A 57671-nucleotide genomic window follows, 5' to 3' on the forward strand; every position below is an offset into this window, starting at 1 on the left:
CCGAGCGGTAGCTCTCGAGAAAATCCAAAAGAACCCCTAAAGGCAAGAGTTCAGGAAGAAAGCGGCTCAGCAGTGGCGGAACGAAAGAGCAAATCCTTGATGGAAGAGAGGGTTAATCGCAATTCTCTTAAGTTTCGCGGTCCAGGCGCTCAGCTCCGAGTACATCGCCCGTGTCGGGGAGATGCTTCCAGGCGGTGTCTACGACGTTCCCGCCGAGCTCGACGAGATGATCGCGGGACTGAAACTGGCATCCCTCGGCATCACCATCGACACCCTGACAGCCGAGCAGGAGCACTACATGACCAGCTGGGACATCGGGACATAATGTTCCCGGATGTCCGTATTTCTCATATTTTTTCTTTTGAAACAGCTCGTTGCAGTCCAGGCGGAAGCGCCGGGTTCATGTCTGCGTCTGCACTGAATCGCGACTGCACAGCCCCCCATCCTCATTAATCAGATTTCATTAATACGGCGGAATTGCGAAAGGGGCGCCGTCCGAAGTAAAGATTATTTCATTAACTAACTCTCAATGTATAGTTATTTAAATAATATCAATTGACACCTATCTGGTATACACAGAAAAGAGGGGTCTCCTATGAAGTTTCATGGTAACAGTATACTGCTGGTGTCGGCCCTCCTGATCGTAGCCGCACTCATGGCTGCAGGCTGCACCGGCACGACGGAGGCGCCGCCCTCCGAAGAACAGACGACACTGACTGTTTTTACCGCCGCATCCCTGACCGGTGCCTTTACCGATATCGGAAAGGCTTACGAGTCTCAGAATCCGGGTCTGAAGATCGATCTCGTCTTCGATGGCTCGCAGGCGCTTCGAACGCAGATCGAGCAGGGAGCATCTCCTGACGTCTTCGTCTCGGCGAACGTCAAGCACATGAAGGCGCTCGAGGTCGCCGGGTTCATGGACAACGAAACCGTGGAGCTCTTCGTTGAAAACTCCGTGGCGGTCATCGTCCCCGTTGACAATCCGGCGAACATCACGACCCTTACCGACCTCGCAAACCCCGGCGTGAAGCTTGTCATCGGCACCAAAGACGTGCCGTTCGGCTCGTACACCCGCCAGGTGCTCGATAAGATGGCGAACAGCTCCGCCTACGGTGCCGAGTACAGAGAGGCCGTGATGGGCAACGTTATCTCCGAGGAGACGGCGGTGAGCTCCGTCGTGCCGAAGCTGACGCTTGGCGAAGCGGATGCCGCCTTCGTCTACAAATCCGATATCAAGCAGGAATACCGCGACGAACTCACCCGGATAGACATCCCGGCCGAGTATAACGTCGTCGCACAGTATCCGCTCGGAATCCTTGCCGAGTCACAGCAGAAAGACGCCGCGGCAGCGTTCGTTGCGTTCGTGCGCGGCACTGACGGCAGTGGCATCCTGACAGAGTATGGATTCGATCCGATACCGCAAGGCCAGTAACTTCGTCAGGGATATCTCCTGGAGGCAGGTGCGCCGAACAGGGCTCACCCTTCTCCTCATTCTCCTTCTGGCCTTATTTCTCCTCTTCGTCACGGTACCAATAGCCTCGCTCTTCCTCCGGATCACTCCCGAGGCGTTCTTCAGATCGCTTGCGGAACCGGTGGTGCTCGACGCCCTGGCGCTCTCGCTCCTCACCGCAGCGATCAGCACGGTGATCGTCATCCTCTTCGGAACGCCGCTCTCCTACATCAACGCACGGAGGGAGTACAGAGGCAAGGAGCTCGTCGATACCCTCACCGACCTTCCGATCGTCCTCCCGCCCGCGGTGGCCGGCATCGCCCTCCTGATGGCCTTCGGGCGGCGGGGCGTTGTCGGGGAGTATCTCGACGCCTTCGGGATCCAGATCGCGTTTACCACGTTTGCTGTTATCTTAGCGCAGGTCTTCGTCGCCTCACCCTTCTATATCCGGCAGGCACGGGCGAGCTTCGAGGCGGTCGATCGGATCTACGAGGATGCTGCCCGGACACTCGGGGCGTCCCGGCTGCGGGTGCTCCTCCGCGTCACCGTGCCCATCGCCTGGGCCGGTCTCGTCTCCGGAGCCATCCTGACCTTTGCCAGGGCGCTCGGTGAGTTCGGTGCGACGATCATGTTCGCCGGCAACTACCAGGGCAGGACGCAGACGATGCCGCTTGCGATCTACACGACGATGCAGGGGAACATCTACGACGCCATCAGCCTTGCGATTCTTCTCGTGATCATCTCGTTCGCCGTTATCCTGGCGGTCAAGTTCGTTACCCGGAGGAAGACCTGATGCTCTCTGTCGATGCCGGAAAACAACTCCGTGACTTCTCTCTTGAGCTCTCCCTCACCATTCGTGAACGTGAGACGCTCGTTCTCATCGGGGAGAACGGGGCGGGCAAGTCAACTGTCCTGAACCTCATCTCGGGTATCCTCTCTCCTGACCGCGGGGAGATAACGCTCGCCGGGCGGACGCTCTTCTCCGACAGGCTCGGGATCGATATGCCGACCGAGGAGCGGAAGATCGGCCATCTTTTCCAGTCCTATGCTCTCTTCCCGCACCTGTCGGTCTTTGAGAACATTGCCTTCGGTCTCCGGTGCCGGAAGATCCCGAAAGCCGAGATCGCCGAGCGTGTCGCCGGGCAGCTCGCGGCGCTGCACCTTGCCGACCTTGCGGACGTCAATGTCGGCAGGCTCTCGGGCGGGCAGCGCCAGCGGGTGGCCCTCGCCCGCTCGCTCGTCCTGCAGCCCGACCTGCTGCTCCTCGACGAACCGCTCGCAGCCGTCGACGTCCGGGCTCAGGGCGGGATGCGCCGCGAGCTTCGAAACCGGATCCGGCAGGCCGGTATTCCCTGTATCATTGTCACTCATAACCTCAAAGACGCTCTTGAACTCGGCGATCGCGTCTGTCTTCTCGAAGCGGGAAAAGTGGTCCTGGAGGGAACGCCCGATGAGGTGCTGCAGTCGCGTGAGAACGCGTTTATCGCGAGTTTTGCCTGCGAATGCCAGCATGATGCCGGAAACAGCTACTGAAGTTTCCTTCCTCCTCCTCACCCCTCCCGGACGCAGTAGAGATACTCCTGGGCGTAACCAGCGTACTCACCGAAGTACTCCCGTGCAAACCGCCGGATCCGGTCGTACTCCTTCGGGGTGCACGCTGTGCCCTGGAGGTCCGGCAGGTATGTCTGCGCCACGATCCGCCGTATCCAGACATCGACCGGGAACGCCTCGAAGAACCCGAACGCAAAGAGGAGGACACAGTCCGCCGCCTTTGGTCCGACACCGCGAAGCCGCATCAGTTCCGTTCGGGCCTCCTCAAACGGCAGCGATGCGATGGTTTCAGCCCAGTCCGGGTGCCGGACGGCGAACGCCGCAGCTTCGCAGACGGCGCTCGTCCGGTAGCCGAGCTTGCAGTCCCACAGGTCGGTGTGGCAGACGCCGGCGAGCGCTTCCGGCGCCGGGAACGTATATGCGGTGCCGAACGGGCCTTCGATCGGGGTGCCGTAACGTTCCGCCATCAGGAAGACCCGCCGTTTTACCGCCGGGATATTGGTGTTCGTGGCGCAGATATAGGAGACGAGGCACTCCCACGGCTGCTGGCGGACTATCCGAAGGCCGCAGCAGCACCGGATCGCGTCATGGATGGCCGGGTCGCGATCGATCGAGGCGAGGATGGCGGGAAGGTCCTGGTCGAGCCGGAAGTAGTCCCGAATACGCGCTTCGTCCCCACCGTGGAACGTCAGGCTGCTGCCGTCCTGCCGTATCCGGATCGCCGTATCGCCGACGATGCCCTGCCACCACCCCGCACGCAGCTCCCAGCGGAACGCCTGGCCGCAGGAGAGCGTCCGCTCGAGATCGAACGGCTGGTCCGGGCGGAGTCTGATCGTCGTCATGGTGTCGTGAGAGCCCTGTCGCGTTTCGTGACCGGGCGGTAAAAGAGTATGGGGCGAAAGAGATCACTCTTCGGTTTTTTCGCTTCGGTAGAGGCAGGACTGCACGTCCTGGCCGAGCTTGCCGATCGCGTCCGACCGGCAGCGGGCGCAATGCCGCATCTGCTTGATGTAGGGAGCGCAGGCATCCTGCATCTCCCGCTTCTCCTTCGGTGTCGGCGGGGTGATGTCGGCGAACTTGTACTGCGGGATGAGCGGGATGACGTTGAAGGTATACGCACCCATCTCGCTCACCCTCTTTGCGATCTCCACGATGTGGTCGTCGTTGATCCCCGGGATGTACACCGTGTTGATCTTGACGAACATCTTCTTTGCGACCGCCATCTCGATGCCCTTCAGCTGCTGGGAGAGGAGGATATCTGCAGCCTCCCGGCCGTGGTACGTCTTCCCCTGGTAGGTGACATGCGAGACGATCTTCTCCCCGATCTCCGGGTCGACGGCGTTGAGGGTCACGGTCACGTTGCCGACGCCGTAGCGGTCGAGTTCCTCGATCGACTCGGGGAGCAGAAGGCCGTTTGTGCTGATGCACATGATGAGCTTCGGGAACTCCTCATGCACCAGCCTCAGCGCCTCGAATGTCTCTTTGTTTGCGAGCGGCTCTCCCGGCCCGGCAATGCCGATGACCTTGACGTACGGGTATTCCTTCACGACGCGCCGGACAAGATACAGAGCCTCCTCCGGTGTGAGCACCCTGCTGGTCACACCCGGGCGGCTCTCGTTGACGCAGTCGTAGTCCCGGACGCAGTAGTTGCACTGGATATTGCATTTCGGGGCAACCGGAAGATGGCACCTGCCGAAGGCGTGGCACGCCTTTTCAGAATAGCAGGGATGTTCGGCGATCTTGCGCATCTGCTCCGGGTCGTACGGAACCTCCCTGCCGTTGATCAGGGTAGTGGGATTTTCTTCTTCGGCAGCCATGTATGGTACACTATTCCCACTGAAGGGTAAAATAGTATTTGGGATCCGGCACTGTTCCCGCGGCCTGCTCACTGGTTCGTACGTGCCGGCGGCTGTTCTGCCCGTTCGTGTGTCAGTTCCAGGATGCCGGCATCGCGATCAGCCTTCCGGACGGCAGCGGTGTTCCGGTCGAGGATGATCTGCAGATCCGGTACGACGAGGTACACCGGGAAGAACCCGAAGAGGTCGTGATACTCCGTCTTGTAGACACGGAGGCGGAGGTATCCAACGCTCATGGCTCTGATGTCGGCGGCGATGCTGTCATCCGCCCCGCCGCTCCCCTGCACCGACGCTGCAAGGCCGTCAAGACGCGTGAGGAGATGGTCTCTGAGCGTCTGGATCTTGTCGTCGCCGATCTGCAGGAGGAGCTGCTTGCTGTAGGCTCCCTGCAGGTACCGGGCGATGATCACCTGGGAGAGGAAGATCAGAGCGGTGGGCAGGATATTCCACCCGAGCGAGTAATCGATCGAGTCGAGGAAGTTGTTCAGCGTCATGCCGGGGAGAAGCATCGCGGATATGACCAGGATCCCGGAGAGTGCCCCGAGTGCTCCGACCAGCAGGACCACCCGCAGTCCGGCACGCCACCCCGTCCGGATCTTCTTCCGGGCATCCTGGCTCATGCCGATGATGGACTTTGAGAACCGGCTGTGATAGGGCTTCATATGCCATATTGCTGCGTAAAAGACGATGATCGCCAGTGACTGCAGCGTTATCAGAATGGCGGCGCCCGGCTCGAGTGAACCTGCGATGAATCCGCTGTAGAGCGAGAAGAGGATGTTGATGCCGTAGATGAGGCCGAATCCAATGGCAAGCGGCTGGCTGTTGATGAAGAATACGTCCCAGAGTACCTTTCCGATCGTCTTCGTCTGATCCGAACGTGAGTCTTTTGCTATCCCGATATCCCGGAGAAGGCCGACGAACTCGGTGATCGCGCCGGGGTCCGGGACGCTCATCTTCGAACGCTCCGTCGGGATCATCAGGATGAACGGATTCACCATATAGAGGATGAAACTCGAGATGATCCAGTAGAGCATGTACTGCGGGAGAAACAGCAGGAAGACAACGTTGCCGAGGACTGCTGCAAGGATAAACAGGCCTGTCCAGTGAAGCTTCTCATTGTATGCCAGAAGGCTGTTCTGCTTCTGTTCTTCGCGAGCAATCTCCTCCCGAACATTGCTGCGTAGGTTTTCAAGTTCCCTCAGATGCCTCTCAGTTATTTCCCTGTTCGGCAGCGGTATCACCTGTAATAAAGAATGGTGTCCTGAAGGATATTTATCACCTGTCCTTGAGGCTCCATCCTCCGACGGTTGAACGTTTTTTCTTCGGGGATGCAGTGTGCAGGGAGGTTTTGGGGGCACGCCCGCACCGGCGATCCCACTCTGCAGGAAGTTCATGTGCCCGTGCCTCCGGTCCGATCCGCGATCACTCTGGCGATGAGTCTTGCCAGGTCTTCGATGCGGTAGGGCTTGGGCAGCACGTCGGTAAAACCGAATGCGGTGTGTTCGGCCATCACCGGATCGTTGCTGTACCCACTCGAGGCAATCGCCGATATGCCCGGAGAGAACTCGCGGATCTCTGCAACCGCTTCTTTTCCGCCCATTCCGCCCGGGACTGTGAGGTCTGCAATCACCACGTCAAAGGGTATTCCCGCATTCATGGCTTCCCGGTACCGGGCGACCATCTCCGCACCGTCACGGGTTACTTCTACGGAAAAGCCGTACTTTCTGAGCAGCTCCGGTATGACCTGTAAAATCCCCTCGTCGTCATCCATCAGGAGGATCCTGCCCGTGCCGGTTATCCGGCTTGATTCAACCTCTTTTTCTGTGACAGGCGCTTTTTCGGATGCCGGAAGGTAGATGGAAAATGCCGTGCCAGTACCCACTTCTGATTCCACGTCGAGTGCCCCGCCGTGGCGTTTTATGATGGAGAGAGTGGAGGCGAGGCCGAGACCGTTCCCGGTTTTCTTGGTGGTGAAGTAGGGATCAAAGATCTTTGAGAGGTTCTCGCGTGAGATCCCGGTGCCCTGGTCGCGGATCGTGATCCTGATGCACCGGCCGGGAGCCAGTCCCCACAGAGCATGGGCAAGGTCGACGTTCTCTGCCGTCACACTGATGACACCTCCTTCCGGCATTGCCTGATCGCCGTTGATGACGAGGTTCTGGATGACCTGACTGATCTGCCCCTCATCGACGTCGACGGGGTGAAGGTCGGACGCGATGGATATCTCGGGGCGTGATTTTGTTCCTCTCAGAACGAATTCCGTTGTTTCCCGGATGAGTTCTCCGATTTTGGCGGTCTGCTTCACCGGAGCCCCCCCTTTGGAGAAGGTGATGAGCTGGCGGGTGATCTGCCGGGCGCGGAGGGTGGCCTCTTCAGCCTCGGCCAGCCGTTCCTGAATGGGATCCTCCTCTTCCATCATCATCCTGGCGATCGTAATGTTGCCGGTGATGGCAGTGAGAATGTTATTGAAGTCATGGGCAATGCCACCCGCGAGCACGCCAACAGATTCGAGTTTCTGCGTCCGCAGGATCTCTTCTTCCCACCGGAGCCGCTCTGAGATGTCCCGGAAGACGATGACCGTGCCGATGGGCTTTTTCCCGCGATCGCGTATCGGCGCTGCGGAGAGGACGACCGGGTGTTCTTCACCATTTCTGGCGACCAGGACAATCTGGTTTGCAAGATCGATGACCCGGTCTTCCCGGAGGACACGCTCTGCCGGGTCATCGATCGGATCGCGGCTCTGGGTGTGGATGAGCCGGAGAACCGTACGGAGGCTTTGCCCGATCGCATCCAGTTCCGGCCAACCGGTGTCCCGTGCTGCAAGGCTGTTGATGAGCACTACGTTTCCGCGGGTGTCGGTTGCGATAACACCGTCTGCGATCGATGCGAGCGTCACGGCGAGTCTCTCTTTCTCTTCGGCGAGGCGTTCTTCAACCAGCCGCCGATCCCGGATCTCCTGAAGGAGGTGGTCGTTTGCGGCTGAGAGCGCTTCTGTCCGCTGGTCGACGAGTTCCTCAAGGTGGTTGCGGTGGCGCTCGAGTTCCTCCTCCGCCCGTTTTCGATCGGTGATGTCGCGTGCGATCGCAAAGATGCCTGTTGGTGTTCCGTCCTCCCGCTGGACCTGTGTGCTCACCTCGAGGATGCGGCGATCTCCATCTTTTCCGATGATCTCCGTCTCAAGGGTGACTCTCTCATCGTTCTCCGGCCGATCTGAAAATTTCGCCTTGATCTCGGGAAGAAAATGCGGGGGGATGAGCCTGGTGATCGGCATTCCCATCAGTTCATCGCGGGTGTAACCCGTAATCTGTTCGACCATCCGGTTTGCGGCAGTGATCCTGCCGCTGAAGCTGATCGTGAAGATGAGGTCTTTTGCGTCCTCTACAAGCCGGCTATACCGTTCTTCGCTGGTTGCCAGGCGTTTCCTCGATTGCATCAGCGAGTCGAGCATGCTGTTGACTGCGGCAGCGACCGATGTTATTTCGTCGTCTCCGTCCAGGGGCACCCGTGCCGAGAGTTCGCCTTCGTCCCCGATCTGCATGATCCTGGCGTTCAGGAGCGTCAGGCGGGAGAGTATTGTTTTTTCGAGGAGAAGCATGGTGACCGCGCCGAAGACCACAACGATCAGGAGGAGCGATATCAGGGGGTACTGCATCACCGCCATCCCCCGCTGGTAAATATCCCGCGGCATACCTGCCTTCAGCGTCAGGATGGGATCGCCGGAGATGTCATGGAGGAGTGCATACCCGGCAACGGTCTCCCCTGAGAGCGGACTGACGACGACCTCATCCTCACTGTCGAGTAGAATCCTGTTTGCTGCAGTGTAATCATCCGGTATGAACGGTGCGGAGAGTTCGGCAATTCTGAGGGTGAGTTCCGTTCTTTCTGAGAGCTCTTCAAGTTCGCGCCCATCGAGGTACCGGCCGACAATGATGGTTCCGATGGTGCCCGCGTTGTTGCCTGAGGTAATGGGGCGCGAGGCGATGAGCATCGGCCCGGAGCTGAGCTGGACAATCCCGGAAAGCCCGCCTTCGGAATCCGCTTCAGGGTTTCTGGCAAGTTCGCTGCTGGAGAGCTGGGTGAGGAGACTCTTTGGTGTCGGCATCTGGTGCTGGTAGTCGAGATTGACGTATTTGTGATCCAGAATCTGTCCTTTATCATTGGTGATCATCAATATGTTCAGATTCGACCCGGCGAACTTTTCATCGGGAAAATTGGTTGTGATGTATCCCGATTCCCCCTTTTCAACGAAAGCAACGGTCTCCTCTGCGCTTCCCCAGGCGTAGGCGATGGCATCGAGCTTGGCAATATCGCTGTTGATTGCATTCAGCGCCCGGTGGACATTCTGGGCGGTGGTATCGGATTCGAGCTCGGTAAATCCCCCGAGAACGATCATCTGGGAGAGGAGAAACAGAACGGCAATGAGGATGAGGAAGGTGATGGTAATGATGGCAAATGTCTTTGTTCTGAGTGAGATGCCTGAATGATCCGGAGAAACCTGCCTTCCCGATGGTGTGTGGCGGGTACGCCGGGAATGTGTTTTCTCTCGCCTCACCGGGGGAAAAATATAGTGATCTTTCACTAAAACAATATTCTGTTTCACACATATTTAATTGGTGCAGATCTCACAGAGATCAGAAAGATCCCTTTCTGATTATATATATTGCTCCATTCAATATGTTCTGTATACTGTCTATTGCGGTAAAATATATGTTCTCTAGCGTTAATTCCTCTGCAGGGTGCTCCCGCATCGCCGGAGTGCCTTCTGCCCCTGTGGAGGTTGAGCGATGCGGTCGGATGAAAGCAGAAGACGCGATGAAGGGATCACTCAGGTTCAGATCATCGCACTTATCGTCGTCCTGTTTCTTGCAGGGGTGGTCGTCATCGTCATGGTCGGCCTGCCCTTCTCCGGGAAGCAGGATCCGGGGCCGGTTCAGGTGGGCGGCCCGGAGGTGCAGATCACTATTGCCGGTTCAACGACGATACAGCCGGTTTCTGAGATTCTGTCGACGGTGTACATGAAATACCACCCTGATGTGCGGGTCATGGTTGAGGGCGGCGGTTCAAGCGCCGGAATACGGCGTGTTGCTGCCGGAGAGATTGATATCGGCGCTGCCTCCCGGGCACTCGAAGCGGACGAGCTGTCGGCGTACCCCTGGTTGCGGGTGCATCAGATTGGCGGGAGCGGCGTCGTCCTGATCGTGAGCCATGAGTACCCCGCTGATGAGGTGTCCTTCGATGAAGTCGCTGCTCTGTATGACGATCTCTCCGACAACGTCTCTGAAATGCCGCAGGTAGCCGGGATCCGGACTGTCGTGCAGCGGAGTGACTCTTCGGGCACCGAAGAGACTTTTGCACAGTGGCTCTTCGGGGGTGGTGTCAAGAACGTGAATCCGGCACTCAACGTCACCGATACCGGAACCGGGGGCCCTATTCGCCACATCGGCGCGAATGGAAATCTCGGGGTGCTCAATGCGGTCAAAGAGAATCCCGATGCCATTGGATTTGTCGACTTCGGGTATGCGGAGGGCGATACCGGGGTGAAGATCCTGCGGATCAGGAATGCAGGAGCGGCGACTGCACTGCCTGACGGCATCACGACGTTCCGGGATGCAATCTGGCAGGAGCTTTCCCTGCAAAACGGACAGGACGACCTGTACATCGAACGGCTGACCCGTCCTCTCAATTACATTTCGAACGGCACCGCGTCCCCTGCGGTGCTGGAGTTCATCACCTTTGCCCGATCTGCCGAAGCGCGGAAGTACTTCAATGAAGTGGGATACTTCTCGATGAGTGAGATCAGCGGGTAGTGATCCCGCATCTCATCCCTGAAAAAAATAAGAGCGTGAACTCATGGCAAAAACACGAATCCTTGTTGTAGAAGATGACTCCATCATCTGCAATCTGGTTGAACTGATGCTCAGGAAGCTTGATTATGCCGTAGTCGGCGGCGTTTCGTCCGGGGAAGAGGCAATTGCATGTGTCGCCGAGGCTCAGCCGGATCTCGTTCTGATGGACGTGAACCTTGACGGCAAGCTCGATGGTATCGAGACCGGGACGTTCCTCTATACGATCTTCAACATCCCGGTGGTCTTCCTGACCGGAAGTATCGACAATGAAACAATCCAGCGTGCTAAAGTGGCCGAACCATTCGGGTATCTCACAAAGCCGTTTACCAAAGATGAGATCTATAGCACGATCGAGATAGCCCTCAACAACTTCCGGGTGAACAGATCGGCGAAGGGTGGAAATGAGCGCGATCTCCGCGGGCTGATGCACGCCGACGAGGGCATCGTCATCACCGACGCCAAAGGGGAGGTTCTCTTCCTGAATCCTTCTGCCGAAAATCTGACCGGATGGAAACGGCAGCATGCCGTCATGCGTCCGCTGAAGGAGGTGCTCCATGTACATGACCAGAGCGGCCTTGCCGGAGGGGCGTTCATCGACAAGGCGGTTCGGGAAGCCCTCATCGTCGGGGTGGAGCGGGTCGGAACGCTCACATCGCGGGGCGGCAAGCAGAGGATTGTCAGGATGAAGTTTTCTCCGGTCAGAGGCCGTTCTGGCAATGTAGTCAGCCTGATCACATCAATGCAGCAACAGTTCTCGGGTCCGCTGGGGGCCTCATCAGCGCGTGCCTCGGGCGTATAGGTCTCCTGCCCGGCAGAAAGGAGAAGCGATGGGTGTGTGCAGCCGCACTCAGCCTGTTTCGGCACGCTGCTTTGCCGTCAGGCGACGTCCGGATTCTGTGCCGATGCGCTCCTCCGCCGCCTGCAGGATCCGTTCCAGCATCCCCTGGTATGAGATGCCGGAGAGTGCTGCCATCCTGGCGAGATGTCCGTCCCAGCACCAACCCGGGTTCGGGTTCACTTCGAGAAGTCTTGGTTTTCCGGCGGCGTCGAGCCTCCAGTCGAACCGGCAGTAGTCTCTGCATTCGAGCCGCTCGAAGAGTGCAAGGCAGCAGCGTATGATCAGTTTCTCGGAGTCCTCCGGAAGGTCTGCGGGTTTCGATGTGATCTTCCAGTACGGGGACTCGGGGAGCCATTTGGCCTCGTAGCCGCAGATCCGGGGAAGGCCCGGAGGGAGAGCAGAGTAATCTTCCTCGATAATCGGGAGCACGGTGTAGGTCCCGGAGGGGTTGCCGATGATGCCGACGCTGATATCGTTGCCTGTCAGGAACTCCTCGACGAGGAACGACGTTCCGTAGCCGAGATGTGCCCGCATGCTGGCGATCACGCCGGAGAGTTCCTGGATGGAGTGGGCGATGCTCTTCTGGGTGATCCCGAAGCTCGAGTCACCTGCGTTCGGTTTGACGATCACCGGGAACTGAACGGCGATGTTGTAAACCCGGTCACGCGACGTAATGAACGATGCGTCGGGAACCGGAATCCCCATCTCCCGTGCAGCGCCGCGGACAAGGGATTTGTCGTAGCAGAAGGCAAGCGACTGCGGCCCTGCGCCGGTGTACGGGATGCCGAGGATCTCCGCGAGCGCGGGGACGTGGAGTTCTTTCCGCGGTTCGTTGTCGTATCCCTCATCACAGAGGTTGAAGATATACTCCGTCTTCTCCTTCAGCCTGGCAAGATCCCGGATCAGCGCATCGTGCCGCTGTATGAAGGTGAAGCGGTATCCCTTCAGTCCGGCCAGAGCCTCTCTCATCTGATCGATGGTATAGAAGTCGTCTTCGTCGAAGATGCAGGACGGCTTGATGCGGTCGGGCCTGGACACATCGCCGAGTATCACCGTCACGTTTCTGACCGAACCGGTTTTCTTCGCCTTCACTGCTGTCCAGTCTTTTTTGATGACGGCGGTCACGATGAAGCGGCGCTCCATCATGCCGAGGTCCTGGTTCCGCACCGATTCGGTCCGCATCTCGTGGAAGGTTATCTCGGAGAAGCCGGCGGCCTCGAGAAGGCCGGTGAGCCCGTGCCGGGTGTAGAGGCGTTCGGCATAGAACTGATCCGCAAGGACCCCTTTTTCAACGTGCGTGATGACCTCCCGCGAAACCAGCCGTTCTTCATCGACGGCAAGCGTTCGCTCCCGGCAGACGAACATCCGGTCATCGATCCACTCCCAGGAGCGGGGCTGGAAGTGTCCCTTGAGGTACTCTCCGTCGGTCATATCGAGGAGTATTCTGCCCCATGGTTTGAGCACGCGCCGGACTTCGCTGAGAACACGGATATCCTCCTCGACCGAATCGAAGTATCCGAAGCTGTTTCCCAGGATCAGCACCGCCCCGAACGTATCGGGCTTATATGGAAGTGCCCGTGCGTCGCCCTCTCTGAACCGGATCCTGAGGCCTTCGCGCTTCGCCGCTGCCCGTGCTTTCTGGATCAGGTAGTGGGAGCGGTCGAGTCCTTCTACCGCATACCCCCGGCGGACCAGCTCCAGGGTGTGCCTCCCCTGGCCGCAGCAGAGGTCGAGGATCTCTGTTTCCCTGGAGAAGGAAAGGATGCCGGTTATCCGGTCGATCTCCCGTTCCGTAATCCGTTGGTCTCCAACGACGTCGCCGTCGGTCTTCAGGTAGAGGTGATTGAATATCCCACGCCACCAGTCCGGTTTTACATGCTCTTCGAGGTTCCGGACGGGGCCTGCCGAGCGACTGTTTCGCCGCCTCTGTCGTTTGCTATCGGGAGGCTCGTCGACCGGTGTTTCTTTATTCATGCACCGCCCCCCGGTTCACCCGGTTTTTCAGGGGAGTGCCGCCAGACTGCCGGATACCAGAAGAAATCGGGTTTATCTCAGCCATAGGTTGCAGATCTATGAGTCAGAGAGTATGGATATAAAGCAGTACGGTGCCGGGGAGTGCCGCGCTGCTCAGCACCGCCGGATTCGGCTCTGTCACACGCGCCATGCAGTGCCTATCGCACGCATTCTCGTCGAGTCATCCCGCGCACCTCCGGCAGGCGCGCGCGTCCCCGCCAGGAAGACTCCTGCATTGGTCCGGCATTCTCGAATGCAGATCCTGATGGTGGATTGAGGCAAACATCTCCTGAAAAAGGACCTCGGCAGGGAGGGTTTCACTGCAGCAGGGTATCGGTGTTCCTCGGTCGAGCCCGGGTTCGATTGCGGGGCTCTCCAAAAGCCCCTGCTGAAGTTCGCTCCATACTGTGTACCTGTTCGATACGCGTAATATCCGTGGCTCCCTGTCCTCGCCCCGGGACATTTCGGATCCATGGGCGCGTTTTTCTCCGAAAAAACGTCTATCCGCCGGGAGCATATCTATTTAAAGCTGCGCGTACTTCTATGTATGCAGATTCATCTGCATGGTAGAATCCATGAATGAGAGATATCAGAGCCGGGGTCCCCGTTCTTACAACGACCGCCCCCGCGAGTTTCATAAAACAGTCTGTTCCGACTGCGGCGCCGAGTGCGAAGTCCCCTTCAAGCCCACCGAGGGCCGTCCTGTCTACTGCCGGGACTGTCTCCCCAAGTACAGAAAACCGAGGTTCTAAGTCCTCTTTTGAGTAAAACCATCCAAAGTGAGTAAATTAAAATGGATAACAGATATCAGAGCCGGGGTCCCCGGTCGTACGATGACCGTCCCCGCGAGTTCCACAAAGCAACCTGCGCCGACTGCGGCGTCGAGTGTGAAGTTCCCTTCAAGCCGACCGAAGGCCGCCCCGTCTACTGCCGGGACTGTCTCCCCAAGCACAGAAAACCGAGGTTCTAAGTCCTCTGCTGATTAATCAGTCTATACGAGAGTGAATTAGATGGATAACAGATATCCGAGCCGGGGTCCCCGGTCGTATGATGACCGTCCCCGCGAGTTTCATAAAACAGTCTGCTCCGACTGCGGCGTCGAGTGCGAAGTCCCCTTCAAGCCGACCGAAGGCCGTCCCGTCTACTGCCGGGACTGTCTCCCCAAGCACAGAAAACCCAGATTCTAATTTTTTTTTAAGCGCTGCATCCGTTCCTGGTAACCCGCAATCAGCGCCTTTTATCGCTTTCCACGCTATACTCTCCGTCCGGCATGATACAGGAAGAGCGGATCAGCTCGCTCAACCGGCACTCCACGCCTCCTGACGGAGAGTATGTTCTTTACTGGATGCAGGCATCACAGCGGGCGGACTGGAACCACGCACTGGAGTATGCGGTCGAGCGTGCCAATGCACTTCGAAGACCACTGGTTGTCTTCTTTGGCCTGACCTGGTCGTACCCCGAGGCGAACGGGCGTCACTACCGTTTCATGCTTGAAGGGCTGCAGGAGACAGAGGAGCGCCTCAAAGAACGCGGCATCGGGATGGTCGTCCGCACCGGCCAGCCTGATGAGGGAGTGATCGACCTTGCCGGTGCAGCATCGCTCGTTGTCGCCGATGCTGGATACCTCCGCGTCCAGAAAGCCTGGCGATCACGTATCGCAGACGAGGTCTCCTGCCCCGCCGTCCAGGTTGAGAGCAACGTGGTCGTCCCGGTCGCGGTTGCGTCCGGCAAGGAGGAATGGTCGGCAGCCACCTTCAGGCCGCGGATCTCGCGGGAGATTGAGCGTTTCCTTGTGCCGTTAAAACCCCGGAGACTCAAGGTTCTCTCTCCTGGGACGGACTTTGATTCGGCATCTCCCGGTTCCGTGGATCCTGCAGTCGACCGGAGCGTCGAACCGTCCGTCGGGTTCCGTGGCGGCAGTGCGGAGGCGCACCGGCGCCTGGCCGTCTTTCTGCACGAACGGCTTGACAGATATCCGGAGGAGCGAAACGATCCGGGCAACGATGTGCTGTCGGAGATGAGCCCGTACCTGCACTTCGGGCAGATCTCGCCGTTGGAGATCGCGCTTGCCGTGCGGGCGACAAACAGCCGCGGCGCTCCTGCATACCTCGAGGAGCTGATCGTCCGGAGGGAACTCGCCGTCAACTTTGTCCAGTACAATCCGCTGTACGACTCGTTTGCCGCTCTCCCTGACTGGGCGCAGGCAACACTCGCCGCCCATGCCGGCGATGCACGAGAGTATCTCTACTCGCGGCGTGATCTTGAGGAGGGACGGACGCATGACCCGTTCTGGAACGCTGCGCAGCTGGAGATGCGTGCTGCCGGCAAGATGCACGGCTACATGCGGATGTACTGGGGAAAGAAGATCCTTGAATGGACGGAGACGCCGGAGGAGGCCTATGCCCGTGCCCTGTATCTGAACAACCGCTACGAACTGGACGGAAGAGACCCGAGCGGATACGCGGGCGTTGCCTGGTGCTTCGGAAAACACGACCGTGCCTGGAAAGAGCGCCCGATATTCGGGAAAGTGCGCTATATGAGCGCTGCCGGTCTTGCACGGAAGTTTTCCATGGACGATTATGTTGCGCGCTCCCGCCGCCTCTTCAGACGATGAGCCTTCTTCGCATCAGGCGGAGCGCGATCACGAAGAATATCACCGTCACCACGCCGATCCAGACCAGGCTGAAGAGAACGAAGGGGGAGAAGGCCGTGAGCGTGATCGCCCGGTTGACGTTCACCACGTGTGTGAGCGGCAGAAATGCGATCGCGAAGTACTGAACCTGTTCCGGCAGGATATCGAGCGGGAAGAATGTCCCTGAGAAGAGAAACATCGGGGTGATGAAGAGGAACGACGGGTAGTTGAGCGCATCGATCCCCGGGGTTATGGCGGTGAAGCACATCCCGATGCAGGCGAAGAGCAGCCCTGCCGGCAGGGCGAAGGGGATCAGCAGGAACGATGTGGGCAGATCGACGACGCCGAATGCGATGAGTACCGGGAGCATGAGCGTGGCGTAGATGGTTCCCCGCGTCGCCCCCCAGAGAATTTCGCCGGCGATCACGTCCTCGATGGAGAGCGGCGCTGCGATGATTGCATCGAAGGTCTTCTGGTAGTACATCCGGACGAAGGATGAGTAGGTACACTCGAAGAAGGCGGAATACATGACCGAGATGGAGACGAGTGCAGGGGCGATATACTGCGGGTAGGGTATCCCGTCGATGGCCTCGACGAATGCTCCGAGGCCGTAGCCGAGGGCGAGGAGGTAGAGCAGCGGCTCCACGAAGGGCGGGATGAAGTTGACCCGGTAGGTCTTGATGAACGCATCCCAGTTCCTTCGCCAGACGTAGAGCGCACTTCCCGTGATCCGTGAAAGCCCGAGATCTACCATACCTTTGCTACTCCCGAAGCGTCCTCCCGGTCAGTTTCAGGAAGACGTCTTCAAGCGTCGCCGGGCGTGCCAACACTTTTTCGTGACTGCAGGACTCCATGAGCGCCCTGACCACATCATGGGGGCGGCCGGTGAAGACCTGCACCACATCGCCGACGGCATCGTAGGATGCTCCGATCGCATCAAGGCACGCCATCACCTGCGGTGTCGAGTCTGCTTCGACGATGTCGGTGCCTGCGTACTCACTGATAAGGCTGCCGGGGCTCCCCTCCACCAGGATCTTTCCGTGATCCATGATGACGAGGCGGTCGCAGAGCCTCGCCGCCTCGTCAAGGTAGTGTGTGGTCATCACCTGGGTGTTCCCCTGCGCCTGGATCTCTTTGAGTTTCTCCCAGATCAGGTGGCGTGCCTGCGGGTCGAGGCCGATCGTCGGTTCGTCCAGGATAAGGAGCTCCGGGTCGTTGACGAGCGCCCGTGCGATGATCAGGCGGCGTTTCATTCCTCCCGAGAGCTTGTCGATCAGCACGTCGCTCTTCTCACGGAGCTGCATGAAGTCGAGGAGTTCCTCTGCGCGCTCTTCGGCGGTCTTTCGCGGGATACCGAAATAGCGTGCGTAGATCGTCAGGTTCTGATATGCGGTGAAGTCGGGGTCGAGGTTGTTCTCCTGCGGGACGACCCCGAGATGCTGCTTGATCTGCCGTGGGCGGGTGCTCACGTCCATGCCGAAGACGCGGAGAGTCCCTGCGGTCTTTGGGGAGACGCACTGGATCATCTTCATGGTCGTGGTCTTCCCTGCACCGTTTGGCCCAAGAAAGCCGAATATTTCTCCCTCCCTGACCGCGAAATCGATGCGGTCGACGGCCACGACGTCGTCGAACCGTTTCTCGAGGCTCTCCGCCACAATGACGTCGCTGATGCTATCCCTCCGTAAATGCGAATACACGCTCTCCCTCTACAACACTCTTTCGATCGATGCATGGTACTTCCAAGGCCAGCACGAGTCTTTGCCACCTGCACTGCATCACTCCTCGCCAAGCAACCAGTGAAAGCCCATTCTGCTCTCCCGGCCGCTTCACGCTGTCGGTTGTGAGACGGTGAAGCGCGCTGCGATCGTCGTGCCCCGGTTCCCATCAATCGCCGTTCTGAATGGCTTTTTGGCCGGATATCTTCTATTTGGCTGGAATATGGCAAACAGAATCCAGAAATCCCTGCTCCAGGAGGCATAACCTATTTCAGGGAGAACTGGCCACTGCCCGGCTACCTCAACCCTGGTTGGGAATTTGGTATGGTGTCATTTGCTCTAAAACGCATTTTAATGCCTCTAATTGACAATTTGCGTGTTTTTAGGGCGTTCTCCTCTACCCCTCCGACCACAGTGTTATTATATCAATAGTGTCCAGCTTCCGGTATACACCGGAGGTGGCAAGGTAATGATAATGGTCGTCGGGAGCTTTCTGGTATCGCAGACGATGGGAGATGAGTTAGTGCAGCGGCAGCTGCGACGGCAGGTGCTGCACGCGCTTGAACGTCTTCCCATTCCGGTCATAACGATGGACCGGGAACTGAAGCTGACGTATCTGAACCGGGCAGGCGCCGATCTCTTCCAGGTTAGGCAGGAGACCGTGCAGGGGAGGGCATGCACCGATGTGTACCCGGCATCGATGATCGATGAGACCTGCCGGTTGTGTCGGGATGCGCTTGATCACGATGCGGCTCGTGCCGGCCGGGTGACGTTCGAAGGCCGGGTGTACTGCTCGATTGCAGCCCCGCTAAAAGAGGATGACGGGACGACGACGGGTGTCGTGTACATGCTCTGGGGGGCCGATTCCGGGAAAGAATCGGTTTTAGCCGCAGAGGCGGGCAGCATGGAAGCGTATCTCACACCCAGACCGAGTCCAGACGGTTCCGGGCACTGGGTTCCGGTCTTCATTCCCGAGCCTCACTGAAGATCGTATCTTTTTTGGCAGACTGGCGGTCTCGCCGGAGAGCATAGGGGGGCAGGCCGAGAACAATAGATGCCCGGCACGGTACGCCGGAGAGGCCGCATCTGATCGAATCGCTATTTTCTCCAGTGGAAGCAAAGGGGTTCTATTGTAGGTATACAGAGGCGAATAGTATTTCTATACGCTCTATACTCTTACAAGCAGTCTATTGGTTTTTGGATCCTGTGGGAAACGGCTAAAAGCCATCGTGCGATCCGGGAACTGTCCGCAACCCGTCTGTTATATGGGGCTTCCTCCTGTCCATGCAGGGGAAAGGGGCGCTCCGGACACCTGCTCCTCGCTTCCTTTCCGCCGAGCGTTTGTATTTTGCAGATCAGGATTCTATAACGAGTTGCAGGTGCTGCGTCCTGACGGTGCCGCCGCCAACTGCGGTGATAGTGGCATCGACGGTTGTCCCGGAGACAAGTGGCGGGAGGTTCGGGATGACGATCTCGCGGGTGACTGCACCGTACGGCGGCGATATCGTTCCGAGGTTCGATGAACGGCTGATGGCGCCGTTCAGTGCCGTGGCCGAAACCGCAAGGTACACCGGCTCCCGGAATCCGTCCTCCGGCTGAACGCTCACCCGGTAGAGGATGGTCTCTCCCGGACGCGCCGTCACCGTCCGGGGTGAGATCGTCAGTGAGAAAGACCCTTGTGTCCGGCTCTGCGGCATAATGTCTCCTTCATTCCCATCCTGCCCGGAATACTCGGCATCAGGCGTGGGTTTCTGGATACTCCCGCCGCCGTACGCCAGTGCAATGACCACGAGGACGAGAACGACGATGCCCGCCAGCGCCGTCTTTGCTGCTGCCTCTGCCATGGCATACCCCCTCATGCCGCCCGGTGCCGGGGACAATCGGGTGCCTTTGTGCCGCTACCGTATTCATGGTTTCGGGCACCGTCTCCGCCGCTACCGCATCACCGCCTGGATGACCGTCGGGTACCTGTTTATAAGATCGTAGACTATGGGTTTTGCAACCCAGAGCCTTCCTTCCCGCATTCTGCGGAGATGGCTGATCGCCCCGAGGTGCCGGAGCGCCTCTGCGGCCGCTTCGTCGGCGAAGAACCCGCTGTCCGTGACGGTCATGTCGAAGTAGACGATGATCGGGAGTTTAAGCCTGCGGTGCAGTTCCTGCGGCAGGCGTTCGCCGAGATCGGCGATGACGGACGCATCGAAGCGGTATTCCTCTCCGCCTTTGGTCGTCGAAGACGGCGTATCCTCCTCAAGGAGGCGGCGGAGTGTCTTCCGTTCGGCGACGATGCCGGCATTGATCTTGCCGATCTCAAGCCGCATCCACCGCATGAGGACGGCTTCGTCGCCCGGTCGTGGCCGTTCTGTCATGGTGCGGGTTCTCCGTTTCCGGGTGGTTCTCCGGTATGCTGTGATGCGGCCATATATATTATTCTCCCCCACCCCCCGGCGACCCTGGCTGCCCGGCTCAGAAATGGTATAAACTCCCGGCCCGCACACGTAGTGTATGCAGGGAAAAGTTCCTCGCCTGGAACTGACGGGGCGCCTGGATCGCTTCCGGGCCGGGATGGATGCGGAGCAGCCCGGGTGGGAGCTTGCGGCTCTCTTCGGCAAGGTCAACCTCTTCTATTTCACCGGCACAATGCAGGACGGGGTGTTGCTGATACCGAGGAGCGACGAGGCCGTCTTCTGGGTGCGCCGGAGTTACGAGCGGGCGCTTGATGAATCCCTCTTCCCGGAGATCCGGCCGATGCGGAGTTACCGGGACGCGGCAGCAGCTTCCGGGCGCTGTCCGGATGCCGTGCACCTGGAGACGGAACTTCTGCCGCTTGCGCATCTCCGGCGGTTCCAGAAACACTTTCCCTTCACCGAGGCCGGATCCCTCGACAGGACGGTTGCGCGCGTCCGGGAAGTGAAGAGCGCATACGAGCTCTCGCTCATGGAGCAGGCAGGGCGGATTCACCGGCGGGTGCTTGAGGAGCGTGCACCCGCCCTGCTGCGCGAGGGGATGACCGAACTTGCGTTCGTGACGGAACTCTACACCGTCCTCATCGAGGAGGGGCATCACGGTATTGTACGCTTCGGCATGTTCGATACGGAGATCGCCGTCGGGCAGATCGGGTTCGGCGAGAGTTCGATCTACCCGACGGCGTTCGACGGGCCGGGCGGGAACTATGGGATGAGCCCCGCGGTACCGCTCCTCGGGAGCCGGGAGAGACTACTGAAGGCCGGCGACCTGGTCTTTGCCGATATCGGGTGCGGGGTTGCCGGGTACCATACCGACAAGACGATGACCTACATGTTCGGCAGATCAATCCCGGACGAAGCGATCGAGCAGCATGAGGTCTGCGTTGCTATCCAGGATGAGATGGCGTCGCTCCTCCGTCCGGGGATCGCCCCTTCGGAGATATACGATACGATCATCGAGGGGCAAAGTCCGGAGTTTCTCAAGGGCTTTATGGGCTTTGGAGATCGGCAGGTGAAGTTCCTCGGCCACGGGGTTGGCCTGCTCGTCGACGAGACGCCCGTCATTGCGAGGGGTTTTGACGAACCGCTTCTGGAAGGGATGACCATCGCGCTTGAACCGAAGAAAGGGATCGCAGGCGTCGGAATGGTGGGCATCGAGAACACCTTCCTGGTGACGCCCGGGGGCGGGCGGTGCATCACCGGCGACCACCGCGGCCTGATGCCGGTCTGGTGAGACGCCGGGCGCGGCAGAAGCATATTTCCCCGGCGGAGGATGCCATGTATCCCGACACATACGTTCACACCGGAACTTTCTCTGCAGATACGCTTACGGCCCGGTACCCGGAGCCGGTTTTTCCGCCGGATGGAGAAGCCCTCTTCGTGCCGGTCCGGGGATCGGGAATCTGCGTCGTGAGGGGAGCATGTCCGCAGGCCTTTCTGCAGACAGTTCCTGCCGGGTGCCGGGTGGAACGGACGGTGTACCTCGGTCATCGCGGCAGCGCGCCCTGTTATGCGGTGGCAATAGCGGCAGAGAGCCCCCTGCCGGAGGGTATGGACGCCTGCGGCGTGCGCGATCTCTACGGCAGGATTCCGGAGGATGACCTTGCCGTTGCCGCCCTTGCGGTTCGGATCGTCGACTACGATCGGACGACGCAGTACTGCGGGCAGTGCGGTGCGAAGATGCGGCCGCTCATGACCGAGCGGGCGAAATTCTGCCCTGCATGCAACCGGACCGTCTATCCCCGGCTGTCGCCCGCCGTCATCGTCCTCGTGAGTGACGGCGAGCGGGTGCTCCTTGCTCGTTCGCCCCGGTTCCCGCCCGGCATGTACAGCGTCATCGCCGGGTTCGTCGAGCCGGGCGAGAACCTCGAGCACGCCGTCCGCCGCGAAGTCAGAGAAGAAGTCGGGGTATCCATACAAAACATCCGCTACTTCGGCAGCGAGCCCTGGCCGTTTCCAGATTCGCTGATGATCGGCTTTACTGCCGAATATGCGGGCGGCGATCTCGTCGTCGATACGAGCGAGATTGAGGCTGCGGAATGGTTCGACCGCGAGACCCTCCCTCCATTGCCGTCCACGATGAGCATCTCCCGGGCACTCCTCGACCGGTGGCTGGACGGGGAGGGCAGATGCCTCCGGCAATAACATCCATATGGTTGTCCGGCGCAGGTTATGTCCGGAAAAAACCATATGGCCGCACCTGAATTTCCCCTTGAAACGACCGTCGGATCGCTCGCGCTCACAAACCCGTTCCTGCTTGCCTCCGGCCCGCCGACCGCTTCCGGCGAACAGATCCGGCACGCATTCCGGCTCGGCTGGGCGGGTGCGGTCACCAAGACCATCGTCCCGGATACGATGGAGATTCTGGATGTCTCGCCCCGTTTTGCGGCCTGGAAAGACGAGCATTCAGGGCTTCTCGGCTTTGAGAATATCGAGCTTTTGAGCAGGAAGGATGAATCCTACTGGGCGGCGGAGATTGCTGCCATCAGGAAAGAGCACCCGGATCGGGTTCTGATTGCGAGCATCATGGCCTCGCCCGATCCTGCTGAGTGGCAGGAACTTGCCTGCACCGTGCAGGATGCGGGGGCGGATGCGATCGAGCTGAACGTCTCCTGTCCCCACGGTATGCCGGAACGGGGGGTCGGTGCGGCCATCGGGCAGCACGCCGATCTCGTCGGCGAGGTGACCCGTGCCGTGCGGCAGGTTGCAGCGGTCCCCCTGATCGTCAAGCTCACGCCCAACGTGACGGATATTCTGCCCGTCGCCCATGCTGCGGTGGACGGCGGCGCCGATATCCTTTCAGCCATCAACACAGTCCAGTGTCTCATGGGCATCGACCTTGAGACGCTTGAACCCCAGCCCGCGGTTGCCGGATCCAGCACGTACGGCGGGTATTCGGGCCCTGCGGTGAAACCCATCGGGCTCCGGATGATCGCACAGATCGCGCGGGAACTTTCGATCCCGCTGATGGGTATCGGCGGGATCTCCCGCTGGCAGGATGCTGCCGAGTACATAGCGGCCGGGGCATCGGTTGTCCAGGTCTGCACCGCAGTGATGTGGGAAGGGGCAGGTATCGTCCGCGAGATGGACGCCGGGCTGTCGGGGTATCTTGCACAGAAGTACTTTCCGGATGTCGGGGCGCTCAGGGGGCGTGCCCTTTCCCGCATCGGGACGCACGCATCGCTTTCCCGAAGCGCACATCGCCGTGCGGCTATTGGCTATCCGGAACGATGTACATCCTGCGGCCGCTGTGTGACGGCCTGCCGTGACGGAGGCTACCATGCCATCTCGATAGCGGACCGGCGTGCCGCGATCGATCTGGACCGGTGTGACGGGTGCAGCCTCTGCTCCCATGTCTGTCCCGAAGGCGCGATCGTCATGCTGCCGGGTTTGTGAACGGGACGTTCCCTGTGGAGATCCCGACACACGGTGGCGGTTTGACCAATGTCTCCGGTAACCATTACCGGTAGCGGAACCGTTTTTCCGGTATGGTCATGCAGAGGCTCGGCACCTCCAAAGTGCAGAAGAAGTGCTCGAAAAAGAACTTCGTCTATCCGTTCGTCCGTTTTCCGCGGGCGTGCTCCGGGATCATCGGGGAAACGGTGACGATCATGGAGACAGAGGTCCTGGGCAGACGGGCATTTTTAGTGATTGTTGATGGCGATGAGGTTGGGCAACCGGTTGAACAACCCGAACCTGCATTCGTGCAACATGATCGTGCATCTCTGATGCAACGCTGTGAAGGAATCCTCGATGAAATCCACTCTGTGCTAACGAATAGACCGCTCACAGTGATGAAAAAAAGTTCGTATCGATGGGCCTGTCCGGATTCGAACCGGAGATCTTCGCCGTGTAAGGGCGACGTCATGACCAGCTAGACCACAAGCCCGATCAGCCTTAAAACGTGGACGGTTGTCGTATTAAATCTGTTGTTGTCTTCCTGCCATGCTGCCCTTCCGGATATGATCGCTACGGCTACGCCTGGCACCGCTGTCCGGGATCTACGGCGACGTTCCCGAAAAAAAGTGTTAGAGGAAGCCGAACGACTTCAGGGTAACCTCGGGGTTGACCGCGCCGACATGGTAGACCGCACCTTCGGTGAGTTCGTTGATGACGACTTCTGCAGGGGAGAAGAGCGAGGTGTCGATCTGGTAGAAGTCGAAGTTCGCTTCCTTGAAGATCTCGTAGAATGGTTTTCCGTATCCCTTGGACTTGTTTGAGGGAATCCTGTCCAGATAGTCCTTGATCTCGGGGGCGTTCATCGTCAGATAGATGCTGCCGTGGTAGATGGTCGCATCGTTGGTGCTGCCCATCGCCTTCGTGCCGTCCTTCTTGACGGGAGCTATCGGAGCGTGGCCGATACCTGCGCTGATCTTCTTGGTGTCGAACCCGAGCTCGTTGAGTTTGTAAACCGCAGTCTCGACGCAGCGTCCGGCGACCTGAATGGAGCCGACGATCGAGGCGGTGGGGGCGACGACGGCGCAGGTGTTCGCCACGTCGACGTTGCAGGCCTCGGCAATCTTCTCCATCACGCCGGCGTTCGGGAGGTGATCGGACTCAAGGGCGATGACCGCGTAGTCGAACTCGTCCTCGTACTCGATGACCTCATAGGTGTGCTTGGGCTTGAGCGAGAGTGCCCGTGCCGGGCCGCTGCCCATGGCGAAGTACTTATTGACGTTGACCGTCCATCCGGCCTTCTGTGCGCCGAGGCAGGCGATCGACGGGAAGTCGGTGCTGACCTCGACGAACGGGATCGGGTGCTCCCCGATCCTGCCCATGGTAATGTCGACCTCGCCCAGGCCGCCCATACAGATCTCGGTGAACCGCTTGCCGGCCAGATAGCCGCCGGGGGTGCTGACACCGCAGTCGACGATACGTGCCCCGTTGTCGAGTTCGTGATAGACCGCGTTATATTCTTCAGCATATTCTGCAAGTTCCTCGAATATGTCCAGTGCAAGTTCGTTTACGCTGAGCATGTGGAAAACCTCATTAGAATACAAGAGATTGCAGAGCAGATAAGAGTTATGAAATAAAGTTATCGGCAGGCTTTGGAAAAATCTTCTTTCTGGTTCCAGTCAGCCGATCTGCACGGCAGGAGATGCAGTGCTGTGCCGGAAGGTAGCAGGCCGCCCGCAGGGCCGATCTGCTCGTTACCGGAGGTGTTCCAGGACGCGTTCTGGATCGTAGCGGAGGCTGATCAGCCGGGTCCTCCCCCGCCCCTGGCGGTAGTGGAGGTTTAAGAGCCGCATCGCATCGAACTTCGTGACGATCTCGTAGAACTTCGTATAGCCGATCCGCATCGTCTCCTGTGCGTGGCGGAAGACCTCGCCTGCGGTCATCTCTTTCTCTTCCCGGGAGATCTCGGCGATTGCTCCCAGGAGCTGCTTCTCTTCACTCTTCAGCGTCCGCAGGGAGTAGGCAAGGTGGAGATACTTCGAGACCTCGTATGCCTCGCAGACATCCTCCCTGTCGACCGTCCTGCGGGCATCCCTCTCTGCGTTCAGGGCAGCACGCTTGATCAGGTCGATTCCGACCCGGAGATCGCCGCTCCGCATCGTCTGGTCGACGATGAGATCCAGCATATCGGATGCGAGCACGCCGGGGTAGAGACCCTGCATGACCCGCTCCTCAAGGATGGTATGCACTTCTTCGCTGCTGTAGGGCGGGAAGTAGATCTCGGTTGGCTGGAATACCGACGCCACCCGTGGGTCAACCGCGGTGCGGAGATCGACGCTCATATCGCTGATGATGGCGATCACACCGATGCGGGTGCCGGGATAGGCCTCGTGCGACCGGAGCAGTGCATAGAGAACGCGGTTGATCTCGTTTTCGTAGAGAAGATAGTTCGCATCGTCGAGTGCGACGACGAGCACCTGCTCCTCCTTCTGCAGGATGCGGCCGATCGCATCGAAGACCTGCTTGAACGAAGTGCCCGACGCCGGCGGCAGGTGGCCGGAGAGCCGCTTGTAGATCTGGGAGAAGATGGCGAATTTGGTGTTGTCTATCTGGCAGTTGATGTAGACCGGCACCAGTTTCCGGGTGGCGTCCTCGATCTCGGCAAAGACCTTTTTGACGCTGGTCGTCTTCCCGGTTCCCGGAAGGCCGCGGCAGATGGTGTTCAGCGGCCGGGCGCCCCGCAGTCCCGGACGCATCTGGAAGGCAAGTTCCTGCAGCTGGACCTCGCGGTGGTTGAACTGCTCCGGGACGTAGTCGATCTCAAAGACCTCCGGGTCGCGAAAGAGCGTCTCGTCCCACATGAGCAGGTTCTTCTTCATTACTACATCCTCTCTACGGGATTATATATAACCTCCAGCGTTTTATCCTGCATTGCAGATGCAGGGCGCGCGCGTTACTGCTGCTCCATGCACTTTTTGCAGAGGGTTCTGCTCGTGAAGAGCTGGGCGAGTTTTGCCTGCGACTTCGCCACCGGTGCTCCACATACTTCACAGACGGCCTCGGCTTCTTCTGCAGGTGGTTTGCTCTCCGGGGCGGTAGGTTCTTTCGCCGGTTCGGGCGCCGGAGCCGCTTCTTTCTTCTGTTCCGGCGGTTTTGGGTGCACCGGCGGGTGGGGCTGCTTCGGGGCAGGCGGGATCGCCTCCTGGATCACCCCGGTCGGGCACTCTTCCGGTGTCTGCGGGGCGCTCTTCTCACCTTCTGCCGCAGCCTCTGCTACGATCGGTTTCTGCTCCTGCTTCGGAGCCGGCGGCGGGGCAGCCTCCCCCATCTTCGAGATGTCGATCCCGGTCGCGAGGACGCGGCGCCGGTATGCGTCGATGCGATCTGCGGTTGCCGCATCGCCGCGCCCGAGGCGTGCGAGCATCCCGTCGAGGAAGGCGATCAGGTCGTCGGCATCCTGCTGGCTTTCCACTTTCCCCTCTACCTCGAGGCGGAGGTTTTCGTAATTTTCGAGGTTGATGGTTATGCCGATGGTGACTTCCTTCTTATCTGACATATTTTCCCATAAATATTGTATTCCCTTATATACAATTCCTCCGCACGGCTCTGGTTCTGTGTCCGAACCGCTCTCCGGGTGCATCCACGGCCGTGATGGCCGGGCCTTGAGTGCACGTCAATACCGGCGTCTGAGATATGCCAGCAGCAGAACAAACCCCGTGAGAATTGCGGCTGCTGTATACCATGCGTATCCGGGTGGGAGATGTGTGGTCGGTGCCGGGGTGACAGGCGCGGGAGGTTGCGCCAGGGTGGCCGTCGGTGCCGCGTTCATCTCCTGTTCCAGGGTCATCAGGCCATACGTCCCGGCGGCGTCGATCATGCCTGCTATAGTGTTGCCGTCGATTCTGCTCTGTGTCATCCGCCATGCGTCATCCTCGTACCGGGCGATGAAGAGATTGTACTGCGAGAGATTCTCGAGTACCGTGCCGGGCAGCTCGATGGTCAGCGTAGCCGCGGGGGAGAAGCCCGTCTCCGGCGGGATGATGGTGTAGCCGGTGCCGATCGCAACCCAGTCTTCGGGAGCGTTCGTGATCTCGGTCTCGACAATCGCGAGATTCTCGTCCGTCACTCCGGTGAGAGAGACCCTGCCGTCCGGTGAGGTGATGGTCAAATGCTTCCCCCCTTCCTGCCCGCTGCTCTCCGAGGAGATCCCGGGTGATTGCCACGATGAATTGTCTGCAGTATTCCCGGATGACCGGCTTGTTGGCTGCGCACCGTCTGGTGCGGTTTCGTTGACGACGGCGACACGCGATCGCATCTGCTCGACCCCGTCGACCAGAACAGTGACCGTGACCTCTCCTGCCCCGATACCTCCGATAATAAACGAGATCCGGCCGTCGTCTGCGCCCTGCTTGGTGCCGGCGAGCTGCAGCTTGGCTGTCACCGCTTCGGCAGTATCCGCCGCCTCTCCCTCGAGTTTCAGGTGCTCGTAGGTGCCTTCCGGAATATCCAGCGCCTCTTCAGCAGAAAAGCGCCCATCCGGGTCGGCATCGCCGGCGATGCTGACTGATGTGGTTCCCATACTGGCAGCTAGGCCTGTCCAGGCGGTATTTTCAGTGCTTGCAGAAATTGTTCCGGAATTGAGAGATATTGGCAGAACAAGGCTGTTCGCTTCAAACGAAAAGGCCTCTCCCGGTTCAACCTCGAATCTGCTGCCAATCTGGAGCGTGAAGACTGCGTTGTCCGGCAGATCGGAAAACTCGATGGCGATGGTATCGCCCGCAGCAGCCTGCGGCGGCGGTGGTGTGATGGAGAGCGCCGTACCGGGAGAGGCGCACCCCAAGGTGGCAATGAGGGCGATAAGCGCCAGAGAAATGAGTTGTCGCATGCAGCGTCAATATGGTTTTGCTTATATAATCCTTTATGTATACAAATGCGATACCTGGTGCGCGTACGTGCTTGGCGTTACTGCGAGAAGATGATTGCGGTGAGTCCCTCACCTGGTTGGCATGGGGCACGAACGCCGGGTCATCTTCGTATTGTCGTCTGCTGCCTGTTGACAGCCCCGGAAGGTGCAGTATCTCCCGGCGCTGCGGCCGATGGTCTGAGATGAGCATTCTCTTTTCAGGGAATGAACACTTCAGCGCCCCCAAGGATGAGGGCAAAATTCATAATGTTCTCTTGTCATTCTCCTTGGAAAAGCGAAGATTAGATATACGGGCGAGTGGGCAGAGTTTGTATTCTGGCTAATAAAAATTTATATAAAAATCTTTATATAGTTCTTACTTTATTGAGGTGCGTCCGTATCAATGGAGGTACGTACAATGAGATGGATAGTTTATGCCTTTGGTTTCGCCCTTGTGGCTGCGACACTGCTTGTTGCGGGTGCAGGGGCGTGCCAGGCAACGGATGCCACTTGCACCATCAATCCCGGCGACACCATTTATGTGGAGGATCTGCCGGAGATCGAAGAGGGCATGCCGTTTAGGATGGAGATTGAGAATGCAGTCGCAGTATGCGAAAATGGCCGTTTTGAGATATCTCTGGAAAACTTCACGACGCCGTCCCCCATGGAGGATATGACCATTCAGCTGGAGGCGGACGAAGCTTCGACAATCGGCCTTCAGGTCACGAAGGATGGTATGGTACGGGACCTCACCAGGGAAGGAAATGAGATCGAGATTACTTCGTTTGACTGCCCGGGAGGAGAGACCGATTCCATGACATTCTATGGAACCTGCTGCCAGTCCGATTCCGAGGTGGTGATTGACCTGATAATGGAGGGCACTGTCGGGTCGCTCAGCGGAACGAGCCCTGATGAGTTTTCGTTTGAGATCTATGGGATTACTGACGGGCTCACCGATGTTTCTGTGGAGCTGGGCGATACCGCATGGACCGGGGAGGTCACGGTAACATCCGACGCGACAGGAGACGGTGAATGCCGGCTGACCCTCGCGTAACCGTGGAGGGTTTCCGGCTGTGATGAGCGTGATCATCTACTAACTCAATAAAGGTATCTGGGGGGGTGGCAAGACAATAAAGGGGCTAACAGAATGTGGTATCTATTCAGGATTCAGTAAAAACCATCATATACAGGGCAGATGCGGATACTATCGGATCTGAAGTCAAAAAACGGCTTTACCTCCATCAAGCATGACCCCCGGTGCAGAACGCCCTCAACCAATTGTTTCAATAATTGCTTCACTTTAAAATTTATTGCAGATCGATTCTCTTCGCGATTGGATTATATACTGCCTGTTTTTCTGCTGCTATCCGATCGTAACAATACGTCGACCATGGCGGGTCATGCCGGAGGCGCTCACAGTCTTCAGCAGTGCTGCTGGTGTCCGGCAGAGCGCTGCCCATCCCTGGCGATGTTGTTTCCTTCTTCGACCAGCGTGAGCAGCCGGCTACCCCTTCTCCTGCTGCTCTTCCTCCATGTCGGCAGCACTATTGCTTGTTTCCATCTTATCCTGTGCCTTTTCATGATATAGGATCAGCCGCATGGACTGACGTTTCGGATCGATCTGCGTCTGCGTAATGGTGCAGGCTCTGCCCGATCCTTTCGCGAGCATGCAGGCGATGAGGCTGCAGACCGGGCAGCCGATCATGGTGCAACATTTCGGGGACGCACTCCTGACGGCAATACACCCGGGGATGAGCCGGAATCCCGAGAGGGTGATGCTCACGGTATCTCCCGTTCGATCGATCTCCACCTGTTCTGCGATCTCCAGGGTGTCCTCGCAGACCTCCCTGATTGCGGTGAAGAGACCGTCGTCATTGGACGGCAGGGCAAGGGCGTTCTTCTCTTCCAGCCACCGGAGCAGCGGTTCGGCAGTCGGGGTGATCCGAACCCCGTCTGCCTCTGTGCCGACGATAAAGGAACTGTCGTCTGCCGGGAGGGGGACCGCGCCGGCAGCCGCCGGAATGACCTGGGTGACGCAGTGCCTGCCTTCGTCGGGGGGGAGGTACCGGGCATCCTCGCGAAGGCCGAGGTCGGCGCAGATCGTGGCAATAGTGATAGTGCCCTGGGTGGGCAGGAGGGAGAAGAGATGTGGGTCGAGCGGCTCTCCCTTTGTGAGGGTGAGGACGAAGACGGCTGCGATGAAGCTGACGGCACCGGTGAGTATCAGGGTGGCGCTCGTCATATCTCCGCGGCCGGTGATCAGTGCAAGTCCAATGCTTCCTGCCGATGCGGCGAACAGGATGAGGGAAGCGATATAGGGATTATTATACTGCAATCGTTCTGCCATTATAGCCCTCCTGCCAATCGTTTCTGCTGTCGGTATTCGACGATAGCGACAACGAGGACGACTCCTCCGAAGACGGCACCCATGACCGGAAGCGTTGCGAGGGGATTTGTGCCTGCCTGCAGGATCGCGACGAACCCGATGCTCGCAACGGCAAAGGCGGCGAAGAGGCCGATGCTCTGCCGCCCTGCAAGGAGGTGCAGTTCTCTGAGCAGCAATCCGAGGAGCAGCAGCTGCAGGGCGAGGGGGAATCCCTCCGTCCCTGTCGACAGGGCAACAACCTCGCCGATCCCGAGCAGCACGACGGGCCGGCCAGCCCGGTCTCCTGTGAGAAGATATGCAGCCAGAAATGCCGCGAGCAGACCTGCTGTTATCGCGCCTTGGACCGTCATTACCAGCCCTGTGGCGGCGAGGGCCACAAACCCGAGAGCGAGGAGATGTGCTCCCGCATCACCCCGCATTACGGTGCCTCCTTCCGGGGTCTGTGTCCGCGTGGAGTGTGCCGGTATCGACGCATCCGGCTCTCTGGTGTCCAGAGGGAGAGATGCCTCCCCTGCAGAGCCGCTTCTCGTGCGACGCAATCGATATGGCTTGTATCCCCGTTCCGGCATGTGTAGAGGTAGACGTTGTCTGACCCCGCCTCACCGAGCGCACGCCGGATCTGTGCCTCAAAGGGAGTCCGGGCGATCCCTTCCGGAAACGTACGGTAGAGTCTGTGCATGGCCTGCCGGTACGTGCTGGATTCTGCCTGCGGGTTCTGCTGCAGCCGTTCAAGTCGCCTGGCGGCTGCCCGCAGGGATGAGCGGTTCTGCATGCGGTAGAGATGGGTGTGGCGTGCGACCGGGTGCAGGACGGCAGGGAGCGTCGTCGCCTGATGCAGGACTTCGGGAGGAGTGAAGGAGCGTATGACGTTCGCACCGGAGATGAGCGTCAGCCAGCACCCCCCCGCGCTGCGGACTGCTCCCTCCACCGCACCTCCCACCGCCGCCGAAAAAGCCCCAAAGGCGGCTGAACCTTCCGATACCTCCAGGTCCGGGAGGTCCGCGATGATACACGGCATGCTGCCTCTCTGTCCGCTCATCTCCCGTGCAAAGAGGCGATCGTGCTTTGCGGCCATCTTCCAGTCGATGTCGCGGGGATCATCCCCTGCGCGGTAGGGGCGGAAAGAGCGGACGGTCTGGCCTTTCATGACCCGGAGATAGTCACTATCTTTCCGCCCCCCTTCCCTGCTGCCCCCCCCTTCGATCGCTGTGGCTGTTTGCGGGGGGATGACCTGGACATGCGGCTCCCTGCAGTCATCCCTGGTACACCGGATCTCCTGGCGGTAGAAGGGATCGGTGAGGGTGACCCAAAGTCCCCCGAACCGCGTTTCACCTGTGGCCATGAACCTGACAGGGTACCCGGCCGTCCAGCCGCCTGCGGGCGAGGGGGCGTACGTGGGTTCATCGCCGGAGGCGGCAAGGGCGGGGAGCAGATCGCGTATCGTGACCTTCATCTGATCCGGCGACCGTGCAGTGATCCGCGATTCGACCGCAATAGCGCCGCCCTGCCGGACAACCTGCCGGTCGGTCTCCCGCGTGACGGTGATGCCGGCCAGGAATCTGCGGCATCCTACGGTAAAGGTGAGTGCCCGGTACGCGAGGAAGAGCCCGATCGTCGCCGCTGCTATCATGGCCGGCAGATCGCTTAGGAAAAGGGCGAACGCTCCGAGGAAAAGGGCTACTATGGCAAACCCCTGGGCATTCTGTGTCGGCTGCACGGTTTATGGCACCTCGACCGTGCTGACGATGTCGTCGACCACCTCTCCGGCTGTTACCTGCTCGATCTCTGCCTCGGGTTCCAGGATGATCCTGTGCTGGAGCACCGGCAGGATGAGCGCCTTCACGTCGTCGGGGATGATATATGTCCGGTTCCTGAACGCGGCACGCACCTTTGCCCCGGTCAGCAGGGCGAGGGATCCGCGGGAGCTGGCTCCCAGCCGGACATTTTCATGCTCCCGCGAGGCGATGACCAGGTCTCTGATGTACTGCAGGACCGCTTCATCCGCATAGACTTCTCTGACGGCGGCATGCATCCGGAGGATCTCTGCGGTCGTAATGACAGGGGTGAGCTGGTCGCGATAGGCTGTCCAGTCGAGTTCGCCTGCCTGGCTCCGCCGGAGGATCTTAAGTTCGCTGTCGCCGTCCAGATGCCTGACAATCGTGCTGAGCATGAACCGGTCTTTCTGCGCCTCGACGAGCGGGAAGGTGCCCTCAAGCTCGTAGGGGTTCTGTGTGGCGATGGTGAAGAAGGGTTCGGCGAGCGGGTAGGTTACGCCGTCGATCGTCGTCTGGCCCTCGCCCATCGCTTCGAGGAATGCACTCTGCGTCCTGGGTGTGAGGCGGTTGATCTCGTCGATCACAAGAAAGTTCGAGAATATCGGTCCTTGGATCAGTGAGAATGTCTTTGTCTTCTGGTCATAGATCCGCAGACCGATGATGTCGGCGGGCTGTACGTCCACCGCGCATTGCACGCGCTTGAAATCGAAGCTGATGAGCCCGGCGAGGATCTTGCTGATAGTGGTCTTCGCCGTCCCGGGCACGCCCTCGATGAGGACGTTCCCGCCTGCAAAGATGCCGATCAGGATCGGTTCAAGATCTGCCGGATCGCCGACGATATACCTGTGGGTGTTCTCCTGGATCTGCCGGTACGCGGATGCAATCGATGCGATCCGCTCTTCAAGATTCTGTTCATGCATTGTCGCTCTCCTCCGTTTTCCGTCTGCCGAAGATGATGATCGCCGGCAGCACCACCAGCCCTGCGATCAGCACACGCCACGGCGATGATCGGACGGCACTGATGCCGTCGATTACGTCCCCCCCCGAGGCTGTCCGGCTCCGTGTCTGGTCGAGGAGGACTGACGGGTACGCTCCCGTCACCTGCCGGAGGAACCGGGCGTTGTCAACCTCTCCGTCGATGGCGAGCATTGCGTTGATGAAGATGCTCGGATCGGCAAGCACGATTATCTCGCCGCTGCCTGCGTTTTCACGGGAGCAGAGGGTGTAACCGCCCTGTGGTTCGCCCGGGTCGATCCTGCCGTTGCCGTTTTGGTCGATCCAGCTCAGCGGGGACGTCCGGATGAGCGCTGTCCCGCCGGTGACCGTCCCGGGGTGGTTGAACTGGAGCGCGGTGCAGTTCGTGAGGAGGGGATGGTCGCTGCACCGCCTGCCGGTGACCGCTCCGGGATCGGTGTAGGATCGTTCGGCGCCGGAGACGTTTCCGGGCACAAGTCTGATACTGCTTCCAAGCTCCCCGAGCAGCTGGTTGCCGCTGCCGTCATCGTCTGCAAGGAGAATGCTGTTCCCCTGCTCGAGGAACGCCCGGTACCGCTCAATCTCTGCCGGGGTGTAGGATCCCGCCGGGGCAATGATGACGAGCAGCGCATTCCGGTGTCCTTCAAGGCTGGCGGTCTCATGCACCTCGACGGCACCGCTCTTGATGAAGCGCTCGACGCACCCGGACGTCCCGTTCCACTGAATATTGTATCTGCTGTACTCCTCCGTCGTCGTGGTGAGGTGGGCCGAGACTGCGACGACCGCCAGCATGAGAACGCCTGCCACTATCCACATACGCCGGTTACTCATCACCACCACCCGCCGCGCAGGCCAGTATCATGATGAAGAGTTCCCCGAGCCGTTGCCGCTCCCCGGCGTCCGGAACCCTTCCGGCGTAGCAGACCCGCTCGTGCAGTTCGACGAACGCAGCCAGATCGGGGGCAAACTCCCTGGCATGGTAGTTCTTCAGAACTTCCCGCGGGGTCGCTGTCCGGAGGGCCGGAGCCTGCGTCACCGGCCCGAGCCGCTCGAGGAGGGCATGGTAGAGGAGCGCCACGCCCTCCCGCGGGTCGGCCGCCGAGAGCAGGGCATCTGCAACCGCCTGCAGGTCTTCGTCCGCGGGCATGCCCGTATCCTGCCTGCTCTCCGTCTCCGGCATCGCGCTCGTCTGGTGTCGCCAGGTGGTCTGCAGCGATTTTTCCGGATGCGGGACACTGTTCCTCGAGCGCCGGATATACCAGTTTCCACCGACGATCGACGTGATGCCGGCGAATGCGACTGCCAGAAGGGCTGCCGGCGATCCGAAACCAGGGATGAGGTTGATAGTGACAGGCTGGCTGCTCGACCCGTTCAGCGGGAAGCCCTCGCCCGAAAAGACTGCGGTGATGGTGTGGGTTCCGGAGGTGAGATTGATAGCATGCCGGTACCATCCGTCCGCTCCGGTTACGGTCTCTGTTCCGGTCCGTCCGTCGATGATAAACGAGACGGGTGCATCCGCCACCGGTTCCCCATCTGCCGTGAGAATTCTTCCTGTGCAGGAGGCACCCGCTGTCTCGATGCCGGAAGACGGCGTGACTGCGAGCGTGACGCTGGTGTCCTCTGGAAGAACCGCAAACTGTGCAACCCCGGAGAGTGCTGGCCCCACCCCTGCGTAGACAAAGTGCGTGCCGCTTGCGATCTCTCTGACGGGGAGGAGGTAGCGGTAGGCACCGGACGAATCGGCCAGTGCGGTGCCGGCTGGCCGGCTGTCGAGGATGATCTCCACGGAGGCGTTTCCTTCTCCGGAAGTGTTCGACACCGTCCCTGCAATCGCGAGAGTGTCGTTGTAGGTAACCCGGCCGGGAACGACACCGATCGAGATTGTCGCTCCTGGAAGGGTGCCTGCGGCAGCGGCTAAACTCTGCTGCCCTGCTGCGACTGCGGCCGGGAGCGCCTCCAGAGCCCCCAGGCTCTGCCGGTATTCCGTGGTGTTCAGGCCGTATGCCTCTCCGATGGCGGCGATCCGATCCTGTCTGCTTGTGACGGAGCTCACCCCTTCGGTGATCGTGCGGTTGAGCGCCTCCCCCTCATAGACGATGGAGCGTGTCCGGTTGGCATCCAGGCCGTGTTCGCGGATCTCGATCGAGCGTACCTCGTCAAAGCGTCCGGAATCATTGACAATCTCGTACAGGTCTCTGAGACACTGCTCGTTCTCCCGGGCGAATGTATCCGCATCGCTGCCTTCCAGGTCAAGGTCGACCACGACGTTCTGGAGGTGTTCGGCATGTTCGAGCGCTGCCCTGAGGTCCTCCTCTGCGCCGTCAAGGTCATGCGCTTTGATTCTGATGGTGATCTCTGCGGTATCCTGCAGGAGCCCGTCCATGAGCCCGAGAACCATGCCTGCGTCCGCCGGATCTGTGGCGGTCTCATACTGCAGATCCCGGTGGTAGAGTGTTTTGCTCTGGTTCTCCGCGCTGAAGAAGACCGGGGTGCTTGCAGCGTAGGTGAGCATCAGGATTGATGCGAGTGCGAGAACCGCAAGGACGAGGCTTGAAACGGAAGATCGCATCATTCTCCCAGGATCTCCAGCACCTTCAGGGCGACGATGTACCCGAAGAGGATGACGCCGACGGCGACGGCGTACCTGAGATATGACTGATACTCAGGCCGCGAGAAAGCCGGGGTGGCGAGTTCAACGATCACCAGGGTTCCGATGAGCCAGAGGACAAAGAAGATCTCACCACTCAGGTACTGGTTCAGGATCATAGCTCCGACTACCAGAAAGAGCCAGACGGTGAGCACGAGGAGAGCGGCGTACTTTCTGCCAAGCCCCATTCGCGGGATTTTATTTTTAATTTTATATATAAATGTATCGGGGTGGGCTGGCATGCCGGGAAACTGAAGACTAATGGTGATCCCCGTCAAAGATGTGTACCATGTCCGGGTCCGACCCGGCAGGCGCATGCGGCAGATGATGACAGTTACCCCCACTGACATCCGGATGATGATGCAGGGGCCTGATGCCGCACTGTTTGTGCTCGCCGTTGATGCTGGCCGGATCCGTTTTGCTCTTCTCCCTCGCTGCAGAGCGCCGGGCAGCAGCCGTCTCTTTCCAACGGCACCCGTCGATGGTCGGGCGCGCTTCCAGAGTATGGAATGAACGGAACATGCCGGAAGATGCGTGCGTCGAAGGCCGCGAATTTGCCTGCTGCGTGTGCCGTGCAGGCCTGTTTCTCTTGTGCGGGGCAGGAGGGAGCCGGGTTACGCCTTCCCGGGACGATCCTCCGGGGAGTATTACAATAACGTTAGGCTTTGGGTCGGCCGGGGGGCATTTAAATTTTACTAGAAATATATTTATAGTAATATAATTATTGAGGGTCATCTCAGCCAGTATCCCCTTGGGCATCAATAGGAAAAACCGGAGCTCACCACACTGCCACGCGGATATGAGCGGACGTAGGGGGAGGAGGGTCCATGCAATACGACAGTTCGTGTGCCTCTGCCACAACTGAAGCGGAGGGTGGTGAGTTTCGTGTCCGGGCAGCAGCACTGCCCGCTTCCCTGCCGGTCTACCGGTATGCGGGGAAGACTGCCGATCTGCCCCGGGATATCGGCACTTCTTCCGGTGAGGGTTTGTACCGGGATCATAGGATCGCTGTCGTCGTTCCCGCCTACAATGAGGAACCCCTCGTTGGAGAGACGCTCCGGACGATCCCGGAGTATGTGTCCCGTTTCTATGTCATCACCGACTGTTCAACGGATGGCACCGGCGACCGGATTGAGGTGCCTGTCCGAAGGGATCCCCGGATCGTTCACTTCCGCCATGACCGGAACAGCGGGGTCGGCGCCCGGATTTTGTTTACACTCCGGAGGCACGTATGAACGCAGCCAGGATCGCCGCTCAGGAAGCCGATTCATTGGTGATTGTCACACCGACGATCGCATCCTCACGATCTTCTCACAAACCCGGGAGGGTCGTTTCCGAAAGAAAGCGATCCTGTCGAACCCTCGTTGCCATGCCCGCCTATAACGAGGAGAAGTACATTGCAAAGACAATCGTCGGCGCCCGAACGTATGCCGACAGAGTTCTTGTCGTCGACGATGGCTCCACGGACGACACCGATGCCATCGCCCGGGCTCTGGGCGCTCTTGTCGTCCGCCACGAGACCAACAGAGGCTATGGCGGTGCTCTCCAGACGATCTTTGCTGCGGCACGTGCGTCAGGCGCCGAAGAGCTCGTCGTCATTGATTCCGACGGCCAGCATAACGCGGAGGACATCGGAAAGCTTCTCGCCGAGCTCCGGAAGGGCAACGACGTCGTCATTGGCTCCCGATTCCTCGACGGCAACGACGGCGGGATCCCCGCCTACCGGAAGGTCGGGATGAAGGTGCTTGATAAGGCCACCACGATGGCCGGCACCAGGCTTGCGGTCTCCGATTCCCAGAGCGGTTTTCGGGCATACGGGAAGAGGGCAATTGATGCCATCCATCTCAGTGGCGAGGGTATGTCTGCCGGCTCTGAGATCCTGATCCAGATCAGCGATCACCATCTGCAGGTTGCCGAGGTGCCGGTCAGGGTGCGCTACGATATCGAGGATACCTCCTCGCAGCATCCCGTGTCGCATGGAGTCGGAGTGCTGATAAACATTGTGAAGCTCGTCAGCTGCCGGAGGCCGCTGTTCTTCTTTGGGATCCCGGGATTCCTTCTGTTTGCATTTGGGGTAGGGTTGGAGATCTATGCATTCTCAGAGCATTACAGGATTAACCAGTTCCATTATATTCTGTTCACCGGAGGGATGTCCGCACTCGTACTTGGCCTTCTGCTCATTACCGCTGGGATGATTCTCTTCGCTCTCATTGAAGTACTAAGAGGTCAGGACACTCAGATGGCGCGTACTCCGACATCAATAACTGTGAAGGCTCCCCCGTCTTCAGTTCCAGCACCGCCAGAGGAGTCGGGAGATGAAATGCGATGAGCAAAAGGTACATGAATTTGAACGTGATTGCAATTGTTCCTTGAGACAAGGATCAAGAGATTCTCAAAATCTCTTTGATAATATACCGTCCAGCATTGAATTAATGACGTTCTAATTTCACCTTCCCCTTAAGCTCACTAAAAAGTAAGACCAACAAGATGAACTTGCATCCGAAACGCCTAACGAGGAAGATAAAAATGAATGAAACAGCAAATATATTTGTCACAGATGCACAAATGCGGAGTTCCTTGGCAGTAATTCGTTCATTGGGAAAACGGGGATTTAAAGTTACTGCTGGTGAGGAAACCCGTTTTGCAACAGGTTTTTTTTCAAAGTACTGTAATAACCATGTGGTATATCCGCCTCCCCTCAAACAGAAAAAAGATTTTATTGAATATTTGATTGCAACACTACAAAAAAACACCTGTGACCTTCTTATCCCAGTAGCAAATCCTACCCTTGAACCAATTATTGAAAATGAGAAGGAACTATCTCAATATGTCAATATTGCCCTTCCACCACGCGAAACTTTCATGAAGGGCTACGATAAGCAAACCACTCTGAAAATCGCATTAGGAAATAGCATCCCATGTCCGAAAACACATTTTATTGAGCACTTGGATGACATATATAATATTGAGGATTTGCTGGAATACCCTCAAACAATAAAGCCAACAATAAGCTTTGGCAGCAGGGGGTTTGATACTTGCAATTCTTTTGACCAACTGATTGAAAAAGCCGAAAGATCACTTTCTAATTACAATACAATATTACTTCAGGAATATATTCCTAATGGTGGCGAATTTGGGGTCTACACACTGTTTAACTCCTGTTCCAGACCCTGTGCATTAACAGTTCAAAAGCGATTGAGATCATATCCTATCTCAGGCGGTCCAAGTACTCTTAGAGAAACGTTCCATACAGAAACATCTGAAATTGCTGTAAATGCTGCCTTTAGGTTGTTGAATGCGATGAAATGGGTTGGAGTTGCGATGGTTGAATTTCGAATAGACTCAAGAGATGGCATTCCAAAGTTAATGGAGGTGAATCCTCGTTTCTGGGGTTCACTGGCGCTATCTATTCAAGCAGGAGTAGATTTCCCTTATCTCTTATATAAACAATTCATTGATGGGGATGTCAAACCTGTTCTAGATTACAAAGATGGGGTAAAATGCAGATGGCTGCTTCCAGGAGATATTTTGTGGTTTTGCAGCGCTCCAAATAAACTACGTAATCTACCAAAGTTACTAGACTTCAGAATAAAAGATGATATCGTCTCATTCACAGATCCAATGCCTACATTTGGATTTTTTACAGCTGTTGCCAGGTACTTATTTGACCTAGATATGTGGAAGTTTATTTTTAGGAGATAAAATATGATAAATGGACTGAGTATTGACTTGGAGTACTGGTGGAGCATAGAACTTCTCAAAAATTGCATTCCAAAGAAAAAAGACGATTTAATCACTGAATCTGTAGATCCATTACTTAAGTTACTCGATGCATATGATGTGAGCGCTACCTTCTTTGTCTTGGGAATGGTTGCCGAAAAGTATCCGGAGCTTATTTATAATATTCATACACGAGGACATGAAATTGGTTGTCATGGGTATTCTCATAAGACGTTAGTTGATCTAGGTGAGATGGGTTTTGAAGAGGATCTCAAAAGAGCTATGATGTATTTAGGCAAATATCACCCTATAGGGTATAGAGCTCCATCATTCTCTTTGAATAATGATACTCTATGGGCCTTGGAAATTCTAAGAGATCAGGGCTTTCTGTATGATTCAAGTGTTTTCCCAATAAAGACATCATTATATGGCGTTCCTGAAGCTCCCGTCCACATCTACAGACCTTGTAAGACCAATATTGCTCTGCACGATCCCGAGGGTCCAATAATTGAGTTTCCGCTAACTGTACTTAATATGGGTAAAAATATTCCAATTGCTGGAGGATTTTATATTCGTGCACTTCCAGAAATGTTTTTGAAATGGGGTATCCGTAGCGTAAATAAAGAGAAAAGACCCGCCATAATATATGTCCATCCTTGGGAAACATATCAAGAGACACCAAGAGTCCGGATGTTACCTCCTAGATATATTGTAACATACTATGGAATTGCTTCCGCTCTGAAAAAGCTAGAAGGGATATTGAAAGAGTTCAATTTTAAGCCAATGCGGGAGATTTTGCATGATCTATGATTTACACATCTACTCAAAATATTTTCAAGACTCATTATTGTCGCCAGAAATCATCAAAACTGCGAAAAGAAAAAACATGGATGGCATTGCCATAACCGATCATAATGTTATAAAGGGCGTCTTTGCCACCCCCAAACTATACCGAAACAGAGACATTGAGGTAATTGTCGGGGCTGAGGTTAAGGTCGAGTATGATGACGTAACAGGGTTATTCTTAAATGAGGAGGGCAAAACACGAACGTCTGCAGAGGTGACCACTGAAAGTCATGATCCGGGGGAATACGCATCCTTGCTCATCCATCCTGCCGCTTTGTTTTCCCTAATAAGTCGATCAAGTGTGTGGATCTCATTGAATATTTTAATGCCCGAGAAACTGCAGAAAAAAAATCCGACAAGCCCATGCTTTTGCACAAACATTTCAAAAATGATGATTGCTGGAGGTAACTCTTATTTATCGTTTGAAATTGGGCGGGGGAGAGCTTACATTACGGAATCGGGCATTGAAAGTGCATTAAAGGATGGTATGACATCTGGTGATCAAGTAATGAGAAGGTGCTACAAAGTTAAATTAAGTCCTTTAAATCTCGGAGAGAACCTATGAAAATTGTATATGTACTGCCAGTGAGCTGGGGTGGAATTGTACACTATACTGCAGAATTAGCAAACGCAATGGCAAAAATTGAGGATGTTGTAGTAATTAAAGCGCAGGATGAGAATGATAACCTATTCTCGAGCGATGTTCAAGTGTACAACCTATTTAAACCGTTTAATTTTGATCGGACATCCAGCCGATCGTTAGTGTCCCTGTTATCATATAAAAACATGCGTGCGTTATTATCATATAAGAAGTTACGTTGCATCAAATCTGTCAACCCAGACATCGTACACTTTACAATTCCATCCCCACAAGTCTCATTCTTTTCTCACCTCTATAAACTGGACAAGAATTATAATATCGTATGTACTGTGCATGGGGTCTTTAGATCACTTAGAGATGCTCAATTTAATAACTTTAATCTCAGTATGGGCTTTATTGACTCATTAAATGAGGTGGCAAATAGGTTTGTTAAATTTAGAGAATTAATTGTCCACACAGAAGATAATAAGAAAGGCTTGATCGCGAAGGGCATCATTGAAGATCAGATAGCAATAATACCTCATGGATCATTTTCGCTATTTAACAGACTCAATGACGATAATCCTGATGAGAGTACTGATTATCGGTCAGAAGAGGTGATTCTCTTTTTTGGTTATATACTTAATAACAAAGGTGTAGATGTTTTGATTAAGTCGATCCCGCATATAAACAGAGAAATTCCAAACCTCAAAGTGGTCATTGCTGGAGAAGGAGATCTCTCTGAGTATAGAAAGAATATTGTTGATGAGTCAAAATTTGAAATTCATAATGAATATATACCTAATGAGATGGTCGGCAGCCTCTTTCAACGCGCAAAGGTGGTTGTATTACCATATATCCGTCACCAGGGGCATAGTGGCGTTGTAAATGTCGCATTTGCCTTTGGAAAACCAGTTGTTGCAACAAATTTAGGAGATTTTCCAAATCTGGTACAAGATGGGAAGGAAGGCTTAATAATACCCCCTGAAGATGAGATTGCACTTGCTAATGGAGTGATCAGAATCTTACGCAACGAAGACTTGAGGCAAAGCATGTCGCAAAATGCTCTTAAGAAAGCGAGGCAGCATTCTTGGAATCGGATTGCTGAGAGGCACGTTACAGTATACGAAAAAGTAATTGAAAGGCAGAGGGAATAAATCAATGAAAAGAGGTCTGCTTGTCATAGCAGAATTGATTGATCCAGATCTCAGAATTACGATGGAAAAGAATGTAAAAAAGAAATCAGAGGGACTGTCTTGGGACAGAATTGCTGAAGATTACATTGCGGCATATAATACTGTTTTAGGAAGATAATATGAAGATACTTGCTCTTTCGAACCATGGTAATACCTTTAATCCAAAAGAGGGCGCAGACATTAGAAAAAATAAGTTATTGTTAGAATTGAGTCGAAGGAATGACGTAATTGTATGCGAATCAGATCGGTATATTCATGATAAACCGGAAGGTTACCCAAATATTGAGGTCAAGTATTATCATGAAAATTATTTATTTAAGAGACCAATGTCCTTTCTTTTGGATATCAATCCGAGTTTTCTATCTATCTTATACGACACGGTAAAGAATACTAAAATAGACCTTATCCAGATCTCTTTTCCATATGGTTTTATTTCCACGAAATTGTTACTGTGGTTGCTTAAAAAGAAAACGCCTGTAATCTATGATGCACACAACGTCGAGAGTGACACCGTAAAACAGATGCGGATACTAGATTACAACCTTTTGACGCAGTATTTCTTTGAAATCTATATTTCAACCCTTGAGTGGCTGACCGTAATATTTGCATCGGATTATGTCATTTCTGTGAGTGATGAAGATCGACTGCGCTTCATTACAAAGTACAATTTGAACGAAAACAAAGTTATGGTCATCCCGTCGGGAACCGTCATCCGCAACCATGATCTGGATTATAGAAAGGAAGTTCTGAAAGCCACTTTAGGTTTGTCTAATGCAAAAGTAATTCTGTTTCATGGTACGTATTCCTATCCTCCGAACAGGGAGGCGTTTAACCTAATAATTAATGAAATTGCGCCAAGGATTAAATGTCAGGTTGCGGATGTAGTATTTCTATTAGCAGGAAATGGGGTTCCGATATTTGAGAAGGAAAATGTTAAGTCGATTGGTTTCGTTGAGGATCTTGATTTGCTGCTACACACTGCCGACATTGCTATTGTACCTCTGCTAAGCGGAGGTGGGACTAAACTAAAGATCCTTGACTACTTGGGTGCAGCTTTGCCGATTGTTACAACAAAAAAGGGTATTGAGGGGATAAATGCTGTGAATGGCAAGGATGCAATTATTGTAGACGGGGTGGATGGTGAGTTCATTGAAGCAATTATGTGTCTAGTCTGTGATGAAAAGTGTTGTAAAACACTTGGTCAGAATGGTAAAATACTTGCTGAAGAGCAATATGATTGGGAGAGCATCGGAGAGAAATTGAATATATTCTATCGTAAGATAATTGATTGATGATGAAATCATCCGATATTTCCTAACTCATATTGAGAGATCTTCCCCTGCTTTCCCTGATGTATCTCCTCTCCCGGCACCTAAACCAGAACTGGGGCAGAGACGTCGCATACACACTGGATGGTTTTCATATCCACTGGAGTGTTCAGTCTTAATGTGAAAGTTGAGGTGGAAGATCATTGTAATACACCATTGGCCCCCCATTATCGTAGATCCTATTGGAGCGTGAGACATAGGAGGTTACAGGATAATAGGTATAGGAGTTGAGGACTTGCCAGCGATCATACGTGATTAATTCCAAACTTAATTTATTATATTCACCAAAGTATGAATATGAGGGGAGATCCATGGAATTAGAATCGATAGGATAATTGTAAGTGGTATTTTGTCCAGAAATCCTGTGTATATGGAGTTGTCTATATAAGTCAGCGTAAAGAATGTTTGCCTCTTTTACATTTAACAACCACTTCACTCCTTGAATTTCAAGCAAATTGTAACTTGTTGAGTCAACAGTGCTGTTGATCGCAAAGTTCGTCGTGTTTTCATGGCCAACCTCGTAGATCCACCCGCAATTGAACAGTAAAAAAATGGCCAAAAAAATAGAGAATAACTTTAGGGGATGGGTTGGTTTTTCACGAATGCGTTTAAATTTAGAAAATATGGTCATCCCTCCGATGACGCAAAATAGAGATAAAAAGATGAGGCTTACATGATATATCCGGGAAACGCCAATGGCGCTTGAAAAATAGGGTAGGATTAGTGCTCCGAAACAGATACTAAAAGCACTGAGTGCAAGAAGATGAAACTGGAGATCAAAATATATCCATTTATGACGCAACCATGATGTCACAAAACCGATAGTTATAAATAAAATTGCCAGTACGTGTAGATATTTGCCTACTTCATGGAGAGGTGCAGTGGTATTTGTGATGATGACTGCAAGGCCTTGACTGGTATCTGGATTAAGTATTCCAGAGGGCATATTTGTGCTGACCTGGTGTACAATTTTTAGCAGAATTTCGAAAGAGGACGAACTGGATGTATAAATATACCAAATTAGAATAAATAGTCCATAAAATAAAATTGCATGTAGTGGGATTCTATATCCGGGTGATTTTATTTTGTTCAAGTTTAGCCCCGATAAAATGTATAACTTCCCCTGCATCCACCTAAAATAGTGATCGATATTGTTCTGGATATTTAAACTGAGTCCCAGAGCTACAAGGATCGACGTTAGAAAGAGGATGTACATAAAGAGGTACGCTAGTCCGTAATGTGATACTATTAGAGAGGTGCTAAATGCAAAAAAAAGAAAAATCTTCTGCTTTCTGGACAAATTAGAATCGATCGTTGAAAGAATGATCAAAACAACAAAGAGTTCAGCGACCTCCTGCCTAGCAAGGGAGAGCATTTCATTATAATAAACAAAAGTAAAGATTAAGAAAAAACAGCCAAAAAGGGCTATAGATTCATGTGTCTGCTGCCTGAATGTGGCATAAAGTCCCAGAGGGACAAAGGTAAAAAGAAATGGATATATGATCTTGAAGACCCAGTCAACGGCCAAGTTGAGGGTAATTGAATAGAGGGGTACGAGCATTACAAGGCTGAGCATGGCATTGCAGGTGCTCTGTATGGTTGGATCCCAGAATCCATTCTGGATTACATTGCTGGTTAGATAGCATTCATATTGGATGTCCCAGCCCCAGATGTACATCGAAATTAGGCTAGTATGATACAGCAGGGTGAGTGCCACGGAAAACACTACATACGGATAGTATTTCCTTGGAATCCATTTGGTATATGCAATTACTATTGGGATAAGAGATATGATGGTGAGTAGGATCATGAGAAGGAAATTTATGCCATAATTGTTCATGAGATACGTTCCGGCAATGGCACCGAAAGGAAGAAGCGAGAGCGCTAAAATAGGTGTGGCGAAAACTTCTCGGAGTTCTATATAGTTAGGCGAAGCAAATGTTCTGTCTCTGATGTAGGCCAAGGGAATGAGGAACATAGTGATAATGTTGATAGTAATCAGGAGAGGATAGAGTGAAATTGGACGGGATATGCCACAGAGGGGATATATGATGCTTATACAGAACCCCATTAGCATCAAAATTGTGATTGAGAGACCCACTGAATAGACCAGGGTTTTGAGATTGCCGATTTTGTGAATTCGGAGGATGCGTAGTAAGAGTATTCCCGGAACGAAGGTGAGAAAAAGAAAGCCCACGGTTTGTCGAATAATGGGAAAGAATGTCCCGAAGTTTTCAAAGAAAATTGAACTAGTAAATGCAATTTGGAGAGTAAGCACTACAAGGAAAGTAGATCGCATGTCCCAGTCATTCATCGTGAGGATATTCCGTATTTGCATACGTTGTCTGAAATTGTTTATTGTGTTTGATCTATCAACAAGCGATACACTTGTGGTTTCCAATTGTATTCGTTTAGTTTAGCTACGTCACGCCACCTTGGTAATCTTTATTTATAATACTTAGCCCCCCCCTGCCGTGTTGCATAATGCCTGAAGGGTTCCCCTACCGTTCATCCAGCGGCGGCTTCGCTCAGGCCACCGCAGCAATCAGCATGTTGTACCAGTTCACTTTCATCTGGATCTCGCGGAACATGCCCTCCCGTGACGTTGCGCGCACACCTTCGCCAAAGATCCGTTTGAGACTGGAGAAGTCTCCTTCAACCTTCCATCGCATGCCGTAGTTGTTCTTTTGCGCCCACATCCGATAACCCCCCAGTCTGTTGCGGTCTCTGACGCATTCGGCACGATAGGGTGACCCGGTGGAGTGGGTTGCGGCATCGTTCCGGGTCTTGATCCCGGAGAGGATGCCCCGTTTCTCGAGGAGGTTGAAGATCTCATTTCTATCGTATGCTCCGTCACCAAGCACCAGGTATACCGGGTGCTCCTCGCCGCAGTTCTGTACGGCTTGCTCGAGAAGCGGAGCGAACATCTGGTCGTCCTGCACCGACTCGTCGGTGACTTCGAGGCCGAGGATCTGGTTGCTCTCGACGTCGATCATCGCATGCACTTTTATCCACCCGCGCCGGACTTTCCACTTCTCCCGCATCCATTCACCTCGGTTCGTGACGGTAATCGCGGTGCTGTCGACCGCGATGATCACGTCCTCGGCAAGGAACTCGGGAGTGACCTTCAGGGAGAGATCCAGCTGCTCTATCCGCCGGAAGAGCGTGGTGTAGTCCGCCGCCGTGAGACGGGGGATGAACTCCGCGAGTTTCCGGACAAATCCCTCCATCTGGCGGTAGGGCATCAGGAGAAAGATGTGGATGCAGGCCATCCACACAATGAACGGTTCCGGATACTTATACGGACGACCACACTTCCCGGCATTCATCTCCGCAAGCAGGTCGTCCCAGCGATTGAGGAAATCAAGTGCGATGTAGAGTTCACCCCGCCGAACCAGCCGTTCATTATAGATACTCCAGTCGCGAGTGTCAGGACACGGTCGTCCCCAGCGTTCGTTCTTAACCATGGAGGGGCGGCAGGGGCGGCCGTCACCTTCACTTTTGTGGTCGGGTGACCAGAGTTATTCAACACGGCACTGCCTATCGAAAAAGACTTCAGCCCAATGGATTCTGGAAGGGGATATTGCGGGCTGCTTCGACAACATTGCTCACGATTGGCTCATGGAGAATATAGTTATAGTTTAGTTATAGTTACTGGCTCAACATCCTTGAAGCATACTTTGGACTCAGGAATTTCTGGACCCATTTCTCCCAGTAGGTTCTCTTCGCCGCCAGTCTCTCGAATGCTCGTGCAATCGTGACAGTCATGTGCTCATAGTCCCTGACGAACGTCGCCGAGACCTCTCGCTTGATCGCTCGCCAGATCTGTTCGATGGGATTGAGATCCGGGGAGTATGGTGGAAGATACGCGAGGCGGATGTTGTTGCCGGCGGCGTACTGCCTGACGAGAATCGCGTGGTGTGACTTGAAGTTGTCGAGCACGATGACGAGCCGTTTTTTGGGATTTGCTTTTCTATACGCTCTCAAGACCTCTCTGACGTCTTCCTGTTTGGAGCGTTCCCGGAAGGTGACGATGGAGGTTCCTTTGACGGCAAGAATGGCAAAGGTGTTGGCTCGGATCTTCTTCGTATTCTTCACGAGCGGCGTGTGGTCGAACGACCACATCCGCTGGGTATTGGCAGTCGTTTGTGGAGAGCACTCATCCAGGAACCCGAGCACCGTATGCTTGCTCATCCGCGGGAGTTTTTTTTGAGAATCGTCTCTGCATCCGCAGGTCTGCGGTAATCCCGTGGAGAGGGTTTTCCATAGTGCATGCCGAACGACTTCAGAATGCGCCGGACCTGATCCTGGCTGTACGCAACGCCAAAGTGAGACTGGATCAGACGTTGTGCTTCGACGGTCGTCCAGTGATCCTTCTCCCGCAACAGCTCAAGCAATTCGGCTTTCTGCTCGTCGGTGAGTTTGGAGGGATGCCCTCCGGCATACCGCGGAACAAGCCCCTCAAACCCTTCGGCATTCCAGCGCTCCTGCCAGTTGTAGCCCGTCTGACCGGAGACGCCGACAGCATCCGCTGCTTTGACGACACTCACTCCCTTGTACCGCAGCCGGATAAACAGAAGGCGCGGCAGCACTTCGGGCAACCCTTTGTGGTGCTTGATCCGTTTCTTCAAGACGGAGTAGGGAACGTGTTTCGCGATCGCGATCAGTTCACGCCCGGTCATGAAGGCTGAGGATCGTCAAGGTTCAAAAGGGTAGCGCCAAGAACTATAATTGGTTATTGCTTGATCAAATTGCGTAAAAATTGGACATTTTCTTTCAGCGTTGAACCAATGAGTAAACCGCTTGCCCGATCGATTTCCAAGACTCGCAATGAATAGTATAAATACAAACCAATACCCAAAACTTCAGTGATCACTGTCGCCCAAGCCGCCCCGACCATGCCATATTGGGGAATGAATATCAAATTGAGAGTTACATTCACTAATGCACCCAAGCCGGTTCCGATGACGACGATCCTTTGCATATTCACAGCGTTCAATAAAGTGCTGGTCATGTTACTAATACAGATGATAAAGAAAGCCCATATCAAGATACTCAATGTTGCCGCTGCGGGAGCATACTCCGGGCCGTAAAGGATGTCGACAATAGTCTGGGAAAAGAATGTGACAAACAGAGCGATCAGGAGTCCAACAATAAACATGATCTGAAAGGATTGAAGGTATATACGCTTCAAATGTTCTTCAGAATGTAAAAATTTACGGGAATAGATTGGGTACAAAACACCCGCTACAGATCCAGCAACTAGAGCAGTCAGTCCTTCAATTATATTATAGGATGCAGTGTACCACCCGACAACAGCATATCCGGACATGAGTGAGAGCATGACCGTGTCAATCTTGAAATAGATCACGACAAAAATTGCCGTCAGGCCAAACGGCAGAGCTTTAGTTACGATCGAACGAAGGAAGGCTAGATCATACTTGAATGTCGGCTTTGTAAACCTCTTTACAACGAGCGCAGCACTAAGCACAAAACAGACAATCTCTCCGAACAGGAAAGCAGAGATAATGGCAATGAGCCCGTAACCCTGTATGATAAAGAGCATGGCCAGAGCGAATATGAGTAGGTATTCTACAATCCGGACAATCAATTCGTACTCCATCTTTTCAAATGCACGGAATATCGAGCGGAAAAACTGGTTAAAGGAATTGAGAATGGTATACGCCCCGGCGAGATATACCGCTAAACCTGTGTCAGAAGGATACCCCATGAGATTGATAATGACCATGAGAACCGTAAAGGAAAAGATAGATAAAGCAAGTTTTATTATCAAAATTGTCCCGAAGTATTCCCCCGCTTGATCATTCCTTCTCGCGATTTCTCGGATTGTAAGTGAGCTGAGGCCTAGATCCGATAGTATCGAGACGAAAAGTGCAAATGCAAATGCAAATGAGTATTTCCCGAATTCAGCGTCCCCAAGATATCGTGCGACGATGACAATGAGCAGGAATGCCAGAAATTTCGTTACAATCTCCGCAAAACCTAGTGATAAGGTATTTTTTACAACATCTCTCACTACACTCAAAGCAGGTCACCGTTTGGTCTATATTCGATTATGGTTACACCGCTGTATATCTGCTCGAACCATTATCTGCACGAAATCTGCAAATTAAACGTCCGAACTCCACTTAAGTGTCTCCTGTGCCTTGAATGCATCCCCCTGCAGGAAGTTCACCTCGGCCGGCTGGAAGAACTTCGGATCGATCACGATGTAGTCCTCGTAGTTCAGGTCGAACTCACGGAATGGAAGATCCACGAACTCACGCACTGAGTGGGTCTCTCCGGTGGCGACGACGTAGTCGTCCAAAGCCCTCTGCTGGTGCGTCAGCCACATTATCTGCACATAGTCGCTGGCAAATCCCCAGTCCCGCATGGCATCCAGATTCCCGAGCCGCAGTTCCGCATCCATATGCGCTACTTTTGGCATTACAAACCACCACATATACCTTAGATACGATCAAAATCATCCTTGTACCGCACGATATCATCTTCACCGGTGTACTCCCCGATCTGCACCTCAATCAATTCGAGCGGCAGGAGTCCGGGGTTCTTCAGGCGATGCACCGTACCCGCCGGCACAAATGTGCTCTCTCCACTCCTGAGAAGGTAGCACTCCTCACCGACCGTCACCTCAGCAGTCCCCCGGACGACTACCCAGTGCTCGCTCCTGTGGTGGTGCATCTGGAGGGAAAGGCGCTTCTTCGGCGGGACGGTTACCCGCTTGATCTTATAGGCCTGGCCGTCCTCAAGGGTTGTATACGACCCCCATGGACGGTGCACCTTGGTGTGGAACGCTGAACGCTGATCGCCCTTCTCTTTCAGCAGTTTGGCGATCTCGCCGACATGTTGGGCTTCGCTGCGCGATGCCACGAGAACAGCGTCCTTCGTCTCGATGATAGCAAGGTCGCGGACGCCGACCGTCGCGACCAGGCGGTCGCTGACGATCAGGTTGTCATGCGAGTTGATGCCGATATATTCGCCGCGGACGGCGTTTTGATCGCCGTTCTTGGGAAAGATGCTATACAGTGCATCGAAGTTGCCGACATCGTTCCACGCAGCCTCGAGGGGAACCACGGCGGCTTTATCAGTCTTCTCCATGATGCCGTAGTCGATCGAGATCTTTGGCGTCAGGTCGTACGCTTGCTCAACAGGATGGGTGAATGCACTGACCACATCCTCGGCATGGCATGCACACTCCTGCAGGAAGAGTTTTGGGGAGAAGACGAACATCCCGCTGTTCCAGAGGTAGCCGCCGGTACAGTAGCGCACCGCGGTTTCTGCATCCGGCTTCTCTACGAAAGTGTCGACGAGGGAACCGTCACCAAGCCCCTCACCAAGCCGGATGTAGCCGTAGCCGGTATGCGGGCAGGTCGGCCGCACACCGAAGACAACGAGGTACTTCTCGGCCAGTCGGTCGGCAGCCTGGAATGCATCGACATATGCGGTGTTGGTATCTATCAGGTGGTCGGAGGAGACCACGGCAATATTGTCGTGGTCATCCTCATCGCCGATCGTTTTGACGCCGTAGTAGATCGCCGGAAGAGTATTCTTCCCGACGGGTTCGGTGAGGATGGTACAGGTGCACCCCATCTCCTCGAGCTGAGCGTGGATCAGGAACCTGTGATCCTTATTGGTGACGACATAAATATCCTGGGGGGACGAAAAGAGCAGTGAACGCTTGACCGTCTTCTGGAAGAGCGATTCGGCATCGAAGAGTTTAATGAACTGCTTCGGGAAGTGCTCGCGGCTGAGCGGGAAGAGCCGGGTACCGCTTCCTCCTGCAAGGATGAGTGTCTTCATGGCACACTACCCCCGAAACTTCAGATTATGCTGCTTTTTAACACGAAGTTTCAGTACCTCATCCGGATTGGTATATCTCGTAGCACCGCAACGCCTGCCAAACTCTGCTGCCGCAACTGCGTTCATATCGAACAGGTATCGAGAACTGACTGGTCTCAATTCAGAATCGATGTGGGCATGGATCTTTCCCATCGCCCCCACTCCGACAACCCCTACATCCATACTCATCCACCCGATGGGGGTTTCCCTCCATCATCATCCGGTAAATATAGCCACTCAGCTGCATCTGCAATGGGCACACAGCACTTGTAAAGGGGCATGTTTCGGAAGAGCGCAGAGCAGAAACGGTGAAAACTGCCCATTTGCAGCGGAGTATCCGACATACCTGATTTCGACCGTGAACCATACTCTCACCCTACTAGAAAAAGATATTCCCTCATTCGCGAAATGCACACTCCACTAGATGGAGAGGTAATACCATTTGCCAAAATCATGTTTCAGGGTTGTATCCACTGTAGAGATCGTAAAATATCTCCCAGCGGCTCTGCTCTCCGGTGACATCCCCTCTGTTCACCGCACGGTGGAAGCAGATGCCCACCCTTGCACCACCTCATGAATGGAAGTGCAGGGCAGCTGAAGAGATCTGCCCCGGTTTACTGACATCCGGATGATGCTGCAGGGATCGTATGCCGCACAGTTTCTGCTTTTGATGCAGTGTATATGCTAAGCGATGCCCGCCACTGCATCATACCCCCGCCACATCCGCCCCGGTGTTCCTCGCCCTCGTGAGGATGACGGCTCCTCCGCCCCGGCCGTCGAGCACCTCCCGCGCCGCCCCGACGACCCCGTCCATCCCCGTGTCCCCGACGGCGTAGACCGTCGGCCCGAACGAGCTCAAGCCCGCTCCTGCGGCGCCCGCGTCGACCAGAGCCTCCAGGAGTGCCGGGACAACCGGCGGCTGTGCGGCGACTTCGACCTTCTTGAAGCCGAGGTGCTGGATCCGGTTGACGGCGGTGCCGAAGGCGTCCAGGTCGTGCTCGATTACGCCCGGGATCAGCCGCATCAGCACTTCGTGGCAGAGTTCCCGCACCTCACCGAGCGGCACGGGGCAGTGCGCCCGGAAGAGATCGACCTCGGTCGCCCCGTGCACGCCGGTGCCGGCGTGCGGCGTGACCAGCAGGATCCGCCAGTCTTCGGGGAATGCGTGCCGGGCTACGACCGGCGGAGGCTCGGTGCCGCGGGACGCGGCGGACGGCCGGAAGTCCTGTTTCCCGCCGGGCACCCCGAACCGGTGTCCGCCGTCGAGGACAAACCCGCCCTGCTCGAAGACCGCCGTGCCGATGCCGGAGGTACCGCCGCGGCCGACGACCTTCGCAAGGTCGCGGACCGTGGCGTCCCGGCCGTAGAGCCTGCAGAGGGCACTCCCCGCGGCAAGTGCGAGCGCCGTCCCGCTGCCGAGGCCGACGTGCTGTCCGGCCGCGTCGTGCACGGTGATCTCCGCCCCGCCCGGCAGCGAGAGGCTATCCGCCGTCGCCCGGGCAGCCTCGGCGACGCGGAGCCTGGTCTCGTCGTCGCCTCCGTATACGGCAATGCCGGCACTCTTGCGTGCGTCGAGAACCGTGGCGGGATGGTCGAGCGCGATCCCGACCCCGCCGTCCACCCGTCCGAGGCTGCCGTTCATATCGAGCAGAGTGATATGGATCCGTGACGGTGCGTTCACGATCACCCGCCGCTCTTCGGAGAACGCGGTGGAGGGGAAGATCTCTTCGATGGCGATCAGCGGCTGGCGGTTGTGGATGATGCGGTACTTCCGCGACAGCAGCGCCTGCTGCCGGTGAATCCTGAAGATGCTGCTGAGGTGCGGATCGGCGGGGACGATACGGGCGTCGGTGATCTCCCGCCGCGATTCGATCCGGTGCCTTCGTAAGATCCTGCCGATGGGGATATCCGCCCGGAGGAGGTCGTCTCTGAAATCCGGCGCAAGGCGCTGCAGCGGCGTGAACGAGACGGCATAGATGAGTGTTTCGCCGGTCAGGGTGTCCCGGAGCTCCACAACCCGGTAGTTGACCGCATCGCCCGGTTCGACCCCGAGTTCAGCGGCGGTCTCCGGATCCGCCGGCCTCACCTCCTGCACGCGGGTGACGACTTCGACAGGGTGGCCGGTCGCCATCTCAAGCAGATTCGTCACCGAGCCGTCGGTGCCCAGCAGCACCTTCTGGAGCGGCGAGAGCGATCCTGCCTCCCGTTCCAGGTCCGTAATAATCCGGGAGAGGTCCCCGGACGACAGCGGACGTATCTTGTCAGTCACCTGGTGTGCCCCCGATGTGTACCGTGCATGCCGATCGCATTATCCGGCTTCACGAGAGCAGGTCGAGCGCTTCCTTCCCGCTCATCCCTTCCCGGACGCCGAGCTTCCCGGCTGCGGCATTCGCCTCTCTGATCGTGCCGTCGAGGAGATCGTCCACCGTGGCAATCGAGGTTCCGCGGGAGGGCCGGACGCGGGCTGCCGGGTACCCGAAGGCGTCGAGCGCGGCGACATCGAACGCACCGCAGCCGACCATGCCGCGTGCCGCCACCACCGTTACCAGGTTCACCGCCCCCAGCGGAATGACGTATCCGACCCCTTCGGACCGTTCCAGCGCAACCGGTATCGTTTCCATTGTATCAGTCATCGTGGGAGAGGGGTATTAAGCATTCTGCTTCATGAGAAGAGCATCTCCAGGAAGTTCTTCGCCTGCAGAAGGCCGTAGGATCCCCGCGCTGCCTCTTTCTCTGAGAATGCCCTCGTGCCGTCCGTTCCCTTCCCGAGGATGGCGAACGGCACCGGATCGCTGCTGTGTGTTTTGGTGCGGATCGGCGTCGGGTGGTCGGGGAGCACCGCCACGACGAGGTCTGGCACATCGAGGATCGGGCCTATCGCCTCGTCGAGCCGCTCGATAGCGCGGACTTTCTCTTCAACGCTTCCCATATGCCCGGCCTCGTCCGGCGCCTCGACGTGCATGTAAACAAAATCGAGACGCTGAAGGGCGTCCACCGCGTACCGCGCCTTGGCCTCGTAATCGGTGTCCAGGTAGCCGGTGGCGCCGGGGACGGAGATCACCTCCATCCCGGCGAGGCGTGCGATGCCGGCGAGGAGATCGACCGCCGAGATCATCCCGCCGGAAAGATCGTACTTCTCCCGGAACAGGGGGAGGTAGGGTCTCTTCCCGCCGCTCCACGGCCATATCTGCGTTGCGGGCAGTTTCCCCTCCTGCACGCGGCGCCGGTTCGCCGGGTGGGCGGCAAAGACCTCCCTGCTCGCCTCCATGCACCGGAGGAGGAGGTCAGCATCGGCTCCCTTCGGGAGGTACGGTTCGACCGACCGGCCGACGATGTCGTGGGGCGGTGTCGTGGCGGCGCCCTCGCCGCCCGGCACCACCATGAGGTTGCGGTAACTGATGCCGGGATAGAACCGGACACCCTCGAGTCCGGCATCGAGGGTGCGGAGGAGGTCGGCACCGTCGCTGCTTGCTATGTGCCCGGCGTTGAAGTCTTCCATCACGCCGTCCCGGACCGTGACCAGGTTGCAGCGGTAGGCGACATCGTCCTCGCCGAGATCGACCCCGATGCTCGCCGCCTCGAGTGCTCCGCGTCCGGTATAGGACTCCGCGGGGTCATAGCCGAGGACCGAGAGGTTGGCGATGTCGCTCCCGGGTTCGAAGCCGGCGGGAACGGTCCTGAGCATCCCGCACCGCCCTTCGCGGGCGATCCGGTCCATATTCGGCGTGCGGGCGTACTCGAGCGGTGTCTTGCCGCCGAGCTCCGCGAGCGGCTCGTCGGCCATGCCGTCCCCGAGGATGACGATGTACTTCATGCGAATCCTCCAAGAAGGCCGATGGTCGTGAGCGTCGTGATCAGTGCCGCGATCAGGATGCCTGCTGCGATCGTCGGCAGCGCGTAGCGGAAGCGGATGCCGAAGACGAATGCGGCGGCGCAGGCCGTCCACGCACCGGTCACCGGCAGGGGAACCGCGACGAACGGCATCAGGGCAAGGGCGCCCCACCGCTCGAACCGCTCGCTGTGTTTGCGCGTCCGGTCAAAGAGCCAGGTAAAGAACCGCTCGAAATGCCGCGAGTGGCTGGAAAGGAAGATCGAGACCGGCTCGAGCAGGAGCAGCACGACGATCACCGGAATGACGTTGCCGATGAACCCGAGGAGGAAGGCTTCGGGTGCGGTGAACTGCCCGGAGAGGATGGCCGGGGGAATGGCGTAGCGCGCCTCCACGAAGGGCAGGGCGCTTGCGATCATCAGGAAGAGCGCGGAAACGGCGTCCATGGATTCTCCGTTATGCGAGCATGGCGCGGACCGCCCGGCGCACGCTCTCCGACGACGTGATCTCCGGCTTCCAGCCGATGCTCTTCATCTTCTCGATGGAGAGCTGCATCTTCGGGACGTCGCCCACCCACCCGCGGCTGCCGCCGGTGAACCGGTACTGCACGCCGGCAAGCCCCATCTCCTCGACAATAATGTCGGCGATCGAGACCACGTCGATCCAGTCCTCGGATCCGATATTGAAGGTATTGACCGTGTCGCGTGCGTGGGCGACCCCGAACTCGAGCGCCCGGACACATTCGCCGACGTCCAGGTAGGACTTGGTCTGCCGCCCGTCGCCGAGGATCTCGAGTTCCTGCGGGTTCTCCCGCAGTTTTCTGATGAAATCGGTGATGACCCCGTGACCGCTCCGCTCCCCGATGATGTTTGCAAACCGGTAGACCCATCCCCGCATGCCGAACGAGTGGCAGTACGACGAGATCAGCGCCTCACACGCAAGCTTGCTCGCACCGTAGACCGAGATAGGTTCGAGCGGGGTATAGGTCTCGGGCGTCGGGATGGTCGCGGCTTCACCGTAGACGGTCGAGGTCGAGGTGAAGACGAGTTCCGGAACCCCGGCAACCCGCATCGCTTCAAGCACCCGGTAGGTGGCCAGGATATTGTTGTTCACCTGCGTCTCCGGTGCAAAGGCGCTCTGGCGCACGTCGGGGTCTGCGGCGATGTGATAGATCCGGTCCGCGCCGGCGAAGTGCTGCTGCCAGCCGTCGTGGAGCAGGTTCTCCTCGCAGAAGGTGAGCCGCCCGTCCTCAAGGTGCCGCGCGAGGTTCTCCCGCGTCCCGGCACTGCAGTTGTCGAGCACCAGAACGTCGTGGCCGTCCGCCACCAGGGCATCTACGATGTGCGAGCCGATGAATCCGGCGCCGCCCGTCACGATACAGAACATCATAGAATAATATGCCTCCCATGCTATAGGATTACTGCTTATGTACATCGGGATAGATCATGGAACGACAGCCATGCGGTTCTCGTGCGGTGAGACGGAGTTCAAGATCTCGCGGGAGGATGCCCGGACGTTCGACTACCGGGACCTTGCGCGGTTCTGCCCCCACGACGAGATCGAGGGGGTGGCTGTCTGCTATTCCATGGGTGACGGCATCAGCGCGGTCACCGATATTCGGAAGGTGGAGAACCGGGGCATCGTGAGCCGGGAGGGGGCAGGCAAGCATATCGGCGGCGGGACGCGGGTCTACGACGAGATCGCGCGGTCAGGCCTCCCTGCGGTGGTTGTGCCTGGCCTGCACCGCGGATCCCCCACCGATCCGCGCTTCAAGGTATACTCGCACCAGGCCAGCCCGGAGAAGATCGGGATCGCCTACGAAGTCGCCCATGACCTCGGCGGCGATCTGGTGGTCTGCGATACCAGT

Annotated in this window: 56 protein-coding genes and 1 tRNA gene (1 of these 57 running past the window's edge); 24 read left to right on the forward strand and 33 right to left on the reverse strand. The window is 56.4% G+C overall.

What is annotated here, in order from left to right; genetic code table 11:
• Positions 1–121: 121 nt before the first annotated feature.
• From FGU65_RS10710 to FGU65_RS10725, 4 genes are all read left to right on the forward strand, one after another.
• Entirely contained in the window at positions 122–325 is a 204-nt protein-coding gene (locus tag FGU65_RS10710; RefSeq protein WP_301664639.1) for an adenosylhomocysteinase, read from the forward strand.
• Positions 326–595: 270 nt separating this feature from the next.
• Positions 596–1432 (forward strand): molybdate ABC transporter substrate-binding protein, encoded by an 837-nt coding sequence (gene modA, locus FGU65_RS10715; RefSeq protein WP_301664464.1) that lies wholly within the window; start codon positions 596–598, stop codon positions 1430–1432.
• On the forward strand, positions 1401–2243 hold the full coding sequence (locus tag FGU65_RS10720; protein WP_301664465.1) for an ABC transporter permease: 843 nt from the start codon (positions 1401–1403) through the stop codon (positions 2241–2243). Before modA ends, FGU65_RS10720 begins: the two co-directional genes overlap by 32 nt.
• Entirely contained in the window at positions 2243–2983 is a 741-nt protein-coding gene (locus tag FGU65_RS10725) for a sulfate/molybdate ABC transporter ATP-binding protein (protein ID WP_301664466.1), read from the forward strand. Before FGU65_RS10720 ends, FGU65_RS10725 begins: the two co-directional genes overlap by 1 nt.
• 17 nt (positions 2984–3000) lie before the next feature.
• Here the strand turns inward: FGU65_RS10725 and FGU65_RS10730 are convergent, their stop codons facing one another.
• From FGU65_RS10730 to FGU65_RS10745, 4 genes are all read right to left on the reverse strand, one after another.
• A complete protein-coding gene (locus tag FGU65_RS10730) occupies positions 3001–3843 on the reverse strand; it encodes a DNA-3-methyladenine glycosylase family protein (RefSeq protein ID WP_301664467.1) in 843 nt (280 codons plus the stop codon).
• Positions 3844–3906: 63 nt separating this feature from the next.
• A complete protein-coding gene (gene nifB / locus FGU65_RS10735) occupies positions 3907–4818 on the reverse strand; it encodes a nitrogenase cofactor biosynthesis protein NifB (protein ID WP_301664468.1) in 912 nt (303 codons plus the stop codon).
• A gap of 68 nt (positions 4819–4886) precedes the next feature.
• Positions 4887–6098, reverse strand: coding sequence for a hypothetical protein (locus tag FGU65_RS10740; RefSeq protein ID WP_301664469.1), 1212 nt, complete (start codon positions 6096–6098; stop codon positions 4887–4889).
• 149 nt (positions 6099–6247) lie between these two features.
• On the reverse strand, positions 6248–9409 hold the full coding sequence (locus FGU65_RS10745) for a PAS domain S-box protein (RefSeq protein WP_301664470.1): 3162 nt from the start codon (positions 9407–9409) through the stop codon (positions 6248–6250).
• A 232-nt stretch (positions 9410–9641) separates the two neighbouring features.
• On the opposite strand from FGU65_RS10745, the gene FGU65_RS10750 reads away from it, so the two are divergent.
• Both FGU65_RS10750 and FGU65_RS10755 read left to right on the forward strand, forming a co-directional pair.
• Positions 9642–10664, forward strand: coding sequence for a PstS family phosphate ABC transporter substrate-binding protein (locus FGU65_RS10750; RefSeq protein ID WP_301664471.1), 1023 nt, complete (start codon positions 9642–9644; stop codon positions 10662–10664).
• A 43-nt stretch (positions 10665–10707) separates the two neighbouring features.
• Entirely contained in the window at positions 10708–11502 is a 795-nt protein-coding gene (locus FGU65_RS10755; RefSeq protein WP_301664472.1) for an ATP-binding response regulator, read from the forward strand.
• A gap of 48 nt (positions 11503–11550) precedes the next feature.
• On the opposite strand, the gene FGU65_RS10760 is transcribed toward FGU65_RS10755, so the two are convergent.
• Entirely contained in the window at positions 11551–13515 is a 1965-nt protein-coding gene (locus FGU65_RS10760) for a methyltransferase domain-containing protein (protein WP_301664473.1), read from the reverse strand.
• Between the two features lie 614 nt (positions 13516–14129).
• Between FGU65_RS10760 and FGU65_RS10765 the strand changes: the two genes are divergently transcribed.
• The 4 genes from FGU65_RS10765 to FGU65_RS10780 all read left to right on the forward strand — a co-directional run bounded on the left by FGU65_RS10765 (position 14130) and on the right by FGU65_RS10780 (position 16168).
• Positions 14130–14306: a CxxC-x17-CxxC domain-containing protein gene (locus tag FGU65_RS10765; RefSeq protein WP_301664474.1), complete on the forward strand. Its 177-nt coding sequence runs from the start codon at positions 14130–14132 to the stop codon at positions 14304–14306.
• Between the two features lie 41 nt (positions 14307–14347).
• A complete protein-coding gene (locus FGU65_RS10770) occupies positions 14348–14524 on the forward strand; it encodes a CxxC-x17-CxxC domain-containing protein (protein ID WP_301664475.1) in 177 nt (58 codons plus the stop codon).
• Positions 14525–14564: 40 nt separating this feature from the next.
• Positions 14565–14741, forward strand: coding sequence for a CxxC-x17-CxxC domain-containing protein (locus FGU65_RS10775; protein ID WP_301664476.1), 177 nt, complete (start codon positions 14565–14567; stop codon positions 14739–14741).
• Positions 14742–14824: 83 nt separating this feature from the next.
• Positions 14825–16168: a deoxyribodipyrimidine photo-lyase gene (locus FGU65_RS10780; RefSeq protein WP_301664477.1), complete on the forward strand. Its 1344-nt coding sequence runs from the start codon at positions 14825–14827 to the stop codon at positions 16166–16168.
• Here FGU65_RS10780 and FGU65_RS10785 read toward each other — a convergent pair.
• Together FGU65_RS10785 and FGU65_RS10790 are read right to left on the reverse strand one after the other, a co-directional pair.
• Positions 16158–16940: an ABC transporter permease gene (locus FGU65_RS10785; protein ID WP_301664478.1), complete on the reverse strand. Its 783-nt coding sequence runs from the start codon at positions 16938–16940 to the stop codon at positions 16158–16160. The two genes, FGU65_RS10780 and FGU65_RS10785, sit on opposite strands and share 11 nt — an antisense overlap.
• Before the next feature lie 7 nt (positions 16941–16947).
• Positions 16948–17883, reverse strand: coding sequence for an ABC transporter ATP-binding protein (locus FGU65_RS10790; RefSeq protein ID WP_301664479.1), 936 nt, complete (start codon positions 17881–17883; stop codon positions 16948–16950).
• A gap of 487 nt (positions 17884–18370) precedes the next feature.
• Here FGU65_RS10790 and FGU65_RS10795 point away from each other — a divergent pair, with 487 nt between their 5' ends.
• Entirely contained in the window at positions 18371–18886 is a 516-nt protein-coding gene (locus FGU65_RS10795; RefSeq protein ID WP_301664480.1) for a PAS domain-containing protein, read from the forward strand.
• 370 nt (positions 18887–19256) lie between these two features.
• Here FGU65_RS10795 and FGU65_RS10800 read toward each other — a convergent pair whose 3' ends face one another.
• Both FGU65_RS10800 and FGU65_RS10805 read right to left on the reverse strand, forming a co-directional pair.
• Positions 19257–19745, reverse strand: coding sequence for a hypothetical protein (locus FGU65_RS10800; protein ID WP_301664481.1), 489 nt, complete (start codon positions 19743–19745; stop codon positions 19257–19259).
• 90 nt (positions 19746–19835) lie between these two features.
• Complete coding sequence (locus FGU65_RS10805; RefSeq protein WP_301664482.1) at positions 19836–20267, reverse strand: DUF61 family protein; 432 nt, start codon at positions 20265–20267, stop codon at positions 19836–19838.
• A 136-nt stretch (positions 20268–20403) separates the two neighbouring features.
• Here FGU65_RS10805 and FGU65_RS10810 point away from each other — a divergent pair, with 136 nt between their 5' ends.
• The 3 genes from FGU65_RS10810 to preA all read left to right on the forward strand — a co-directional run bounded on the left by FGU65_RS10810 (position 20404) and on the right by preA (position 23759).
• On the forward strand, positions 20404–21597 hold the full coding sequence (locus FGU65_RS10810) for a M24 family metallopeptidase (protein ID WP_301664483.1): 1194 nt from the start codon (positions 20404–20406) through the stop codon (positions 21595–21597).
• A 230-nt stretch (positions 21598–21827) separates the two neighbouring features.
• Positions 21828–22508 carry an NAD(+) diphosphatase gene (gene nudC / locus FGU65_RS10815; protein WP_301664484.1) on the forward strand — a complete coding sequence of 227 codons (681 nt, stop codon included), beginning with the start codon at positions 21828–21830 and terminating at the stop codon, positions 22506–22508.
• Positions 22509–22553: 45 nt separating this feature from the next.
• Positions 22554–23759 carry an NAD-dependent dihydropyrimidine dehydrogenase subunit PreA gene (gene preA, locus FGU65_RS10820; protein ID WP_301664485.1) on the forward strand — a complete coding sequence of 402 codons (1206 nt, stop codon included), beginning with the start codon at positions 22554–22556 and terminating at the stop codon, positions 23757–23759.
• 419 nt (positions 23760–24178) lie between these two features.
• On the opposite strand, the gene FGU65_RS10825 is transcribed toward preA, so the two are convergent.
• The 5 genes from FGU65_RS10825 to FGU65_RS10845 form a co-directional block, all read right to left on the reverse strand.
• Positions 24179–24252, reverse strand: a tRNA-Val gene (locus FGU65_RS10825).
• A 139-nt stretch (positions 24253–24391) separates the two neighbouring features.
• Positions 24392–25339 carry a methenyltetrahydromethanopterin cyclohydrolase gene (mch, locus tag FGU65_RS10830; protein ID WP_301664486.1) on the reverse strand — a complete coding sequence of 316 codons (948 nt, stop codon included), beginning with the start codon at positions 25337–25339 and terminating at the stop codon, positions 24392–24394.
• A gap of 174 nt (positions 25340–25513) precedes the next feature.
• Positions 25514–26638, reverse strand: a complete 1125-nt coding sequence (locus FGU65_RS10835) for an ORC1-type DNA replication protein (RefSeq protein ID WP_301664487.1) — start codon at positions 26636–26638, stop codon at positions 25514–25516.
• A 74-nt stretch (positions 26639–26712) separates the two neighbouring features.
• Positions 26713–27315, reverse strand: coding sequence for a hypothetical protein (locus tag FGU65_RS10840; RefSeq protein ID WP_301664488.1), 603 nt, complete (start codon positions 27313–27315; stop codon positions 26713–26715).
• A 117-nt stretch (positions 27316–27432) separates the two neighbouring features.
• Positions 27433–28644 carry a hypothetical protein gene (locus FGU65_RS10845; RefSeq protein ID WP_301664489.1) on the reverse strand — a complete coding sequence of 404 codons (1212 nt, stop codon included), beginning with the start codon at positions 28642–28644 and terminating at the stop codon, positions 27433–27435.
• Positions 28645–29065: 421 nt separating this feature from the next.
• Here FGU65_RS10845 and FGU65_RS10850 point away from each other — a divergent pair, with 421 nt between their 5' ends.
• Positions 29066–29716: a hypothetical protein gene (locus tag FGU65_RS10850; RefSeq protein WP_301664490.1), complete on the forward strand. Its 651-nt coding sequence runs from the start codon at positions 29066–29068 to the stop codon at positions 29714–29716.
• 450 nt (positions 29717–30166) lie between these two features.
• On the opposite strand, the gene FGU65_RS10855 is transcribed toward FGU65_RS10850, so the two are convergent.
• From FGU65_RS10855 to FGU65_RS10885, 7 genes are read right to left on the reverse strand one after another with little or no spacing between them, the layout of a single operon-like run.
• On the reverse strand, positions 30167–31009 hold the full coding sequence (locus FGU65_RS10855; protein WP_301664491.1) for a DUF7982 domain-containing protein: 843 nt from the start codon (positions 31007–31009) through the stop codon (positions 30167–30169).
• The gene (locus FGU65_RS10860) at positions 31009–31467 is read right to left on the reverse strand and encodes a hypothetical protein (RefSeq protein ID WP_301664492.1); all 459 of its coding nucleotides are present in this window, start codon (positions 31465–31467) and stop codon (positions 31009–31011) included. The genes FGU65_RS10855 and FGU65_RS10860 overlap by 1 nt, the downstream gene beginning before the upstream one ends.
• Positions 31467–32765 carry a DUF58 domain-containing protein gene (locus FGU65_RS10865; RefSeq protein WP_301664493.1) on the reverse strand — a complete coding sequence of 433 codons (1299 nt, stop codon included), beginning with the start codon at positions 32763–32765 and terminating at the stop codon, positions 31467–31469. Before FGU65_RS10865 ends, FGU65_RS10860 begins: the two co-directional genes overlap by 1 nt.
• Before the next feature lie 3 nt (positions 32766–32768).
• Positions 32769–33743: an AAA family ATPase gene (locus tag FGU65_RS10870; RefSeq protein WP_301664494.1), complete on the reverse strand. Its 975-nt coding sequence runs from the start codon at positions 33741–33743 to the stop codon at positions 32769–32771.
• Positions 33736–34629, reverse strand: a complete 894-nt coding sequence (locus FGU65_RS10875; RefSeq protein WP_301664495.1) for a DUF4350 domain-containing protein — start codon at positions 34627–34629, stop codon at positions 33736–33738. Before FGU65_RS10875 ends, FGU65_RS10870 begins: the two co-directional genes overlap by 8 nt.
• Positions 34622–36370, reverse strand: a complete 1749-nt coding sequence (locus tag FGU65_RS10880) for a DUF4129 domain-containing protein (protein WP_301664496.1) — start codon at positions 36368–36370, stop codon at positions 34622–34624. The genes FGU65_RS10875 and FGU65_RS10880 overlap by 8 nt, the downstream gene beginning before the upstream one ends.
• Complete coding sequence (locus FGU65_RS10885) at positions 36367–36633, reverse strand: DUF8044 family membrane protein (RefSeq protein WP_301664497.1); 267 nt, start codon at positions 36631–36633, stop codon at positions 36367–36369. The genes FGU65_RS10880 and FGU65_RS10885 overlap by 4 nt, the downstream gene beginning before the upstream one ends.
• Positions 36634–37272: 639 nt before the next feature.
• Here FGU65_RS10885 and FGU65_RS10890 point away from each other — a divergent pair.
• The 8 genes from FGU65_RS10890 (at position 37273) to FGU65_RS10925 (ending at position 44079) form a co-directional block, all read left to right on the forward strand.
• A complete protein-coding gene (locus tag FGU65_RS10890) occupies positions 37273–37680 on the forward strand; it encodes a glycosyltransferase (RefSeq protein WP_301664498.1) in 408 nt (135 codons plus the stop codon).
• Positions 37677–38774 (forward strand): glycosyltransferase family 2 protein, encoded by a 1098-nt coding sequence (locus tag FGU65_RS10895; RefSeq protein WP_301664499.1) that lies wholly within the window; start codon positions 37677–37679, stop codon positions 38772–38774. The genes FGU65_RS10890 and FGU65_RS10895 overlap by 4 nt, the downstream gene beginning before the upstream one ends.
• A gap of 248 nt (positions 38775–39022) precedes the next feature.
• Positions 39023–40147: a carboxylate--amine ligase gene (locus tag FGU65_RS10900; protein ID WP_301664500.1), complete on the forward strand. Its 1125-nt coding sequence runs from the start codon at positions 39023–39025 to the stop codon at positions 40145–40147.
• Positions 40148–40150: 3 nt separating this feature from the next.
• Positions 40151–40975 carry a polysaccharide deacetylase family protein gene (locus FGU65_RS10905; protein ID WP_301664501.1) on the forward strand — a complete coding sequence of 275 codons (825 nt, stop codon included), beginning with the start codon at positions 40151–40153 and terminating at the stop codon, positions 40973–40975.
• Positions 40965–41576: a PHP domain-containing protein gene (locus tag FGU65_RS10910; protein WP_301664502.1), complete on the forward strand. Its 612-nt coding sequence runs from the start codon at positions 40965–40967 to the stop codon at positions 41574–41576. Before FGU65_RS10905 ends, FGU65_RS10910 begins: the two co-directional genes overlap by 11 nt.
• A complete protein-coding gene (locus FGU65_RS10915) occupies positions 41573–42748 on the forward strand; it encodes a glycosyltransferase family 4 protein (protein WP_301664503.1) in 1176 nt (391 codons plus the stop codon). Before FGU65_RS10910 ends, FGU65_RS10915 begins: the two co-directional genes overlap by 4 nt.
• 4 nt (positions 42749–42752) lie before the next feature.
• Positions 42753–42905 (forward strand): hypothetical protein, encoded by a 153-nt coding sequence (locus FGU65_RS10920; RefSeq protein ID WP_301664504.1) that lies wholly within the window; start codon positions 42753–42755, stop codon positions 42903–42905.
• 1 nt (position 42906) lies between these two features.
• Entirely contained in the window at positions 42907–44079 is a 1173-nt protein-coding gene (locus FGU65_RS10925) for a glycosyltransferase family 4 protein (RefSeq protein ID WP_301664505.1), read from the forward strand.
• Between the two features lie 151 nt (positions 44080–44230).
• On the opposite strand, the gene FGU65_RS10930 is transcribed toward FGU65_RS10925, so the two are convergent.
• The 12 genes from FGU65_RS10930 to FGU65_RS10985 form a co-directional block, all read right to left on the reverse strand.
• Positions 44231–46093, reverse strand: a complete 1863-nt coding sequence (locus FGU65_RS10930) for a DUF2206 domain-containing protein (RefSeq protein WP_301664507.1) — start codon at positions 46091–46093, stop codon at positions 44231–44233.
• Between the two features lie 550 nt (positions 46094–46643).
• The gene (locus FGU65_RS10935) at positions 46644–47582 is read right to left on the reverse strand and encodes an IS5 family transposase (protein ID WP_437344447.1); all 939 of its coding nucleotides are present in this window, start codon (positions 47580–47582) and stop codon (positions 46644–46646) included.
• 184 nt (positions 47583–47766) lie between these two features.
• Positions 47767–48309, reverse strand: coding sequence for an IS630 family transposase (locus tag FGU65_RS10940; protein ID WP_301664508.1), 543 nt, complete (start codon positions 48307–48309; stop codon positions 47767–47769).
• Positions 48306–48797: an IS630 family transposase gene (locus FGU65_RS10945; protein ID WP_301664509.1), complete on the reverse strand. Its 492-nt coding sequence runs from the start codon at positions 48795–48797 to the stop codon at positions 48306–48308. The genes FGU65_RS10940 and FGU65_RS10945 overlap by 4 nt, the downstream gene beginning before the upstream one ends.
• A gap of 53 nt (positions 48798–48850) precedes the next feature.
• Positions 48851–50152 (reverse strand): flippase, encoded by a 1302-nt coding sequence (locus tag FGU65_RS10950; protein ID WP_301664510.1) that lies wholly within the window; start codon positions 50150–50152, stop codon positions 48851–48853.
• Between the two features lie 93 nt (positions 50153–50245).
• Entirely contained in the window at positions 50246–50563 is a 318-nt protein-coding gene (locus FGU65_RS10955) for a GDP-mannose 4,6-dehydratase (protein WP_301664511.1), read from the reverse strand.
• Between the two features lie 20 nt (positions 50564–50583).
• Complete coding sequence (locus FGU65_RS10960) at positions 50584–51936, reverse strand: mannose-1-phosphate guanylyltransferase/mannose-6-phosphate isomerase (RefSeq protein WP_301664512.1); 1353 nt, start codon at positions 51934–51936, stop codon at positions 50584–50586.
• Positions 51937–52681: 745 nt separating this feature from the next.
• Positions 52682–54244, reverse strand: a complete 1563-nt coding sequence (locus FGU65_RS10965) for a beta-ribofuranosylaminobenzene 5'-phosphate synthase (protein ID WP_301664513.1) — start codon at positions 54242–54244, stop codon at positions 52682–52684.
• A 49-nt stretch (positions 54245–54293) separates the two neighbouring features.
• Positions 54294–54596, reverse strand: coding sequence for a YunC family protein (locus tag FGU65_RS10970; RefSeq protein ID WP_301664514.1), 303 nt, complete (start codon positions 54594–54596; stop codon positions 54294–54296).
• A 41-nt stretch (positions 54597–54637) separates the two neighbouring features.
• Complete coding sequence (locus FGU65_RS10975; RefSeq protein WP_301664515.1) at positions 54638–55789, reverse strand: cofactor-independent phosphoglycerate mutase; 1152 nt, start codon at positions 55787–55789, stop codon at positions 54638–54640.
• Entirely contained in the window at positions 55786–56250 is a 465-nt protein-coding gene (locus FGU65_RS10980; protein ID WP_301664516.1) for a COG2426 family protein, read from the reverse strand. The genes FGU65_RS10975 and FGU65_RS10980 overlap by 4 nt, the downstream gene beginning before the upstream one ends.
• A 10-nt stretch (positions 56251–56260) precedes the next feature.
• Complete coding sequence (locus tag FGU65_RS10985) at positions 56261–57190, reverse strand: NAD-dependent epimerase/dehydratase family protein (protein ID WP_301664640.1); 930 nt, start codon at positions 57188–57190, stop codon at positions 56261–56263.
• A gap of 40 nt (positions 57191–57230) precedes the next feature.
• Between FGU65_RS10985 and FGU65_RS10990 the strand changes: the two genes are divergently transcribed.
• A protein-coding gene (locus tag FGU65_RS10990; RefSeq protein WP_301664517.1) for a methanogenesis marker 12 protein crosses the window boundary here: on the forward strand, positions 57231–57671 show its 5' portion. It continues 432 nt past the right edge of the window; only the first 441 of its 873 coding nucleotides appear in the window; its start codon is at positions 57231–57233; its stop codon lies off the right edge, out of view.

The organism is Methanoculleus frigidifontis (genome assembly GCF_030464345.1).
Taxonomy (GTDB): domain Archaea; phylum Halobacteriota; class Methanomicrobia; order Methanomicrobiales; family Methanoculleaceae; genus Methanoculleus_A; species Methanoculleus_A frigidifontis.

Bases quoted from the DNA above. Each gene is read 5' to 3' on its own strand.
- modA (WP_301664464.1), top strand. From the start codon at position 596: ATGAAGTTTCATGGTAACAGTATACTGCTGGTGTCGGCCCTCCTGATC.
- FGU65_RS10720 (WP_301664465.1), top strand. From the start codon at position 1,401: ATGGATTCGATCCGATACCGCAAGGCCAGTAACTTCGTCAGGGATATC.
- FGU65_RS10725 (WP_301664466.1), top strand. From the start codon at position 2,243: ATGCTCTCTGTCGATGCCGGAAAACAACTCCGTGACTTCTCTCTTGAG.
- FGU65_RS10730 (WP_301664467.1), bottom strand. From the start codon at position 3,843: ATGACGACGATCAGACTCCGCCCGGACCAGCCGTTCGATCTCGAGCGG.
- nifB (WP_301664468.1), bottom strand. From the start codon at position 4,818: ATGGCTGCCGAAGAAGAAAATCCCACTACCCTGATCAACGGCAGGGAG.
- FGU65_RS10750 (WP_301664471.1), top strand. From the start codon at position 9,642: ATGCGGTCGGATGAAAGCAGAAGACGCGATGAAGGGATCACTCAGGTT.
- FGU65_RS10755 (WP_301664472.1), top strand. From the start codon at position 10,708: ATGGCAAAAACACGAATCCTTGTTGTAGAAGATGACTCCATCATCTGC.
- FGU65_RS10760 (WP_301664473.1), bottom strand. From the start codon at position 13,515: ATGAATAAAGAAACACCGGTCGACGAGCCTCCCGATAGCAAACGACAG.
- FGU65_RS10765 (WP_301664474.1), top strand. From the start codon at position 14,130: ATGAATGAGAGATATCAGAGCCGGGGTCCCCGTTCTTACAACGACCGC.
- FGU65_RS10770 (WP_301664475.1), top strand. From the start codon at position 14,348: ATGGATAACAGATATCAGAGCCGGGGTCCCCGGTCGTACGATGACCGT.
- FGU65_RS10775 (WP_301664476.1), top strand. From the start codon at position 14,565: ATGGATAACAGATATCCGAGCCGGGGTCCCCGGTCGTATGATGACCGT.
- FGU65_RS10780 (WP_301664477.1), top strand. From the start codon at position 14,825: ATGATACAGGAAGAGCGGATCAGCTCGCTCAACCGGCACTCCACGCCT.
- FGU65_RS10785 (WP_301664478.1), bottom strand. From the start codon at position 16,940: ATGGTAGATCTCGGGCTTTCACGGATCACGGGAAGTGCGCTCTACGTC.
- FGU65_RS10795 (WP_301664480.1), top strand. From the start codon at position 18,371: ATGATAATGGTCGTCGGGAGCTTTCTGGTATCGCAGACGATGGGAGAT.
- FGU65_RS10800 (WP_301664481.1), bottom strand. From the start codon at position 19,745: ATGGCAGAGGCAGCAGCAAAGACGGCGCTGGCGGGCATCGTCGTTCTC.
- FGU65_RS10805 (WP_301664482.1), bottom strand. From the start codon at position 20,267: ATGACAGAACGGCCACGACCGGGCGACGAAGCCGTCCTCATGCGGTGG.
- FGU65_RS10810 (WP_301664483.1), top strand. From the start codon at position 20,404: ATGCAGGGAAAAGTTCCTCGCCTGGAACTGACGGGGCGCCTGGATCGC.
- preA (WP_301664485.1), top strand. From the start codon at position 22,554: ATGGCCGCACCTGAATTTCCCCTTGAAACGACCGTCGGATCGCTCGCG.
- mch (WP_301664486.1), bottom strand. From the start codon at position 25,339: ATGCTCAGCGTAAACGAACTTGCACTGGACATATTCGAGGAACTTGCA.
- FGU65_RS10835 (WP_301664487.1), bottom strand. From the start codon at position 26,638: ATGAAGAAGAACCTGCTCATGTGGGACGAGACGCTCTTTCGCGACCCG.
- FGU65_RS10840 (WP_301664488.1), bottom strand. From the start codon at position 27,315: ATGTCAGATAAGAAGGAAGTCACCATCGGCATAACCATCAACCTCGAA.
- FGU65_RS10845 (WP_301664489.1), bottom strand. From the start codon at position 28,644: ATGCGACAACTCATTTCTCTGGCGCTTATCGCCCTCATTGCCACCTTG.
- FGU65_RS10850 (WP_301664490.1), top strand. From the start codon at position 29,066: ATGGAGGTACGTACAATGAGATGGATAGTTTATGCCTTTGGTTTCGCC.
- FGU65_RS10855 (WP_301664491.1), bottom strand. From the start codon at position 31,009: ATGGCAGAACGATTGCAGTATAATAATCCCTATATCGCTTCCCTCATC.
- FGU65_RS10860 (WP_301664492.1), bottom strand. From the start codon at position 31,467: ATGCGGGGTGATGCGGGAGCACATCTCCTCGCTCTCGGGTTTGTGGCC.
- FGU65_RS10870 (WP_301664494.1), bottom strand. From the start codon at position 33,743: ATGCATGAACAGAATCTTGAAGAGCGGATCGCATCGATTGCATCCGCG.
- FGU65_RS10875 (WP_301664495.1), bottom strand. From the start codon at position 34,629: ATGAGTAACCGGCGTATGTGGATAGTGGCAGGCGTTCTCATGCTGGCG.
- FGU65_RS10880 (WP_301664496.1), bottom strand. From the start codon at position 36,370: ATGATGCGATCTTCCGTTTCAAGCCTCGTCCTTGCGGTTCTCGCACTC.
- FGU65_RS10885 (WP_301664497.1), bottom strand. From the start codon at position 36,633: ATGGGGCTTGGCAGAAAGTACGCCGCTCTCCTCGTGCTCACCGTCTGG.
- FGU65_RS10890 (WP_301664498.1), top strand. From the start codon at position 37,273: ATGCAATACGACAGTTCGTGTGCCTCTGCCACAACTGAAGCGGAGGGT.
- FGU65_RS10895 (WP_301664499.1), top strand. From the start codon at position 37,677: ATGAACGCAGCCAGGATCGCCGCTCAGGAAGCCGATTCATTGGTGATT.
- FGU65_RS10905 (WP_301664501.1), top strand. From the start codon at position 40,151: ATGATAAATGGACTGAGTATTGACTTGGAGTACTGGTGGAGCATAGAA.
- FGU65_RS10910 (WP_301664502.1), top strand. From the start codon at position 40,965: ATGATCTATGATTTACACATCTACTCAAAATATTTTCAAGACTCATTA.
- FGU65_RS10915 (WP_301664503.1), top strand. From the start codon at position 41,573: ATGAAAATTGTATATGTACTGCCAGTGAGCTGGGGTGGAATTGTACAC.
- FGU65_RS10920 (WP_301664504.1), top strand. From the start codon at position 42,753: ATGAAAAGAGGTCTGCTTGTCATAGCAGAATTGATTGATCCAGATCTC.
- FGU65_RS10925 (WP_301664505.1), top strand. From the start codon at position 42,907: ATGAAGATACTTGCTCTTTCGAACCATGGTAATACCTTTAATCCAAAA.
- FGU65_RS10930 (WP_301664507.1), bottom strand. From the start codon at position 46,093: ATGTTCCTCATTCCCTTGGCCTACATCAGAGACAGAACATTTGCTTCG.
- FGU65_RS10935 (WP_437344447.1), bottom strand. From the start codon at position 47,582: ATGGTTAAGAACGAACGCTGGGGACGACCGTGTCCTGACACTCGCGAC.
- FGU65_RS10940 (WP_301664508.1), bottom strand. From the start codon at position 48,309: ATGAGCAAGCATACGGTGCTCGGGTTCCTGGATGAGTGCTCTCCACAA.
- FGU65_RS10945 (WP_301664509.1), bottom strand. From the start codon at position 48,797: ATGACCGGGCGTGAACTGATCGCGATCGCGAAACACGTTCCCTACTCC.
- FGU65_RS10955 (WP_301664511.1), bottom strand. From the start codon at position 50,563: ATGCCAAAAGTAGCGCATATGGATGCGGAACTGCGGCTCGGGAATCTG.
- FGU65_RS10960 (WP_301664512.1), bottom strand. From the start codon at position 51,936: ATGAAGACACTCATCCTTGCAGGAGGAAGCGGTACCCGGCTCTTCCCG.
- FGU65_RS10970 (WP_301664514.1), bottom strand. From the start codon at position 54,596: ATGGAAACGATACCGGTTGCGCTGGAACGGTCCGAAGGGGTCGGATAC.
- FGU65_RS10975 (WP_301664515.1), bottom strand. From the start codon at position 55,789: ATGAAGTACATCGTCATCCTCGGGGACGGCATGGCCGACGAGCCGCTC.
- FGU65_RS10980 (WP_301664516.1), bottom strand. From the start codon at position 56,250: ATGGACGCCGTTTCCGCGCTCTTCCTGATGATCGCAAGCGCCCTGCCC.
- FGU65_RS10985 (WP_301664640.1), bottom strand. From the start codon at position 57,190: ATGTTCTGTATCGTGACGGGCGGCGCCGGATTCATCGGCTCGCACATC.